This is a genomic window from Paraburkholderia ginsengiterrae (assembly GCF_001645125.1).
GTDB classification, from domain to species: domain Bacteria; phylum Pseudomonadota; class Gammaproteobacteria; order Burkholderiales; family Burkholderiaceae; genus Paraburkholderia; species Paraburkholderia ginsengiterrae.
In genome coordinates, this window is the sequence record NZ_LXKA01000332.1 from 1 (window position 1) to 55,704 (window position 55,704).

The window sequence follows — 55,704 nt, forward strand, 5'->3', positions numbered from 1 at the left end:
CCCCACACCCACTCCCCCACCGGGTCGTCACGCTCACGCCCCTGCCGCGCACACCTCCCACGCAAGCACGAGCATCCGCGCCGCCCCCGTCCGCACGCGCGTCAAAGATAGATTGCCCACATAACCCAGGGGGCCAGTATTTCTGACTGGCGGTGGACGCGTTAATGTACGAGCGCCGCAAAGGCGGGGTACCTGAGCTCCGGGTGCCTGCATGCCCGACGCGCGAAACCGGCTTCCAACCACCGCATTTATCTTTTCATGGATTGTTTATGCTCATTAAGAATGTAGCAGCCAGCCTGCCCTCCAGGGTCGTGACGAACGAGGAAGTGGTCGACATGATCCGCTTTCACTCCACGGAGTACGAGGGCGACATCGACCGGGGAATGCGCACCATCAAGACCTTGCTCGACAGGAGCGGGCTGGTCAACCGGCGCTGGTGCGAAAGCCACGAGTCGCCACTCGATCACGTTGCGATGGCGACGCGCACCGTGCTTTCGGAAACGTATCTGCGGCCGGAACATATCGAGCTGTTCATTTATGTCGGCATCGGCAGAGGATTCCTCGAGCCGGGCAACAGCCACATGATGGCCGGCACACTTGGGTTCGTTAATGCCGAATGCTTCGATGTGGTTGATGCCTGCATGAGCTGGACTCGCGCCATGTCGATTATCGACAGCCTTTTCAAGTCCGGTCAGTACAGAAACGCTATGATAGTAAATGCCGAGTTCAATATGCTTGCAGGCGGTCCACTCTACCCCGGGAACTTTGCGTTGAAGAACCAGGCTCAGATCGAATATACCTTGCCCTCGTTTACGATCGGTGAAGCGGCGACCGCGACCCTGCTCGTTGCAAAAGAGCCGGATAATTTCAGCTTCGCTTTCCGGGCGAAGCCGGTCGTATCGGATCTGTGCACCATTCCGATCCCGGGTTACGAAGGGTTCTGCCACCCATCCGAGCGGATCGGAAAAAATGGCGACATGCGTTTTACATCGTTTGGCCATGACCTTCACAAGAATTCGGACGAACTGTCCGCGGTGCTGACCAAACTCCCGGTTCCCAAGAAAGATATCGACATTGTCTTCACCCACGCGTCATCCAAAGCGGCATGGCACGGCTATGGGGAAAAAGCAGGGATCGAGGACAAGATGTTCCACATCTATCCTGAGACCGGCAATCTCGTGTCGGCTTCGATCCCGGCTGCCATTTCACTGGCAAAGGACAGTGGATCGCTCAAGCGAGGAGACAGGGTGATGTGCTGGGTAGGCAGCGCCGGCATGTCATTCAACGCCAGCAGCTTCAAGTTCTGAGGCCGGGCCAATAAAGACAAAGATAATTAATGACATGAGAGCCATAACGGGGAGCATCAGCTATCTCAACCGGGTGATTTCCGACTCCGCCAAGGTGTCGGATTACAGCATATTGGCTGTTGGCGTGATCGGCACGATCGGGCATCCGGTGTACTGGTTCTGGTGGACGTTCGTCGATCCGCAACCCAACGAAAGTCTGCTGATGCGGGTTTTCGGCACCATTGCCTGCGCGCTGCTGCTCCTGCGCCGCTTCTGGCCCGCTTCGATGGCGCGCTTCCTGCCGTGGTATTACTTCGTAACGGTAGCCTATTCGCTACCGTTCTTTTTTACCTATTACCTGATTGCCGGTCACTATTCGACGCTCTGGTCCATGGCCGAGCTCGGGATGATATTTTTCCTGATCGCCATTTTTCCATCATTCGTTGCGTTGGCACTCAATCTGGTTGTGGGAATCGGCGTTGCCGTCCTGTGCGCCAGAATCTTCATCCCGCAATCGGTCCATGTGAATGGACACCTGTTTCTCTACACGTATTTGCCGGTTTTCACTTTCGGCATTACCGCCGGCCTCACGTTCAGCTACAGCAACCGGAAGGGCATCGTCGCCCAGGCGAAAAACGGCGCCCTTCGAGCGCTCGCCGGCACGATCGCGCATGAAATACGCAATCCCCTCAGCCAGCTGCGGCACGTGCTGGACCGCGTCGAAGAAACCCTGCCGGCGGCGACGGACGCCAACCCGTCGCCGGTCCTGTCGCGCGAACGGGCGGCGTTGCTCTACCGGCACCTGGCCCACGGGCAATTGTCGATCGAGCGCGGTTTGCGCGTCATCGCCATGACGCTCGACGAAGTCAGCGCGAAGCCGATCCGCTCCGATCACCTCACCTATCTGAGCGCGGCGGCCGCCACGCGCCAAGCACTGGACGAATACGGTTTCGGCGATCAGAAGGAGCGCGGCAAGGTCAGACTCGTGGTGCTGGAAGACTTCACCTTCAAGGTCGACGAAACCGTTTATCTGTTCACCCTGTTCAATCTGATCAAGAACGCACTGCATCACATTGCGGCGCATCCCGCCGCGACGCTCACGCTCACGGTTGACCGGCAAACCGTGCTGGTTCATGACACAGGACCCGGCATCGCGCCCGAGATTCTGCCGCATCTTTTCGAGCCCTTTCGTACCGCGGGCAATTCGGCGGGTACGGGACTCGGGCTGGCCTACTGCCAGCGTGCCATGCGCGCTTTCGGCGGCACCATTGCCTGCCGTTCGGAGGTGGGCAAATTTACGCAGTTCACGTTGCAGTTCCCGGCCGTTGCCGAAAGCGAGGTAGCGGACTACGAGAAGAAGACGCTTGAGCGCGCCGCGCCGTTTTTCAGCGGGAAGCGCATTCTTGTCGTTGACGGCGATGCCGGCCAGCGGGCACGCGCCCGCCGCACGCTGGCGAAGGTGGGCGCGGACGTGAGCGAGGCAGCCGACGGCGCGGCGGTGCTCACGCTGCTGCGCCAGCCCGCGCCGTGGGATCTCGTGCTGATGGACCTCAACCTGCCGGTGCTGGACGGCTATACGACCGCCGAAACCATCCGCGCCGACCGTCAGAATCCGAACTGGAACGTGCTGATCGCCGCCTACACGGCGGAGCCCGGCAATGTGGCGCGGGTTCTCGCGCGGCGAGCCGGCATGGATGAGCTGGTCAGCAAATCCAGCAGCATCGTTGAATTGGTCAGCGCGCTTCAGACGCTCTTTGAAAACGGCGCCCGGCATCTTCTGGGCCAGCGATTCGACGGCTTCGCCGGCAAGACAATTCTGGTCGCGGACGACGACACCTTCAGCAGGCTGGTGACCAAGGGCTATCTGGAGCGCTGCGGTGCCAGGGTTATCGAGGCCGAACACGGGCGGGCGGTGCTGGCGCGCCTGCATGAGAACGCGGCTGTCGACGCCATTGTGATGGATTTGAACATGCCGGGCATGGGCGGCGTGGAAACGACCGCGCTGATTCGCGTTCGCACCGACGCCTATGGCAAGGTGCCGATCATTGCGTTGACCAGTCAATCCGATATGGACGCTGTGCAGTCGTGTCTCGCGGCGGGCATGAACGAGGTCATGATCAAACCCGTGCAGCTGGTCTCCCTTTACGCCTGCCTCACGAGACAGTTCGCGCAGCACCGAACCGTCCACGCGCCGGGCGGCGCAGCGGTGCCGCCCACGCCCGCGGCGGCCGCCGGCAGGCCCACGCCCTTCAAGGAAGAACCGCTGCTCGATGAGAAGCACCTTCAGGAACTGGTGGCGCTCGATCTGCTGGACCAAACGTTCCTCAACGGCATCGAGCAGCTTCGGTCAACCGTGACGCGACTCGGCACCAGCGTCACGGCCCGCGACCTCGTTTCGACACAAGGCACCTTGCACGTCCTTCTCGGCATCAGCGGCAATATCGGCGCAAAGGCGCTGCATCAGTTCGTGCGGCAGATCTACCCGCGACTCGTGGAAGGTGAATGGCCCGCGGAGGCGGAATGGCTGGCGCGCATCCGCCTGTTGAGCGACCGTTCGGCCCCCGCGCTGCGAACCTATTTCGCTACGGCCAAAGCGCGTAGCGATCATCGGGACGCGATGAGCGATTGATCACCTTCGGGCGGGGTTGGGCGGAAAATCATTCACGCAACCTGCGCATGCCGCCTTGCCTGCTCCTCGCGATACAGCGCCTGCTCCTCCGCCAACGCTCTCGCGACAGGCGGCCGATGCACCGTTCGCCGGTAGTACGCCTCGACAGAAGGCCACCCGGCGAGGTCAACACCGCTGTACTGCGCCCAGTTCAACACGGTGACGAGATAAGCGTCCGCGACGGTGAAGTGATCCAGCAAGAACTCCCGCTCGCCTAGATGGCGTTCGAGCATGTCGAGGCGCAAGGCGATTTTCTTTTGCGTGTAGGCCCGAACGTCCGCCGGCGCGAGAGGGTCAAGCAGCGGCACGAATACGCCCTTGTGCAGTTCGGTGCCGATAAAACCCAGCCACTCCTGCAACTTCGCGCGTTCCGCGGTGCCCGCTGCCGGGGCAAGCCGGGCCGCGGGAAATGCATCGGCCACGTACGGCAGGATCGCGGTGTTTTCCCTCAATAGCCAGCCCTCGTTGGTGCGGAGTACCGGCACCTGCCCCAGCGGGTTGATCGGATAGAAATCCGAACCGTCACGCAACTGCTTCGACTTCGTATCGACTTCGATGAATCGCGCGTCAGCATTGGCTTCATACAGCGCGATGCGTGTCGCGAGGGAACAGGCGAGCGGTGAAAAATAAAGCTCCATGCTGAAGTCTCCGGTCGTTGGGATTGTTTTTGTACTATAGTGAACAAAAATCATCCTGCCAAATTATTTTCATGCGCACCAGTACAAAAACTGAGAAACGATCTCGCGGACGGCCTCGCGCCTACGATCCCGAGCAGGCGCTGCGCGATGCGCGAGACGCGTTCTGGGACGGAGGCTATTCCGGCACGTCGCTCGACGCACTGAGCGACGCCACTGGCATGAACCGGCCGAGCCTGTATGGCGCATTCGGCGATAAACATGCGCTCTATCTCTACACACTGGACCGATATATCGAACTGGGGCGTCAGGAGATGGAAGCCGCGCTCGAGGGTGACCGTCCGTTAGCCGACGCATTGCTGCGCGTCTACGACGGCGCGTTGGCCATCTACTTCCCGGCCAGCGAAACGCCGCGCGGGTGTTTCCTGATCGGTACGGCGCTGGTGGAATCAAGAGAGGATGCCGAGGTTCGCGACAGGCTCGCGGCAGGCTTGAATACCTTTGATGCCGCGTTTGAGCGGCGGCTCGAACGCGCAAGAGCCGAAGGCGAACTCGACGAGACGGCAAATCCCGCCCTGCTCGCGAAGGTCGCCTCCGCGATCCTTCATAGCCTTGCGCTGCGCTCGCGTGCCGGCGACTCGCGCGAGTCGTTGCGCGCGACGGCCAAGGCGGGTATCGCGCTGATTTGCGGCACGCAAGTCGAGCGTCGCTCCCAGCCTGTCAGAAAGCGCCGGTAATCTTTGCCCGAAGAACTTTGTTGCTGAGTGGCAATGCGATAGTCAGGAGTCCCACATCGCAGCACTTAGCCCGGAGGCGGGACACGACAGCACGCTAGTTCTGACCTGTATCGAGTCGACAGGCGCGGGCAAGTGAAACGCGCCTACTTCGCTCGCTTCGTCTTCGCCTTGCTGCCGGACGCATTGAGCGCGACCGCGGCATGAATGAGTGCCTTGAACGCGTCCGCGTCGATCTCCTCGCCTTCATGAATGTCGATTGCGCGCCGGGCATTGCCGTCGAGACTCGAGTTGAAGAGCCTGGCCGGATCCGCCAGCGATGCCCCCTTCATGAAAGTCAGCTTCACAATCGCCTTGTAGGACTCGCCGGTGCAGATTATCCCGTCATGTGACCAGACGGGTGTGCCCATCCATTTCCACTCTTCCACAGCGTCCGGAATCGCTTCCTTGATGAGTTGGCGCATCCGGCTCAAGGTCTCACCGCGCCAGTCTCCGAGTTCGGCGATTCGATTGTCGATCAGTTCAGATGCCGGCTGGGTTTCGGTCGAAACCGCTTTTTTCATGTTCTTCTCCTAAACGTCCAGACGCTTCCAGATTTCAGGGGACATCGTTCCCCACGCTCAAAGTCCAAACTGCTTCGTGTATTCGGTGTTCAGGCGAGGCCAACCGAATTTCATTGCTTCGCCGCCGACGATACGCCCAATGGGGTCACCGCCCACCAAACGATCGAGCACATCCAGGCAGATATGCCAGCCGGCCGCACCCATCGCGATGAAACCGCGATCGATGTTATGCCACAGCGTAAGACGCGTGCCGCCGCCAACCGGCTCGAGTTGCCAACGCATATCATTGTCGCCCCAGCGGTACTCGAGCAGACTCGGCGCATCGGCACGCGTCACGCGCGTCTCCGAGACTTGCGGTGTCGGCGCGCCGACCGTGGAAAGCGTGACGGGACCGACAGTGCCAAGGCTCCGGTCGGCGTCGAACGGCGCCCATTCGCGCAGGCTGGCCGGATCGGTCAACGCCGTCCAGACTTTCTCCGGCGAATGGCCCAATTCGCGGACCAGAACGAGCGTCCATTTATCTCCGTCCTTGCGGACTTCGGCGCCGGCGGCGGAGCCCGGCATATAGGTGTCGCGGTTGCTCATGGGTTCTTCCTTTTGCGTTGCGGTGCGGGATCCATCTGATCGAGATGGCGTTCGAGAGCATCGACATGGACCGACCAGAACTGACGGAACTGTGCAAGCCACGCGTCGATTTCCATCAGCGGTTCCGGCTTGATCCGGTACAGGCGCCGCTGTGCGTCAACGCGCGACTGCACGAAGCCGGCGTCTCGAAGCACCCGCAGGTGCTTTGAAACCGAGGGCTGCGACAGGTTCAGCTTCTCCTCGATATCCCCCACCGAGAGTTCGGAGGAGGCGAGCAGACTCAAAATGGCGCGACGGCTCGGCTCGGCGATGATGGCAAATGTCGATTCCATACCTCTTATATACTTGACGGGGTATATACATGTCAAGGAACGAGTTTTCGTACGGCGCCAACTGGCGCGCTCAGCGCATATGCCCCGGGACCGGTTGATGATTGTTGACAATAAACAAGGTGTCACGTTATGGTCAGGAAGCTGGCTTTCCACTCCCTACCTTTCGTTCTGCATCACTGATCATGAACACGCCAACCACGTCTAGCGCTATTGAATTGCTGCAGCGGCATTCCCTTGCCACGCTGGTCCAGGAAACGCTCGAACGCAGCATCGTGTCCGGGGAATTCGCCCCGGGAGAAAAGTTGAACGAAGTCGAAGTCTCGGCACGGCTGAATGTGTCGCGCGGACCATTGCGAGAAGCGTTTCGCGCATTGGAACAAGCGGGTTTACTGAAGACGGAAAAAAACCGCGGTGTCACGGTGCGCGCTCTGTCGCTGCGCGAGGCCGAAGAGATCTACGAAGTCCGCGCGATGCTCGACGAATCGGTTGCCCGCGCGCTAGCCAAGCGGATGACGCCCGACACGCTCGCCACGTTAAAAGGCATTATCGCTTCGATGAAAGCCGCGAAGAAGGATCACGACCTGACCCGCTACACGGCATTGAACGTTCAGTTGCACGATGCAATGGTCACGGGCGTCGGCAACCAGCATTTGATCGACACCTATCGGCATCTCGTGCGCCAGCTCGGCCTGCTCCGTCAGGCGGCCATCGAATCGGAGCAAAGCGCGCTGGCGACGTCGGTCACGGAACACGAAAAAATCGTCAGCGCGCTCGCTAAAGGCGATGCGGAGAGCGCGGTCACGCTCGTGCGCGAACACGTCGCTCATGGCCTCGCCCGCATGCGGCGTGCCCACGAGCACTGGGCCGCATCCGCGAGCAATACCGGCAAGAGTTAACAGCGGGACGGACGCGCGGCGCGCCGCGCGTCCTTACTCGCACTACGCCTTATCCGACTTGCCGGCGGCGTTGGCGAGCTTGCTCAGCAAGCGATCGACCAGCCAGGGCTGCCGGTCTTCGTCTTCCGCGCGCTCCTTGCGCCGGATTGCGTCGCGCACGGTAATCGAGCCCACGTAACGGATCGGTTCAGGCGGGAAATAGCCCAACGGTCCATTCGTCAAAGGACTGCGCGTCCATTCGTTGTCCAGATCGAGCAATAATGACGACAGGATCTGCCCGCCCATATAGGTCGGCCCCACGCCGTTGCCGGAATAGCCGAATCCATAGAGCACGTTCGGTGCGCCGTCGAGCCGGCCGAAAAATGGGAAACCCGTAACCGACCGGTCCGATGGACCGTTCCAGCTCGCCGTCACCGGCACCTCGCGCAACGCCGGGAAGAAATCGTGCAGACTGCGCGTCAGATCGGCTTCATAAGGCGAGCGCTGATCGAACACCGGCGCGATCCGGCCACGCCATGCGAAGGTATTGCCGCCCTTGCCGAGCATCAGCCGGCCGTCCGGCGTGCTGCGATAGTAGTAGACGAAGATGCGTGAATCGAGCACCGACACACCATCTTTCAGGCCCATCTGGTGCAGCAAATCCGGGCACTTCTCGGTGACGATCATGTCGCTGGAGACAACCGCCAACGTTCTTTCGAACTGCTTGAAGCGGCTCGCCATCCACGCATTGATCGCGAGCACCAGCTTGCGTGCCGTCACGCTGCCAGCCGGCGTGTTGACGGTCACACGTTCGCCGCCCGTGAAGTCGAGCATCGGCGTGCGTTCGTAAATGCGAATGCCCATTTCGATCGCAACGCGCCGCAATCCGCGCACGAGCTTGCCGGGATGAACCGTTGCCGCGACCGGCGAATACACGCCGCCGAGATTGCGTGCCGAGCCGGAACGGCTCGCCACTTCCTCCGGTGGGAGATGCTGGTAGGAGTTGATGCCATGCTCGCCAAGCGCGGCAATCACCGGATCGAGCAGGCCGATTTGCGCGCGTGAGGTCGCCGTGTAGAGCGTGCCGTCGAGCCGGAGTTCGGCGTCGACAGCGTGCTCGGCACAGAAGTCGCGAATCCGTCCCACCGCGGCCTCGGACGCCTTCACCAGGCGGATCGCCTCGGCCTCGCCGAACAGACGCCGCAGCGTGAAGAACTTCGTCGACCACGTCAGCAGGCAGCCACCGTTGCGGCCGCTGGCACCCGCCCCGCACAGATCGCTCTCGATGATCGCGATATCGAGAGCGGGGTTTTTCTGTTTGGTCTGGATGGCCGTCCACAAACCGGTGAAACCGCCGCCGACAATGCAGACATCGGCGGTGGTCGACCCTTGCAGGGCGGGCGCCAATGAACCATCGGCAAAGAGGGCTTGTTCAATCCAGAACGGACGCATAGATAACTCGCATTGATGTGACTGTGTGATTCTCGTTGTGACTCACGCTATAACTCGCGGTGTAACCCGCGCTCAGGCCGGCGCCTGCGCCGATACCTGATTGATCCCCATCGCTTTCAGCGTATCGGCGATCGCCGCGACGGCGCCGGGAATGCCGGATTCGCCGAAGTGGCCGATACAGCCGACGCGAAACGTTTCCAGCTGGGTCAGCTTGCCCGGATACAGGATGTAGCCGCGCTTTTTCACTTCCGCATAGAACGTCTTGAAGTCGTAGTTGGGATCGTCCGGCGCATGGAACGTGACGATGATCGGCGCCTGAATCGACGGATCGAGGAAGGTCCGGAAACCGAGCGCGGCCATGCCTTCGATCAACGCCCGGCAATTGCTCGCATAGCGCGCACCGCGCGCTTCGAGACCGCCCTCTTCCACGTATTGCACGATCGCCTGATCGAGGGCCGCTACCACATGCGTGGGCGGCGTGAAGCGCCACTGTGTCGTGCGGTTCATATAGACCCACTGATCGTACAGATCCATCGCGAGCGAAGGGCTATTGCCTTCGCATTGTTCGAGCGTGCTGCGGCGAATGATCACAAAGCCCATGCCGGGGACGCCTTCCAGACATTTCCCGGAGGCGGCGACGACGGCGTCGAATGGCGTACGCCGCGCGTCGATGTCGATGGCGCCGAACGAACTCATCGCGTCGACGATCAGACGGCGGCCGTGCTTCGCGACCACCTCGGCAATCTCGTGCAGCGGATTGAGCACGCCCGCGCCGGTTTCACAATGCACGAGCGCGACGTGCGTAATGCCGGGATCGGCTGCGAGTGCGCGATCGACATCCGCCGCCTTGACCTGGGTATCCTCGGGATAGTCGATGGTCTGATGACGGCGCCCAAGCGCGCGGCAAATCTTCGCAATACGCTGGCAATAGGCGCCGTTGTTCGGCACCAGCACATGTCCGTCGCGTGGCACCAGCGTGCCGATCGCGGCTTCCACGGAGAACGTGCCGCTGCCTTGCAACGGCACGCATTCATGCGTGTCTTCGCCATGCACGATGCGCAGCGTCTGCTGGCGCACGCGGGCGGTGATCTGGTTGAAGTCGCCGTCCCACGATCCCCAATCGCGCAGCATGGCCTGACGCGTGCGATCGGAGGTCGTGAGCGGACCGGGTGTGAGCAAAACAGGTGCGGAGGACAGGTTCACAACAGCTCCTTATCGATCTGGATGATTGTATGGTTCAACTTCAGCGGTTCAACCACAGCGGTTCAACTACAGCGTTTCACCCACGGCGCGAGGTTCGCCATGCCTGGGTTCTACGCAACACGCCATGCGACACGCAGGCAAACAGCACACAGGCGAATGCCGCGGTCACGAGGACCAGTGTGGCCATGGCCGCAGCCGGCCCAATCTGTCCGGCGTCGTCAAGATTGAGAATCGCGACGGAGGCCGGCTGGGTATCGGGGGAATAGAGAAACGCCACAGCCGATACCGTAGTCATGCCGTTGACAAACAGATAGCGCGCAATCTGCAGGATCGACGGCAGGCACACCGGCACGGTGACGCGCCAGAACGTTTTGTAGAACGGCACTTTCAGCGAGGCCGAGACCGCTTCGAACTCGTTGTCGATCTGACGCAGCGCGGTGACCGCGGTCAGGTGGCTAGATGAGTAGTAGTGCACGACTGTGACAACGGCGAGTAGCGCCAGCGTGCCGTACAGGCCGTTCAAAGGGTTGACGGGCGAGTTGAACAGAAAGATGTAGCTGATGCCGAGCACGAGACCCGGCACGCCCATCGGCAGGATCGCGCACAGGTTGATAAAGCCGCGCAGCCAGCGTGGCCCACGCGTCTTCTCGACGAGATACGCGCCGCCGAACACAACGACGGTACCGCCTAGCGCCACGCACGAGGCCATTTTCAGGCTGTTTTTGTACGCATCGAAAATCCCGGCGCCGATCAGCCCCATCTTGTAGTGCTGCAGACCGAGACTCATCTGATACGGCCAGAACTTCACGAACGACGCGAAGACGGAAATGCCGACCACCGCCAGCAGCAGCGCACAGACGATTGCACAATACCCGAGCATCGTCATGTCGAAACCACGTGACGGTTTGGGCTGGTACGGCGTCGAGCGCGCGCCGAGTTGCGACTGCTGCTTGCGGCGAATGAAGAAGTCGACGGCGAATGCCACCAATGCCGGACACAGCAGCAGCAGGCTGACCACCGCACTCCGGTTGAAGTCCTGCAAGCCGATGATGAGCTTGTAGATATCGGTGGAGAGCACCGAATACGGGCCGCCGATCACCACGGGCACGCCGAAGTCGTTGATGCAGATCGTGAACGACACCATGGTCGCGCTGATCAGACCATACTTCGCGCCCGGCAACGTGATCGTGAAGAACTTGCGCACGCGGCGCGTGCCCATCGCGTCGGCCGCTTCGTATAAGCGTCCGTCGGAGAGCGATAGCGCGGTCACCAGAATCATCAGCACATGCGGAAACGAAGCGTAGACCAGACTGCAGACGATGCCTGGCAGTCCATAGATCGAATGGCCGTGAAGCAGCGGCTTCAGAATTCCCGAGTTGCCGAACCAGTAGATGAACGACACGGCGGACAACAACGTCGGCGCGAGCAGCGGCAGCAGCGCCACCGTGCGCACGGCGTTCTTCATCGGCATGCAGGAACGGGTCAATGCGTACGCAAACGTAAAGGCCATCGGAATCACGATCGCCGTCACGAGGCTGGCGACCGTGACCGAATGCAGCGTGGACCGCAACACGCCCGAGTCCGCCAGATAGCCGGTGAAATTGGCCAAGCCGACAAAGTGGCCATCCGCGTCGACAAAACATTTGCCGATCACCATCGCCAGCGGCAGCAGCAGAAACACGCCGAGAAACGCGGACATCAGCAGGAGCGCCAGTTGCGCGACCCGGTCGTGCCAATGACTTATCTGGCGCACCTCGGTGTGACTTTCGTCGGCACCGCGGCGCTCTGTCAGAACGGCGCTCATTGGAGTCGCTCCTTCGCGGCGGAGAAGACGCACACGTGTTCGCGATTGATGGCGAGATTGAACCGCGCCCCCGTTTGCAGGCGGGTGCGATGCATTTCGTGAAACGACAGATCGGCGACGATCTCCTGCTCGCCCAGCCCGTCCACCTTGAAACTCACCCGGCAGAACGCACCGAGAAATTCGAGCTTCTCGACGGAGGCCGGCAGCAGATTGTCCGCCTCGCTACCCGGCGCGCTGAGGTGAATGTCTTCCGGACGCACGAAGGCGGACACCTTCGAACCCGGCATCGCCTGTTGCGTTCCGCAGCCATAGCGCAGCGCGACGGAGCCTGCTTTGAGACTGCCGTCGCGTGCCACTTCGGCGGGGATCAGATTGACTTTGCCAATGAAGTCGGCAACGAACGGCGATGCCGGCTCACGGTAGATTTCGAGCGGCGTGCCGATCTGCTCGATCACGCCATGATTCATCACCACGATCCGGTCGGCCATTGAAAGCGCTTCTTCCTGGTCGTGCGTGACCATGATGGTGGTCACGCCGAGGCGCTGCTGCAGCTGGCGGATTTCCTGGCGCAGCCGCACGCGCACGCGGGCATCGAGCGCCGAGAGCGGCTCGTCGAGCAGCAACAGTCCCGGCGAAGTCGCCAACGCGCGCGCCAGGGCGATGCGTTGCTGCTGCCCGCCGGACAGCTGGTTGGGATGCTTGCGCTGCGCATCCGGCAAGCCGACCAGTGCAAGCAGTTCGTTCACCCGCTCGGCAATCGCCGCGCGTTTCATTCTGCGGTTCACCAGACCATAGGCCACATTGTCGAAGATGGTCAGATTCGGAAACAGCGCGTACGACTGAAAAACGATGCCGTAATCGCGAAGCTGCGGCGGCAAGCGCGAAATATCGCGGCCGTCCTGCATGATCTGGCCGGCGCTCTGCGTTTCCAGACCGGCAATAATGCGCAGCAAGGTGGTCTTGCCGCATCCCGACGGTCCGAGGAAGCACAACATCTCCCCCTTCTTCACGCCGAGATTGATGTCCTCCAGAACCGGCGTGTCGTTGAACCGCTTATAGACCCGCTGCACGCTCAAATACGCTGTCATCTGCTCCTCCAATTACGCTTGCCTGCCTGCATGGAGGCAACGCGCCGTCGCGCGTTGCCTCATCGCGTCGTGTTGGGGGCGCACGTACCGCACGTATCGCTCATACCGCACGTGTCGCGCGCCTCGGTCTTCGTCAGGAATCGGCCTGATGCCTGATAGCCGGCCTTATTTCTGCTCCTTGCTGCCGTAACGCTTTTGCCAGTCGTCGAGAATGGCGTCGCGGTTCTTCGCGGACCAGGTGAAGTCGTTCTTCACGAGCAGTTCCGAATAGTTATCCGGGATGCCCGAGAGCTTCTTCGCGACACCGGGGTAGGCCACGATCGCCCACCACTGCGCGGTGATTTCGTTGGCCTCTTTACTGGCCATGAAGTCCGCCAGCTTCCTGGCCGCTTCCGGCTGTTTGGTGGTTTTCATGATTCCGGTCGCTTCCATATCCCAGCCCAGCCCTTCTTTCGGGAAGATCAGGTCGATAGGAGCGCCTTGCGCCTGCAACTCATGTCCGCGGAATTCGAAGGAGATGCCGATCGGGAATTCGCCGGTGCCGGCCAGCGTGCAGGGCTTCGACCCTGAGTGCACGTATTGCGCGACGTTCTTGTCCAGCGCGTCCATGTACTTCCAGCCCTTGTCCGTGCCGAACGTTTGCAGCCATGACGTCACGTCCAGATAGCCCGTGCCTGAGGACACCGGACTCGGCATCACCACCATGCCCTTGTAGACCGGCTTGGTCAGGTCTTCCCACGAAGTCGGCTTGGGCAGGTGGCGCTTCTCCGCCTCGATGCGGTTGTAGCAAACCGTCGCGCCCCACACGTCCATACCGACCCAGTGCGGCGGCGTGTTGGCGTCGCTGTATTTGCGCGTCAGGCTGTCGAAGCCCTTCGGCGCATACGGCATCAGCATGCCCTGCAGGTCGAGCAGTGTCAGGCTGGATGCGGCGAGCCCGAGCACCACGTCGGCACGCGGATTGTTTTTCTCGGCCAGCAGTTTGGCGGTGACCGCCCCCGTCGAATCGCGCACCCAGCGGATTTCGATATCCGGATTGGCTTTTTCGAACGCGTCCTTGTACGGCTTCATCGCTTCGTCTTCCAGCGCCGTATAAACCAGCAACTGCGTTTTCGCCTGCGCGGTGTGGACCGCGCCAAGCGTGACAGCCGCCGCCACGAGGCAACGCAACGCCATACCCAGACCACCTCGGTAACCGTTCAACCCCTGCTTTTCCTTCATTTTCAGACCCCTTGAGAAAGTGGCGTCGCTGCCAGCGACGAAAACGACCGGTGCTACGGGACCACTGCTTACTGCAACCATTCCGACCCTTGTTTTTACTCAATCGTGATTGTTGTCTGTTGTTGACAATCTACAAAGCATCAATTTTAATGTCAAGTATTGCCACATTTTGCCACACAACGCCTCACCACCAATACCCGACTTACCCTAGCCGAGAGGACATGTCATGAGCGAAACACCGGTTTCCATTGAAGTGAACGGCCGCAGCTACAACTGGATGCATCGACCCGTTGTCGTGGTTTGCGTGGACGGCTGCGCGTACGAATATCTGGAGATGGCGGCGGCCGCGGGGGTCGCGCCATTTATCGGCAAGCTGTTGCATCCCCGCACCGCGCTCAAGGGCGAATGCGTCGTGCCCAGCTTCACGAACCCGAACAACCTGTCGATCGTGACCGGCGTACCGCCCGCCGTGCATGGCATCAGCGGCAACTACTTTTTCGATCGCGACAGCGGCACCGAGGTGCTGATGAACGATCCGAAGTACCTGGTCGCCCCGACCGTACTGGCCGGTTTTGCGAAACAGGGGGCGAAGGTCGCGGTGGTGACCGCCAAAGACAAGCTGCGCCGCCTGCTCGGCAAAGACCTCGCGGGGGTGTGCTTCTCGGCGGAGAAAGCGGACGAAGCGACGCTCGAGGAAAACGGCATCGACAACCTGCTCGAGCTGGTCGGCAAGCCGGTGCCGAGCGTGTACAGCGCCGACCTGTCGGAATTCGTATTCGCGGCCGGCGTGCGCCTGCTCGAAACCCGCGACATCGACCTGATGTATCTGTCGACCACCGACTACGTCCAGCACAAGTGCGCGCCGGGCACGCCGGGCGCGAACGCGTTCTACCAGATGATGGACGGCTATCTGCAGCGGCTCGACGAACTGGGCGCGATCGTCGCGATCACCGCGGATCACGGCATGAATGCGAAGCACAACGAGGACGGCGAGCCCAACGTCATCTATTTGCAGGAGCGTTTCGACGAGTGGCTCGGCGAGAGTGCCGCCCGCGTGATCCTGCCGATCACCGACCCCTACGTCGTGCATCACGGCGCGCTCGGGTCGTTCGCAACCGTCTACCTGCCCGCCTCCGCCGACGTCGACGAGATGCGCCAGCGGCTTGCCGCGGACCCCGGCATCGAACTGGTGCTGAGCGGCGCGGAAGGCTGCGCGCGCTTCGAACTGCCGCCCGCGCGCATGGGCGACCTCATCGTGATCTCGAAGCGCGACGTCGTGCTCGGCACGCGGCGCATCAAACACGACCTGTCCGGTCTCGACGTGCCGCTGCGCTCGCATGGCGGCCTGGCCGAACAGATCGTGCCGCTCGTGTTCAATCAGCCGGTCGCCCCATCGGTCGCACAACGGGCACGGCTGCGCAATTTCGACATCATCGACATCGCTCTCAACCACCTTCAATGACCGGGGATCAGACATGAACGCTGTTGCGGAAACGAATACTCAATGGCAGGTGCGTCATGAAGCGCTGCGCATCGGTGGCGAAAAAATCTTTCGCGACGAAGTGATCGAAGTGCTCAACCCGTACGACGGCACGCTCGTCGGCACCGTGCCGAAAGCGACACTCGCGGACGTGCGCCGCGCGTTCGAATTCGCGCGCGCCTATCGCCCCTCCCTCACCCGGTTCGAGCGCGCGGCGATACTGCGACGCGCCGCCGAAGCGGTGCGGGCGCGCACGGAGGAAATCGCCGCCCTCATCACCGCTGAGGCGGGATTGTGCAAAAAAGATTCGGTCTACGAAGCGGGACGCGTCGCCGATGTGCTGGTGTTCGGCGCCGGCGAGGTGCTGAAGGACGACGGCCAGATCTTTTCGTGCGATCTCACGCCGCACGGCAAGAAGCGGCGCGTCTACACGCAGCGGGATCCGCTGCTCGGCGTGATTTCCGCAATCACGCCGTTCAACCACCCGATGAACCAGGTCGCGCACAAGATCGTCCCGTCGATTGCCACGAACAATCGCATCGTCGTGAAACCGTCGGAAAAAGTGCCGCTGTCATGCTATCTGCTGGCGGACATTCTGCACGAGGCAGGTTTGCCGGTGCAGATGCTGCAGGTGTTGACCGGCGACCCGAGCGTGATTGCCGATGAGTTGATCACGAATCCGGCTGTCGATCTCATCACGTTCACCGGTGGCGTTTCAATCGGCAAATCGATCGCCTCGCGCATGGGCTACCGGCGCGCGGTGCTCGAACTGGGCGGCAACGACCCGATCATCGTGATGGAAGATGCCGATCTCGACGAGGCCAGTTCGCTCGCCGTGTCGGGCTCGTACAAGAACTCGGGGCAGCGATGCACCGCCATCAAACGCATGCTGGTGCACGAGGCGGTGGCCGATCGCTTCACGGATCTCGTGGTGGAAAAGACCCGCGCGTGGACCTATGGCAACCCGGCGGATAGTTCGGTCGACATGGGAACCGTGATCGACGAGGCGGCCGCGCAGTTCTGCGAACGCCAGGTCAATGACGCGTTGTCGCGCGGCGCGCGCCTGCTTGCCGGCAACCGCCGCGATGGCGCGCTGTATTCGCCGACCGTGGTGGATCGTGTCACGCCCGACATGCCGCTCGTCAGGTACGAAACCTTTGGCCCGGTGTCGCCGATCCTGCGCTTTGCCAACATCGACGAAGCGATTCGCATGTCGAACGGTACGGACTACGCGTTGTCGTCGTCGGTCTGCACAAACCGGCTCGACTACATCACGCGCTTCATCACCGAGTTGGAGGTGGGCAGCGTGAACGTGCGCGAAGTGCCGGGTTACCGGCTCGAACTCACGCCGTTCGGCGGCGTGAAAGATTCGGGGCTCGGCTACAAGGAAGGCGTGCAGGAGGCCATGAAGAGCTTTACCAATACGAAGACCTACTCGCTGCCCTGGTAAGCGCGGGACACGTCGGCGAGCCTCCCGGCATGACTCCGGCCCGGCCGGGAGGCGATTAGAAGCACGGCTCGCACTCGTCGCCCGTACAATTCCTCGCACGATTCGAGAGGAGACTGACAGACGATGAGTTCGATCCTGCACCGCGGGCGGTCGCTCGCTACAGTGCGCCGCCTCGCGGGACTTGCGGCGTTTGCATGTGTTGCGCTTGCCGGCTGCGCCGGACAGGAACCGCCGCCACCCGCCGTCAGTGCGGCGCCGGCCGCCGTGCCGGACGCGGCGGCGTTGCCTTCATGGCAGGACGGGGCCGCCCGCGCCGCCATCCTCAAGTTCGTGGCCAGCGTGACGCGGCCAGGCACGTCCACCTATGTTCCGCCCGAGGCACGCATCGCCGTGTTCGACAACGACGGCACGCTCTGGAGCGAGCAGCCCATGCCGTTCCAGGTGCTCTTCATGATCGATCAGGTCAAGAATGCGGCGCCTCATCATCCCGAATGGCGGCGCAACCCGGCCTTCAAGGCGCTGATGGCGCAAGACAACGCGGCGCTCGCCAGGCACAGCAAAGAACTGGTGCAACTGCTCGAGGCAGCGAACAGCGGCATGACCACCGACCAATACGATCAATCTATCCGGGACTGGCTGGCGAACGCGAAGCATCCCACGCTGAACCGTCCTTATACCGATCTCGTCTATCAACCGCAGTTGGAACTGCTCAGTCTGCTGCGGGCAAACGGCTTCGCGATCTGGATCGTGTCTGGCGGGACGGCACAATTCATGCGCGTCTGGGCAAGCAAGGCCTACGGCATTGCCCCGGACCACATTATCGGCACCGAAGAGAAACTGGCGTACGACACGCGCGGCGGCAAGCAGGTGTTGATCCGCAAACCCGGACTCGACTTTGTCGACGACGGCGCCGGCAAGCCGGTCGGGATTTACCGTGCGATCGGCCGTCGCCCGATTCTTGCGTTTGGCAACTCCGATGGCGACCGCGAGATGCTCGAGTACGCGACGAGCGGCCCGGGCCCCTCGCTCGGACTGCTGCTGCATCACGACAATGGCGCGCGCGAGTTTGCCTACGATCGCAACGCAGGCTCGGTACGCCTCGACAAGGCATGGGACGATGCGCCGGCGCGCGGGTGGGTCGTGGTCAGCATGAAAGACGACTGGAAAACGGTGTTTCCCGCGCCGCGGCCGGGTTCACAGTAACCATTGGCCGCCCGTCATGCTGCGTTGCATCGCATCGGGTAATTCCAGCGCCGGAACCCTCGAACAAGGAGTGTCGACGTGGCTTCATCCAGTATCAGCCCGAAGAACGGCGTATCACCTGCCGAATGGGACGCGCGCGTCAATCTGGCCGCGGCATACAGGCTCACCGCGCTGTTCGGGTGGGACGACCTGGTATTTACCCATATCTCGGCGCGCGTGCCAGGCCCGGAGCATCACTTCCTGATCAATCCGTACGGCATGATGTTCGACGAGATCACCGCGTCGTCATTGGTCAAGATCGACCTCGACGGCCGTAAGGTGACCGAATCGCCGTATGACATCAATCCAGCCGGATTCACGATTCACAGCGCCGTGCACGCGGCGCGCGAAGACGCGCATTGCGTGATGCACACGCATTCGGTCAATGGCGTGGCGGTGTCGGCGCAGGAAGCGGGACTGTTGCCGCTTTCGCAGCAGTCGCTTGGCGTGCTGGCGTCGCTCGGCTATCACGACTACGAGGGCATCGCACTCAATGAGGCCGAAAAGCCCCGGCTCGTTCGCGACCTCGGCAACAACACCAACCTGATGCTGCGCAACCACGGCTTGCTGACGGTCGGCGCCACGCCGGCGGACGCGTTCGTCGCAATGTACTTCTTCGAGGTGGCCTGCATGATTCAGGTGCGCGCCCAGGCAGGCGGCGGAAAGCTGACGCCTATCGGGCAGCCGATCCTCGACGGTATCAAGCAGCAAATCGGACTGGTAACGCGGGGTGTCTCGCCTGGGGCGCTGGTGTGGCCCGGATTGCTACGCCGGCTCGACCGTCGCAACCCCGGATACGCTGACTAACTCGCCGATGCAGGGTATGGCGGAAGTCATTGGGTAGGATGCAAGAGAATCTGGATGGCTAAGATTGTTATCTACGGCGCGGGCTCGATTGGCTGCTACGTCGGCGGACGGCTTCTTGCCGGAGGCAGCGACGTCAGCTTCATTGGGCGAGCCCGCATGGCGGATCAATTGCGCCGTGAAGGCATCACGCTGTCGCGGTACGACAATTGCCGCTGGCATGTCCCGCCGGAGCAACTCGACATATCCACGGACGCCGCTCGCGCCGCAGCAGCCGACCTCGTGCTCGTCACCGTGAAGTCGGCCGCGACACCCAAAGCCGCGGCGGAACTGGCCAGCGTGCTTCGCCCGGGCACGATTGTGGTGAGCTTCCAGAACGGCGTCGGCAATGCGGATGTGCTGCGCGCCGCGCTGCCGCAACACACGGTGCTGGAGGGCATGGTGCCATTCAACGTCGTCGAACGTGGCCCTGGCGCATTTCATCAAGGTTCGGCGGGCGAACTGGAGATCAAGCAAGCGCCGGCCATGCAGCCCTTCGCCGACGAGTTCAGAAAAGCGAGGCTCCCGCTCGTCCAGCATGCCGATATGCTGCCGGTGCAGTGGGCGAAGCTGTTGCTCAATCTCAACAATGCGATCAACGCGCTGGCTAACCGGCCTTTGAAGGAGGAGCTCTCGCAGCGCGCCTACCGGCTCTGCCTTGCCATGGCGCAGCGAGAAGCACTGGCGCTGCTCAAGCAAGCTGGCATACGGCCCGCCAGATTGACGCCGCTTCCGGCTACCTGGATTCCGCGTGTTCTCGGCGTGCCCGATGCGCTGTTCGAACGGCTCGGCCGCGCGATGCTGACAATCGATCCGCTTGCGCGCTCGTCGATGTCCGACGATATGGCGGCGGGCCGGCCCACAGAAATCAACTGGATCAACGGCGAAGTCGTGCGCCTCGCACAACGCCTCGGGCAACCGGCGCCGGTGAACGAACGACTATGCGAACTCGTGCGGCAAGCCGAGCGAAGCGAGGTGCGGCCATCATGGCCGGGTGACGCGCTGCTCGCTGAACTGCGGGCTGCGGCGAACGCCACTTTGGCACTGCGCGGCACGGCCTGATACTCGCGTAGTTAAATGCCACGGGCGGACGGACGTTACTCCGGCTGCTATGTCCGCACCACTGTGTCGGGCGATTCTTCCGACCGTACGCTGGCGAGTGACGCGCACCTTCACACCTGAGATAGAGGCACCCGTGGGTACAAGTATTGTGCTCCTTTCGAATTAGCCAGGGCCAAGGACACGGCCGTTACCGCGGCCCGAGCACGCCGTCATCGCGGTCATTTTCTCGTACCGCACCCTATTTTCCAGCGGACCGCTTGAATGCGTCATCGGCTATCTGCCTGTCGCATCATCGCAACGCCAAAGCGCGTGTAAAAACGAAGCGCGGCGGCGTGCGACCATCGCTTCACCCATCTGACAGCCGCGTTGTTGCTACATTTTGACGGCAATGTGACGGAGCCCGCAAATATTCCCGACCACGTGTTATTTCGCGAAGGCCTCATTACTGAAACTTACCCATCGTAGACTCGCCTGGCTGATCGATGTTTGCATTGTTAATTAACAGTCAAGCCTGTCGCGATCGAAGCCAAGGATGAATATCCCATCCGGCGCGGTCCATCGCGAACGAAACTCGTCCGCCTTCGGTGGGGTGCATTCACTTCGCAACCGATGGCCGTTGCCGCAGCGTCACTCGCAATGGAAGCCCATCAGGGTTGCGACCCGGTTTGCCGGACGCTGTTTCTCGCAGGTTCGTCTACTCACGCCGTTTTCCCTTGTTCCAAAGAACTGGAGTGATTCAATGAGAAAGATTTCCGTTGCCCTCGCCGGCTGCGCCGCGCTTGCGGCATCCGCTGCCAACGCACAGAGCTCGGTCACGCTGTACGGCCTGATCGATGCCGGTATTGCGTATACGAACAATGTTCAGAACGGTACCCCCAGCCATGGTAGTGCGCGCGTCGCGCTCGCAAGCGGCAATATCAGCGGCAGCCGCTTCGGCCTGCGCGGCAGCGAAGACCTGGGCGGCGGTCTGCATGCGGTCTTCGTGCTCGAAAACGGCTTCAACGTCAACAACGGCGCGCTCGGCCAGGGTGGCCGCATGTTCGGCCGTCAAGCGTATGTCGGCCTGAGCGGCGATCAATACGGCGTCCTCACTTTGGGCCGTCAGTATGACTCGATGGTCGACTTTGTCGCGCCGCTGTCCGGCACGGCGGGCACGTTTGGCGACTCGGGCTTCGCGCACGTGTACGACAACGACAACCTGCAACATACTGTGCGCTTCAGCAACTCGGTGAAGTTCACGAGCATGGACTACGCCGGCTTCAAGTTCGGCGGCGTGTACGCGTTCAGCAACAGCACCAGTTTCGCCGTCGATCGTGCGTATAGCGCCGGCGCAGCCTACAACAACGGCCCGCTGCACCTGGCCGCGGCCTACCTCCAGATCAACGGCTCGGGCGCAGCGAGCACCCCTGCAGGCACAGCCAATCAGAACGTTGCGGCTGACCCGAGCGAGTTCAAGTCGACCGCGGGCGGCGGCAACCTGACGGCGGACGTGCAGCGCACGGTCGGTGCAGGCATTGGTTATTCGTTCGGCCCTGCGGCGGTCAACTTCGTCTACTCGCACAGCCAGTACCAGAATACGTCCGCGTTTGGCCTGACGGCCTCGAACGGTTCGGTTCACTTCGACAACTACGAACTGAACGTCAAGTACGCACTGACGCCGGCACTCTCTCTCGGCCTGATGGACACGTTCACGGACGGCCATCTGAACGGTGTGAGCAAGTCGAACATCGGCACCGATCCGAAGTGGAACCAGGTCAACGCGATTGCGCGCTACTCGCTGTCGAAGCGCACCGAGCTGTACGCTGAAGCGATGTACCAGCACGCGATCGGCAACAACAACACTGCCGTGATGTACAACGCCGGTGGCAACTCCGCGACGAGCAATCAGGTGATGGGCGCCGTCGGCATGCTGACCCGCTTCTAAGCAGCACAGCCAGCGCCCGTTCATGCCCCCGTCCAGCGGCCGGACGGGGGCACTCTTGACACGGGATGCGGCTCAGCGGGCGGATATCTGAATAGACCATGCCGATGGTCGGCCATTTATGGGGTGGCGTCCCTACGCTTGCGTGCGCGACTAAAGCTAGAATTGTCGCGCTCACCTCGACATGTCCATGATGCTGACTATTCGCCCCCTCGCCAGCGGTTCGCACAGCGACCGCGCCAACGTGCTACGCATCTTTCTGGAAGCGCCTTCGTACACGGCACTCGTTGAAGGTCGGCAGCCGTCCGAAGAAGACGTTGAAGACTTCTTCAATGGCAAGCCAGACAGCAAGGATGCGGCGGACAAATCGGTCTTCGGGTTTTACGCTGGGCCGGCCATGGTCGGCTGTGCGGATGTGATCCGCTCGTACCCCGCCGGCGATTGCCTATGGATCGGCCTTCTGCTTTTCTCCGAAGCGCACCAGGGTCGCGGTCACGGGACGACAGCGTTGGCTTTGATCAACGAGATAGCGAAGGATTGGGGCTGCCGGAGACTGCAACTGGCCGCCATTTCGACGAATCCGCGCGCCCTCGGGTTCTGGCAACACGAGGGTTTTGAAACCGTGCGCCACACGACCAATCCGAGATTCATCGGCGAAGTCATCGTCATGGAACGCCCCGTCAAGTAACGGCATCGGACGGCCCTTGCTGGTCGATCACCCGATCACGCAACCGGCCAGCCACCGCGCCTCATTTGCCGCCACCGTGGCGATGCCGCCGCCGCTTCTCGCGCTCCTCCGCCATGTGCGGCATCAGTTCCTCGATGTACCGTCTCGCGTCACCGCGCGTGGCGACCTCCTTGAAGCGCCGGTGTGCCGCATCTTCACCGACAAGCTCCATGTGGGACTTGCGCAGCACGTGCAGCAGCCCCATCAGCGTGCTGGAATCGGGTACGTCTTCGTGGTCGCGCTCATGCGCGGGCGTCGGCTGAGTCATGTTCCGACCTCCTCTGGGCAGTCCTGGCGGCAGGTTTGGGTAATCAGCGACAGCACGTCATTGGCGCTCCTGTCGCGATTCGTCAGCGGCTGGAGACCGAACAGGCGTTCAAGCGTCGCGAGCACCGAACTGTGATCGTACGTCGTGTGATCCACCTTGCCCGCTTCGACCCACGGCGACACGACAATCGCGGGAACGCGCACGCCATACACGTCGAACCCGAATCCGTTCACATTCAGCGTCGCGGGCGCGCCGTCGCCCGGCGGGATTGCCGGGCCGGGTTTGACCGAGTCGTAAAAGCCGCCGTGTTCGTCGTAGAGAATGACGAACAGGCTCTTGTCCCACAAGGGCGAGTTGCGAATCGCGCTGTAGACGCGGGCGGCGAGCTGGTCGCCGGCGGCAAGGCCGTCCATCGGATGCTGCGAACTGCCGTTCTTATAGGTGTCGTTCACGACATCGCCGTAGCTCGGCTCGATGAACGTATAACGGGCCGTGTAGCCTGCGGCGAGGTCCGCTTCGAAGTGCGACAGATCGTCGACGTCGCATACGCTGATGCCTTTGATCGACGCGACCTGCGGTATGCGGCCGAGCGGATCGCCCAGGTGGTCCTGGTACAGGCGATAGCTGCCTTTGCCGAGCGCATCGAAAATCGATCCTTTGGGATAGGCGAGGCCATCCAGCCCGACCCAATTGCACATCTCGGTCGAGGTCGGCGAATGATCGAGCCCGGCCGACGACGCGCCATGCAGGAAGTAGCGGTTCGGCCAGGTTGGGCCGGGCATCGACGAATGCCAGCCGTCGCACAGCACGAACTGCGTCGCGAGCTGGTACAGCGCGGGGGACTGCGTACGGGCGTCGACGCCGCGCATGATGTCGTCCACGTCGCCGCCTTGCGGTGGGGCGCCTTCCGAGCGGGTGGTCGCATAGTTCGAGACGAAGCCGGAATTGTCGACGGGCGGATAGGGCTGCCCCCGCTGGAACGTCACATTCTCACCGCATAAATGCTCGACCACGTCGGCGAATTCGTGCCCGGGGTCGGTGGGCATCTGGCCGGGTGCGCCGTCGCCGAACGGGTAGGTGGTGCCGTTGTAAGTGTTCGCGTTGGCGGGCGTGGCGGCGACGATGCCGGGTATGCCCGACAGCGCGAACAGATGGTCGAAGGACCGGTTTTCCAGCATCAGCACGAACACGTGCTGGATGATCTCGTTCAGACCGGTTGCGGCTGCTGCATTTGCATTAGCGTTCATGAAGCGTGCTCCTGTCGTTGGTTGGACGACTGAACTGTTCTTCTGCTTCGTTCTTCGTTGCTGGCGCACCCAATCGCTCGGGGTACGCCAGCGGCAACACTTTCAGGTAAGACGCGCGGGCGCATCGTTTTTACAAGGCGGCCACCCCGTACGCTACCGCAATTCCGACTCCGAGGGTTCCAGCACGCTGCGCAACTTCCCCAGAAGCCAGTTGACCAGCGCGTTGTTGTGCCGGTAATGATTCCACGTGGGATGCTGACGAGCGCCCAGGATGCGTTTGAACTCATAAGACGTGGCGCCCAGTTCGACTTCCTCGTAGCCGCCCTGAATGCCGAATTCAACCGTGCGGATAAACATGGCGAAGTACAAACCGTACTCATGGCTCCTGGCGTAATCCAGACCGATATAGCGGTTGACCAGATGGCGCCCTTTCCCGATCAATTGCGTGAACCCGATCAGGTCGCCCTCCAGAAAGTACAGCAGATAATGGCTCAGGTCGCGGGTATTGGCGAAATACGCCCGCGTCAGCTTCTCGAACTTCAACTCAGCCTTGTTATAGGTGTTCAAATATAGCTGATAGACCGGATCGACGAGGTGATCGGGCAGACCCGCGTGCTCTTCGTAGCGTAGTGCGGCGGCCTTCTTCAGCTTGCGCTTGAGCAGGTTCCGGCGGTCGCTCTTCATGCGCTGATAGTAGTCCGGGCCGAGGGCCAGCACGGGTACGGGCAAGCCTTTGGCCGCGACAAAACCCCGCATCGGCAAATCCTGATCGAATCCCTTGTAGGCGAGCAGACTCCCCTTCTTCGCCAGCCGACTGTTGATGACCGCGAGCGTTTCCTCCGAGACCTCCCCGTGGATGCGGCCGGCATCCACCGTCGGATGCCCGATGCAAGCCAGCTTGAAGCGGATCCAATGCAAACTCTTCTTCAGCCAGCCGTTGGGAAGCACCGTATTGAGCCGAAAATCCATCACGAAGTAAGGCGCCACTGTCACGAGCCTGTCTGCCCGGTAGACGGCGAAATAACCGAAGCTGAAGTCATCCAGGCCGGCCGTCTGGAAGGCTTGGTAAAACTCCGCTCCCTCTGGCTCGCCGTCCAAAAAGCCGTCTGGCGGAACGGCCAGATCTTCGATGTGCAGCATGGGTCGCCATCCTTCTTCTGACTGGTTCGTTGGCTGGGGGCACCGATTGTCTGCGATCTTTGCGGCGTTGTCGAATGACAGTGGCCATCCGTCCAGCGTGCCCCTTTGCGCAAAGGTGATTTCGACTCCGGGTACTTCTGAGGCCCGCGACCGGCACCTATAGTCAGCTCAGCTTTCGAACGCGCCCGCAGATTCAAGGCGGGCCTGACACAAAGCTTCCCCTGTCCAAAGGAGCAGACCATGCTGACCCAAACGTCCCCGGAGCTTCTCGCCGAACCCGCTGCCGTCACCTCGGATGCGCAATACTTCGAATACACCTCGTCCGCGAATCCCATTGGGGCGAAGCTCATCTCGCGGGTGCCGTTCCGCAACTTTCCGCCTTCGCTCTACGCAGCCGGCGCGACGCGCATCGTGCCGCTCGACCTTTCCGCCGAACTGGGCTGCCCTGGTCCCGCGACGAGTCCGGGCTTGAGCGCCAGTTTCCTGCGCATCAACGCGGCGGACGCATTGACGCTCGCGCCGAACGCGACTTCGCAGGTTTGCTATGTCATCAGCGGGACTGGCAGCGTCACGCAGGGCGAGAGCCGCTTTGCGTTCGCGCAGGGCGATTTCTTCACGCTGCCCGGCGGCGATCCCGCTGTGCTGAGCGCCGACACGACCGCTACGCTCTACTACGTCAACGACGCCCCGCTGCTGGCGTATCTCGGCACGACCGGCGTTCAGCCGCGCTTTGCGCCGACGCTTTATCCCGCCGCCCGCGCGCAGGAAGAGTTGCGCAAGGTCTCGGAGGATGCCAATGCGGGCCGCCGCAACCGCATCAGCGTGCTGATGGGCAACGCCAACTTTCCGCAGACGCGCACCGTCACGCATGTGTTGTGGGCGATGTTCGGCATCGTGCCGCCCCACTCCGTGCAGAAGCCGCACCGCCATCAATCGATTGCGCTCGATTTCATCGCGGGTGGACAGCCGGGGGTCTACACCTTGGTGGGTACGGAGTTGGACGAGAACGGCAGTATCGTCAATCCGACGCGCGTTGACTGGGAAGCCGGCATGGCATTCGTGACGCCGCCGGGATACTGGCACGCGCACTTCAACGAAACGAATGACAATGCCTATGTGATTCCGATCCAGGATGCCGGCTTGCAGACCTGGCTGCGCACGCTCGATATCCGCTTCGCCCGTTAAGGGTTACGCTCGAATGCGAGTCCGGCGTCCCAATACGGCGGCTCGCCAAACGTCTCGGCGTAGAAATCCACGAACGCGCGCACCTTCGACGAAACGATTTTTTTCGGTGGATAAACTGCCCAGATTGCGGGTTCGGCGCGCCCCGTGCGCGCCTCCCATTCGGGCAGCACGTGCAGCAGGCGTCCTTCGCACAGGGCAGTGGACGCGAGCCACGTCGGCAGAAGAGCCAAGCCGCAACCGGCTATGGCGAGTTCCAGCACGGCGTCGGAGTCGTCGGCGCGCAAGCGTCCCCGCAATTGCACCGGCATCGGTTCGTGCTCCGGCAACGGATGCACATCGTCGACACGAATGAAAAACCAGGTGTCGTCCGGCATCAGGGACAAGCGCAGCACGTTGTGTGCAGCCAGATCCTCAGGATTCCGAGGCATTCCGTTGCGCTCGAAATACGCCGGACTACCGCAGACGATACGACGATGCGGCGCCATCCGCCTCGCCATCAATGACGAATCGGGCAGCACGCCGATACGGATCGCCACGTCGATGCGGGCCTCGATCAGGTTGAGCGTTTCGTCGGCCGATACGATATCGAGGTCGATGTCGGGATAGCGCGACATGAATGCCGGCAGATGCGGCACGACATGCCGGCGCCCGAATGCCGACGGCATTGTGACGCGCAGCACGCCTTGTGGTGTGAGATTCAGTGACGACGTGACCTGGCGCGCGTCGTCGAGCGCATGCAGGGCGATCATGGCGTGCTCGCGAAACAGCCTGCCACCCTCGGTCAGAACGAGCCCGCGCGTCGACCGGTTAAACAAGGCAATGCCCAGATCCTTTTCCAACTCGCTAATGTAGCGCGAGATGGTCGAGGTCTTGACTGCCATTTCAAGAGCCGTTTTGCTAAAGCTCCGCAATTCCGCCGCGCAAACGAAGGCCCGTACCGCCGCAAAATAGTCCATGAGATTTCTGACGCGAATCGCGCTTTCTGCAAGGCACTTCACGAAGTAACAACCGGCCCGCGCACAATAACCTCGCAGCGCGGCGGCCGATAGACCGTACCTGGCCTGTCGGTCTCGTGGCCCTGCCCGCCTCAGCGCGGCAGGGCCGCAGCGCCTCACTTGCGCTTGAGTTGCGAGATGTCCCGCACCGCGCCGCGATCGGCCGAAGTCGCCAGGGCGGCGTACGCCTGCAACGCTTGCGACACCACACGTTCACGATTCGCCGGCTGCCAGGCCTTGTCGCCACGAGCCTCCATGGCTTCGCGACGGCGTGCCAGGACCTCGTCCGACACCGCGAGATGCATCTTGCGATTCGGAATGTCGATCTCGATCACGTCGCCCTCTTCCACCAGACCGATCGTGCCGCCTTCGGCTGCTTCCGGCGATGCGTGTCCGATCACGAGGCCCGACGAACCACCCGAGAAACGGCCGTCGGTGAACAGCGCGCAGGTCTTGCCCAGGCCCTTGGATTTCAGATACGACGTGGGGTAAAGCATTTCCTGCATGCCGGGGCCGCCCTTCGGACCTTCGTAGCGAATCACCACCACGTCGCCCGCGACGACCTTGTCGCCCAGAATGGCTTCGACTGCGTCGTCCTGGCTCTCGAACACGCGCGCGCGCCCCGAGAAAATCCATTGCGATTCGTCGACGCCCGCGGTCTTGACGATACAGCCCTTCTCCGCGAGATTGCCGTACAGCACGGCGAGGCCGCCGTCTTTCGAATACGCGCTCTGCTTGCTGCGGATGCAACCGCTCTTGCGGTCAGTATCCAGCGCAGCGTACGTCGCTTCCTGGCTGAACGCGACGGTGGTCGGAATGCCGCCCGGGGCCGCGCGGAACAGTTTCTGCGCTTCTTCGCCCGCGCTACCCGCGACGTCCCATTTGGCGATCGCGTCGCCCAGCGTGCCGCTATGCACGTTGCTGCACGACAGGTCGAGCAGTTCCGCGCGAGCCAGTTCGCCAAGAATGCCTGGGATGCCGCCGGCACGATGCACGTCTTCGATATGGTACTTGTCGGTTGCCGGCGCGACTTTGCACAGGCACGGCACTTTGCGAGAAATGCGGTCGATGTCGGACATAGTGAAATCGACGCCGCCCTCCTGCGCCGCTGCCAGCAGGTGCAGCACGGTATTGGTCGAACCACCCATCGCCACGTCGAGCGCCATGGCGTTCTCGAAGGCCTGCTTGCTCGCGATGTTGCGCGGCAGAACCGAGGTGTCTTCTTCCTGATAGTAGCGGCGGCACAGATCGACGATCAAGCGGCCGGCCTGTTCGAAGAGCCCCTTGCGGTATGCATGCGTAGCGACGATCGTGCCGTTGCCGGGCAACGCAAGGCCAATCGCCTCGGTCAGGCAGTTCATCGAATTCGCGGTGAACATGCCCGAGCAGGAGCCGCATGTCGGGCACGCGTTGCGCTCGATTTCCGCCACTTCCGCATCGCTGACCCGGGAGTCGCCCGCCTTGATCATCGCGTCGATCAGGTCGATCTTGGCGATCACCTGGCCGTCCGTCGGCGATTTGACCTTGCCTGCTTCCATCGGACCACCGGACACGAACACGACCGGGATGTTCAGGCGCATGGCGGCCATCAGCATGCCCGGGGTGATCTTGTCGCAGTTCGAGATGCAGACCATGGCGTCGGCGCAGTGCGCGTTGACCATGTATTCGACCGAGTCGGCGATCAGTTCGCGCGAGGGCAGCGAGTACAGCATGCCGCCGTGACCCATGGCGATACCGTCGTCCACGGCGATCGTGTTGAATTCCTTGGCGACGCCGCCGGCCGCTTCGATTTCTTTCGCCACCAGCGCGCCCAGGTCGCGCAGATGCACGTGGCCCGGCACGAACTGGGTGAACGAGTTTACGACCGCAATAATGGGCTTGCCGAAATCATCGTCCTTCATTCCGGTGGCGCGCCACAGCGCGCGGGCACCGGCCATGTTGCGGCCATGAGTCGAAGTTCGCGATCGATAGTTAGGCATCTGTGTCCTCAGGTATTGCGGGCTTTGAAATTGGAATTGGATTGGCGCCCAGCGAGCGCTGGGAAGGTACGAATGGTGCGAGATCGCCGGTAATACGTCCAATATATTTTTTCGACGTTATTAGGTCGAAAAACATATTAATTGGCAGTTTGTCATGGTGGGTGCCGGGCGGGCGGTCAATGCAGAGCGATATGCGGCGGCCACTCTGGCAGTTTTCAGCGCTGCAACACTTTCGTTGAAATCAACCGCTCGCGGAGAATGGCATCGCCCTGTCTGGCCGTATCCCATTGCCGTGGTTCGCTTGTTGCATGGTTATTGGCTTGCACGCGCCCCACGCCAATCCGGTCTGGCGCAACGCGAATACTGGAGACGAACATGACCTCGACTAACCGCGTCGCGGCAGCGGCATCGGCCGTTCTGCTTGCCTGCATCGCTTCCTCTGCATGGGCCGATGAGCCGCAGAAGCTGTCCAAGGACGAGTTGATGCAAGTCATTCCGGACTCGAAAGTGCTCAGCACCGGCGCAAGGGGCTTTATCCGGCGCTGGACGAACGACCCTTCGGGCAGCTTTGTCGCCAACTGGGAGGCGCCGCCGCAGTTCAGACATGGGACAGGCAACGCCCAAGGCACGTGGAAGGTGAATGACAAGGGGCAGTATTGCGTCCACATCGAGTGGGAAAAACTGCAAGCCGAAGGATGGTGTGCGTTCCTGCAAAAGACCGGCGACGGGAAGTACGGTATCGCCGATGAGGGACATAGTACGTGGGTGCCGACTACGTTTGAACTTAGCAAGTAGGTGGGGGAACGGGGAGTTTCTATCCACAGGCGTCACTTGTTTAGATGCTGCAAGACCCGCCGCCGACGCAGCGCGGCGGATCACTCCTGCGAACTGAACCTCCGAGGGCGTGCTTAAGCAGCCTTGGCAGCGGCCTCCCTGGCGAGCAGGCGTTGCGCCTGTTGATCGCCCTTTCCAGCTTCCTGCGCGGTTTGCACCGAGGTTTCGCTGGCTTCCGCCATCAATGCGCGCGCGGCGCTGCTGATATTGACCGTATACGATGCCGTAGACGTGCTGGCACTCGATCCCGTATCTGACGAAGCGGTTGTGCTGGTGCGCGATGCTGGGGTTGTCGACGCAGAACCCGAGTTCGATGTGACGGACGAAGTCGATGCTTGTACAGCACTTTGACCGACTGCCTGAATGGACATCTCAATCTCCCGATAGAAAAAACGTTTGTACTGCGGACTGTCTATCGGCCTCAACAAGTAAGGCTTGAGAAGTATATTTTTTGAGATTTCCAGGTTTCTTAAGCACCTCTTAAGGCTCCATCGAGAACGCCCATTGAGCGGCTGGAATCGGTTATCAGTGAGCGGCCTTTGCTGCTCTTTGCCTGAAGACCATCAAACTGGTCAGGATGAAGCCTAGAAGCGCGATCGAAGCGGCATAACGGTTCATCGCGAGTCCACCATGGTCGATTGGCTTGTCGAGGAAGTCACCCAGCGCCGCACCGAGCGGGCGAGTCAGAATGAAGGCAGCCCAGAACAGTATCGTCGATGAGATTTTGGTCCTGTAGTGCGCAATAACCAGCACCAGCAGCAAGCCACCGAAGACAATGGCCGCGCCGCTGTAGCCGAGCGCAACCGTGTCGGCAGTCCAGTCGCCCAACGCGGTGCCGAGCGTCTGGGAAAACATAATTGTTACCCAGTAAAACATCTCCGCCCTGGGCGAAGAAACAGTCGTCACCGATACCGAACCCATCACCTTGTACCAGGTGAAGAGCGAGCCCAGCAGCAAAGCGAGAAGGATCGCACTTCCGCCCGAGTAGCCGATCCCGAGAGATCGGTCGGCAAAGTCGGCAAGCGTCGTACCGACTGTCGTTGTAGCGACGATGGTTACCCAGTAAAGAAGCGGATTAAACCAGTTCGCCCGAATCTGGGCGCTAACAGCGGCGAAGAATATCACCGCGAAAATGATCGTGCCGACAAGGTAGCCCAGATTCATCGACATCGTGACGGCATCTCCGCCGGTCTCGCCTAGTGTCGTCGCTGCGATCTTGACGATCCAGAAACCAAGCGTGATCTCCGGCACCTTGGCCATCGCCATGTGCTTTGTTGTGTCCATATTCCCTCATGTAGGTAGCCAGGGGTCCCGTCACCGTCATGCAGGGACGCGGCGCTGACAGCGCAAACTTCGCGTCTTCTTCGCAATGTGGGACATCCCGTCAAGAAAATTAAGCCAACGTTGGATGTCAGTTTGCAGGACGCTTCCTTAGGAAATCCTTAGGCGCGACCGTGCTTTCTTGCAAAAGCGCTCGCGGCGGCCTGGAAATCCTCTCCTGATCCGGACCGATTGCGGAAGTTCGAGGTCTGTCGAGGCATTACTGACTTCGGACGACACTGAATTTCCACATCCGACCCTTCTGAGTCACCCAAAGGCTGTCCCAGATCTTCTGTTCCTGGATCGACGTGAGGCGATGGTTCCGACACGTGCTTATGAGACCGGCTTTCGGCGGCAATCCTGGTTTACGGGCGCAGTCCGTCGATCTCAACTTCCGCTTCGCATTCGACGGGCACGTTTAGAGGGAGCGCGACGCCGACGGCTGACCGAGCATGCATACCGATGTCCGGCCCGAACAGTTCAAGGATCAAATCCGAGAAGCCATTTGCGATCCGTGGCATCTGGTCGAAACCGGGCGCTGCGTTGATCATTGCAAAGACGCGTACCCAGGCCGTAATGCGATCCAGATCCCCAAGCGCCTTCTGAAGACTCGCCAACTGTGCAAGCGCCACAAGGCGTGCTGCTGCGTAGCCTTCGTCTGAAGAAACTTCGGCGCCGACCTTACCGACCGGTTGCGCAATCGTCCCATCGAGGTTGAGCGGCACGTGTCCCGAGACAAAAACTCGTGTGCCGCTCACGCGCACCCAAGCAAATGGCAATGACATATTTACGTTTGCAGGCATCTGTAGCGTCTGCGGCAACGTCAGTCCCATCTCCGCGAGCTTCGCTTCGATTCTTGCCATGGCCGTCTCCTCGTTAGCCTGCGAAGAACGTTAGATGCTGGCGGTCGGCTTTTCAAGTCGATCTGCGTCCCATGACCGCGCGCGGCGATCGTATAGGACGTACGCTTTGCGCAAAGGGCATATCACGCCCCGGAGCGGCCCGTCCCGCATCTACAAAGCGGACACTCAGACGTCGGGGCTTGTGCGCTGATCGGCACATGCGTCAAATAACCTGTACGCGCGTAGCTGTATTCCAGCTTGCCGCAGAGTCAATCCCCATACCGCACCGCTCTCTGTGTGTTCGAACGTAATCTCGGCTCCGACTTCTTCGACGACAAAACAGCGACCGTCCGAGGAAGCGGCCTTTAGCTTGCGTTGTGCCGTAGCTTGCACGAATAGCTCGTTGCCATCGACGGTCACCTCAACATACATGCGTGGGTGGCGGTAGCGTCCAGCGTACTGCAAGACGTCCGTAGAAATAGCTGGGGTTTCTTCGCGACTGCCCGGCTGCGGCCCATTCGCCGTTCGTCGAACCGCATCATCCACTCTCCGCCCCACCAACCTCACATTGCGCTCTCGCAGAGTTACCGTGGATACCTTTCCGTCCACCTCACGGTCAAATTTGATATCTATGTCGCTGGTTTTCGAAAAGAACACCCCAGATCCAGAGCATGCTAATGGCAGTCGCTGATGACCAGAAAAGCTGGCACACAGCGCGTCATTATCGAGGAAAATTTCCAGGAAATACCGATGACCCAGTTGGAACGCTCCCACAAACTCTTTTAGTTCCGGTACTCCCGGTGTGATCTCGCGACACGGCTGATACCGACCGACACCGGCTCGCGCGAGGCGCTGTGCAATCATCGGGACTTCGGCGCCTTGGAGGTTCGAAAGAACGATGACGGTCAGGTCGTCATCCATGTGGACGTCAAGAGTGCACAGGAAGCCGTTTATGGCGCCACCGTGACTAACGCGAGTGCGCCCCTCGTCCGACCCAACGAACCAGCCGTAACCATATCCATGTCCGTGGTCACGCAACATCTCCTCAAGACGGGCTGGTTGGATCACGTCCCCATTCATGAGAGCCTTCGTCCAGAGATACAAATCATCCGCTGTCGAATACAGTCCACCGGCAGCATACGGTAACGACATTGCGATGAATCTTGCATGCCTCCATCTGCCATCGACGCAGGTGTACCCTGCGGCTCGTCGATCGACGATCTTCGACGTATGGTCATAACCACTGTCGACCATGCCAAGTGGCTGGAAAAATTCGTCCGTCAAAAAAGCGGAGTAGGTCTGGCCGCTGACGTTTTCCACAATGCTGCCAAGTAAAATATATCCGGTATTACTGTAGACAAAGCGAACTCCTGGCTGGAATTCCAGTGGTTGATCGCTCGTCAGCCCAATGATCTGCTCCGGCGTTCGCTCTTCAAGTGATATGCGACTCAGGAAGTCCGGCAGGCTCGTATATGAAGGGACTCCCGAAGTATGGGTTAGCAACTGATGGATAGTGACGTCGTGCCAACTATTCGGAGCGTCGGGCAGATATTGGCCGAGCCGGTCTGCAACGTTCAGTTTGCCACGCTCTGCGAGGCGGAGAATCGCGGCCGCGGTGAACTGCTTCGTAATTGAGCCGATGCGAAATTTTGTTTCCGGCGTATTGGGGATCCCCCACTCCCTGTTTCCGAGGCCGAAAGCCTGGCGAAAGACTATCTCGTCGTTTTTGGCGACCAACACGACACCTGAAAAGAGGTCGGCCTCCAGGAATGGCAATACGATTTCGTGTGCTTTTGCAGCGTAGTCATCCGCGCGAAGCGTAGAACACATGGATCGCGTCCTTGAAGAAAATGGCAGGAGTGCAGTATCACGGTCTATAACGTGCGCTACGGAACCCCATTGCGATCGCGGGGCTTGCCACAGATTGCCAACGAAGCCGCCCGTCGCATTGCGTGACCGCACCTGACCGATTCGAGCGTTCGTATGCTACAGGCAGTGACGAAGCACTCGTGTCAGTCCGCCTGTGAAAGTTGAAATACGTTTCCCTCGGGGTCCTCTCCGTCACACATCAGATAGGGAAAGCCATCGTAACGCTTCAGATCACGCATCGGGACGCCGGCCTTTACAAGTTTCTCGCGCAGTTCTGGCAATCCCGATTGCAGCGAGAAAACGATCTTGGAGTTCGAAGAATTGGGAGCTGACGCTCGGTTGCGGTAGGGCTCCCCGACGCGGTGCAGCGCAATCTCGATCTCACCCGCCTTAAGGACGGCCCATTCATCTTCAATTTCTTCCGTGAGCGGAAGGTCAAAGTGGGCACGATAGAAGGACTTCAGCACTGCTACATCGCGGACGTACAGTATTAACCTGGTTATCGAGACGAACATGAGATTCTCCGAATATGTTTCGCGATCCACCTTCGACCGTAGCTGTATGCCACCTCCCAAACCGGCCGTGTCGAATGTCTCAATGTCGCCGAAGTGCGTCTTACGCTGACGTCTCAGATGCGTGCTAGGACCATAGGCGGTCGAACGTCGTTGACCTAACGATACGAGCATCGAATTGCGTCTCCGAATTTATCTCGTCGAACGTCCGGTCCCGGCCGAATCAAATCCGATGGCGTCGCCCGCAGTTGCCGGTGCCTTCCTCAAATCTCACTGCTATAACGCCAGGTCCTGGGAATACATGGGACCATCTCTCATGCCTCAGTGCACCGGTTCGATCTTGAAATCGTCGACCGCTACGCCAAGGTCCACTCCTTCGCCGCTGCCGCTCAACGCCATCGACGTAGTTCCCTTGGTCAGCACCTGGGCAGTACCGCTCTTCCCCGCACCGGCCGAAGCGCCAGCCTGCGCGTAACTGCCGTACACATCCTTGATGCTGTAGACATGGGTGATCTCACCGTGGCCGCTGACGTGGAACTTGCCGGCGGTGAGGCCGCCGCCGTGCACGCTGATCGTGACCGCAGACCTTTGCCCGTTACTGCAGCTCACTTTGCCGCGTCCTTCGGCATGCTGATAAATGGCCGACCATCCGGACATGCTGAAGGTCAGATGGCATTTCACCGGCGCGCTGCCTGCCTGAGCCGAAGTAGCAGTCAGACCGGCCAGGGCACCTGCGCACAGCAACTTGATGGCAGTCGATACAACGATATGCTTGCTCATGGACGTCTCCAGGCACGTGAACGTGGATTATCCAGTGTAACTGTTATTCGCAGCGGACCGGCCAACGGATGCCAACTGAGTCCGCCACCCTGACGAGCCATTCACTTAATGAATGCCCTGAAGTCCATTCTTTTCCAGAACCGAATTGATCAAGGCGCCCACCCGGAGACCGGTGGCCATGGAAGCTTGCCGAACCTGAGCCTGAACAGCAGGATTGTCGCCGGGACACCGCTGCTCCCGGCCGAACCGTCCGTCTGCCCACTCAAGATCATGATCACAATTGACGCCGTCGGCGCATGGGATTCGCACGCGCGCAACGAAGCGCACCTGCTGCAGACGGGGCGGCTGAGACAATTCGTGCGGCTCGAACGGGGACGAGACTATTGCGCATGATCGCCATCCGCAAATGCCAGGCCCGAATTCTTTTCGGACTAACCAGTTGCGACCTCGGACTTCCCTTCCTGTTGCGCGATCGCAGTGCCGGAGCGCTCAGGATTTCGCCCAGGAGGGTCATCGCCTCTTCGCGTCGAACGGACGGCGTCCATGCTTCTGTGGGGACTTGCCTGTCGTCCTGCACAGCGCCAAACGGCTCCGCGCCGCTTTTCACTCCCGCGAAACGGTAACCTCGACGCGGTACGGTAACAATGAGGTTGCGATCGGAGCCCAACTTCTTCCGGATGCTGCAGAGGTGCACGTCGAGATTGCTGTCCGCAACGATGACTCCTTTCCATACCACGTCTAGCAACTCATCCCGCGTGACGAGCCGGCCGCCCGCAGCGACGATGAGGAGAAGAATGTCGAACGCTCGAGATCCGAGTTGCATATCTTCGCGTTCGAGCATCAGACGACGTGTCTCGACATCCAGATAGAAGCGGCCAACTTTCATGATTTCCGGTAACCCGATGATTGAAAGATATGAGCCAGATGGGGTTGATGTCCGCCCGCAAAATAGGAAGTACAAGCAAGCTCACGTTGCGCGCAGCGCAACTGAGCGACTCAGGGCGGCCCCCGTCAATCCAGAAGGCGGAGCGAACATGACAACAATGTAATGTGCGCGTCAGCGTGGATCAATCTTCGCTGTACAGAATAGGAACCACTCGCTCCCGTTTCCATCCGGTGGCGAGACTAAAGGCATCAGTCACGGCAGCGCAAGCTGACCCAACCTAAGTTCAGGAGGTAATTACCATGAAATCTCTTATCTATGCAGCGCTGATCGCCGGCGCACTTGCCACCCCGGTTGTTTCTTTCGCACAAGAGGCGACTGGTCCGTTGACGCGCGCCGAAGTACGCGCGGATCTGATTCAGGTAGAACAAGCGGGGTACCGGCCGGCCGCCAAAGATGCGTACTACCCAGCGGATATTCAGGCGGCTGAGGCGCGGGTTCAAGCGCAGACTGTCACGGCGCCGGGAAGCAAAGATGTAGGCGGCATCCCGAATGGCTCATCGCAGTCGGGTGCGCCGGCGCCAACCGCAGGTACTCACTCGATCTACTTCGGCCACTGAAGCTCGCGTGTTTTACGAGCCATCGCCAGCCGCTTACTTTGGAATACGAATCAAACCGCCGCTTTCGTGCTGTGTCTCTTGGAAAGCGTAAGCGGCCTGGCCGATGCGCAGCATCACGGTCTTTCAGAGGAACGATTCATAAACAATGCATTATTGTTATTGTTAAAAACATTAATTATCGTAAATTGATTGCCGAGTCTACGCTGTAACCATCCCCGTCGCACATGTTCAGGTCGAAGCGCCTGGGCCGCTGGCCGACAGGGGACGGGCGAAAGAAGGAGACGACCATGAGCACCGCCGAGAGGTCCTTGCATTACCTGGTGGAAAAGTGGCTTGCGCCTGCCCCGCACACTCAAATTCGCGTCATACAGTTCGGACATATCCGCGAAGACAGGAGGCGCTTCGTGCATGTCGAGGCATCCGCTGCCGGCGGCTCGCGCACACTCTTTTTCTTTCGGCACGACGACGGCTGCTGGTGCGTATTTCCACCCCGGATCGCGCGCCCTTCGATGACTGGTAGTCGTCTTGCCGCTTGAGTCGCATCGCAACATCATGGATAAAACGGTGGCGGCGCGAAGGGGCGGCGTGACGTTTGAGCCGGGCAGGACGGCTTGCGTATTCGCTGCCGTCTATCGCATCCGGCTAAAGCAAGCACGCAATTCGGCGACGAAGATGGACGGCTGCTCGAAGGCGGCGAAATGTCCGCCCTTCGCAACTTCATTCCAGTAAAAGAGCTTAGAGTAAGTACGCTCGCCCCAAATTCTGGGTGGTTGAGCGATCTCTCCGGGAAAGATAGACACGCCAACAGGAATATCAAGCTTCTGCAGCGAAAAGTCCGTCGCGAAGCTTTCAAAATAAAGGCGAGCGGAAGAAGCGCCTGTATTAGCTAGCCAATAGAGCGTGATGTTGTCGAGCATCTCGTCGCGCGAAAGCTCTCGTTCCGGCTCATTGTTGGTGTCGGACCATTGCGCAAATTTTTCATATATCCACGCAGCCTGACCGGACGGTGAATCCGAAAGACTATAGCCGATCGTCTGCGGTCTCGTGGACTGGAGCTTTGAATATCCCATGCCGTAATTGGCGAACGCAGCGCCTTTCGCGAGAGCAACCTTCTCTTCGGCGGTCGGTTCTCCTTCGACCGGCGGCGGAAACAGAATTGGCAAGTTCAGGTGGATCGCCTTGAGTCCCTCCACATGCTGTTTCGCCATCCACGTAGTAACTCCCGCGCCCCAGTCCCCGCCTTGCGCAACCCAGCTTGTATATCCCAGTCGCTTCATGAGCACGGCCCACGCTCGCGCAATATGAGGTATGCCCCATCCTCGCTCAGTCGGCTTGTCCGAAAATCCATAGCCTGGCAGCGACGGTATGACCACATGGAAAGCGTCATCGGCTGTACCACCATGTGCTGTCGGATCTGTTAACGGCCCAATAACTTTGAGGAACTCTATAACGGAGCCTGGCCAACCATGGGTAAGAACAATCGGCAGCGCGTTCTCGTGTTTCGACCGCACATGCAAGAAGTGGATGCCGAGACCGTCGATCTGAGTCCGGTATTGGGGCACGCTGTTCAGCCGCCGTTCGAGACGGTGCATATCGTAGCTGGATCGCCAATACTCCACGAGCGCTTTCATCTTCGCGAGCGGCACGCCTTCGGACCAGTCGTCGACCGTTTCCTTCTCGGGAAAGCGCGTTGCTGCGAGTCGTACCTTAAGGTCCCGGAGCGCGCCGGGTGGAATGGCGACCTGAAACGGCGTGACGGCTTCAGAGGTTGATGGAAGAACAATATCCATGGCGTTTGCCTCCGCATCCCGTACAGTTGCGAGGCCCGTTCCGAGGCTCAGTGTGCCAAGCCATGCGGCAGTACGAAGCACTTTGCGGCGCATTGGGTCCATGCCCGGTGATGTCGATGCGTCGGACGAAGTTGATGTCATGGGAAACCTCAGTACGTTTGAAAGGGCGATTTTCCTAACTCCGCAGGGCCAGGAATAATCACGAAAGGTCGATATTCCAATCAGGATCAGCCAGCAATGTCGCGCCAATACCGATACGACACCCACTGTACAAACTGGGAGAGTGTTGAATAAAGTGGCTAAACTGGATAACTTTATCCACATAGGTAGATAATCGACATGGACCAGTTGCTTGCCATACGTGTGTTCGCCCGCGTTGTCGAAGCGGGTGCATTCAGCCGTGCCGCCGACTCGCTCGACATGCCGCTCGCCACGGTGAGCAAACTGGTGCGTTCGCTGGAGCAGCATCTTGGCGTCAGACTGCTGCAGCGAACGACGCGGCGCGTCACCATCACGCCCGAGGGCGCCGCATACTACGAGCGCAGCTCGCGCGTGCTGAAGGAACTCGAGGACATCGACTCGAGTTTCTCCAGCGCACATCAACGCCCGCGCGGACGGCTGCGTATCGATATCGGATCCTCGACCGCAAGCTGTGTATTGATCCCCGCCCTGCCCGACTTCATTGCGCTATATCCGGACATACGTATCGATCTCGGGGTGAGCGACCGGCGAGTCGATCTCATTGGCGAGAACGTTGATTGTGTTGTCCGCGGTGGCAACGCCGACGAGCTCTCGCTAATCGCGCGTCCACTTGGCCGTGCACCATGGGTGACCTGTGCGGCGCCGCAGTATCTGAAACAACACGGCAAACCGACGCACCCCGACCAGTTGAAAAGTGCTCATCGTATCGTGAGCTATGTTTCACCGCGTACCGGGCGCGTCATGCCTATGCATTTTCAGAAGGGCAGCGAGCGATTCGAAATCGGTGGCGTAAAGGGCATGGGGATCAACGAGAGCAACGCACACGTCGCGGCTGCGCTGGCAGGACTCGGTGTGATTCAGACTTTCACCTATGCTGTGAAGGGTGCAATCGCGCGTGGCGAGCTTGTGCCTGTTTTGTCGGCATGGCAACCCGATCCCCACCCCTTCTTCCTCGTGTATCCGCCAGACAGGCACATGAGCCAGAGGTTGCGTGCCTTCATCGACTGGGCGACGCAGCGGTTTGTACACAAGTTCGATCGGGCAACTTAGCCGTTGTCGCAATCGCACGCGTCCCCGCCCGTTTCAGGCTCTTAGTAAAGTCCTCGAAGAAACGCCGGGACCGGATTGTCAATCGAGGCAAGATACCCCGCCATAGCACCAGCAACTTTCCGCACGGCCGGACGTGCAGTCATTCGCTCACGCCAGGCCAGCAGGTTAGGCGTTTCTCCTGTCATCGGAGCACCCTTGCGCGCGCCGAACAGCTGCGCCATGTAAAACGCAATGTCGGCATAAGAATAGGTCCCGGCCAGAAACTCTCGATCCGCAAGAACACGTTCCATGCGCAGATAGTATTGCGCCGCTTCGTTGCGCGCAGTCTGCGCCGCGGGATCGTCAGGCGTATCTTCCAGCCCCATTAGTCGGACAATGTGCGGAAAATAAATTTCATCGGAACAGTGTTCAAGCTGACGCGCCATGGCGCGCTCCCGTGGATGCGCCGGCCATAAGGCGGGATTGGGTTTCAGGTCTTCAAAGTACTCGAATATCTGCGTGGAATCGAAAATCTCCAGGTTGCCGTCGATCAACACCGGCACCTGGCGTTTCGGATTGGTGCGCAATACGTCTGGATGTTTGGGTTCGTAACCGCGCTGCTGGCTGAACGGGGTCATCACCAATTCGAAGTCGATACCCTTCTCGTGCGCCGCGATCTCGACTTTCGCACCGAACATGCTGAGGGGACCAGAAATTATTTTCATTTTTTATGCCAAAGGTAAGGTTACGCGTGGATAGCCGAGCGGGCTGTTGGCACAAGTCGATGCGTCTCGGCAGACCGCAGCGGCCAGTGCGCCAGTTGAGGAGCAACCTTGAGTTGCTTGTCGCGAGTGCTCTCGTTCATGTTTGACCTTCACATCGATCGACGCAGATTAGTAGTGTGGCAAATAATAAGTCCGATAACATGACACCTTATGTCATGTATTTGAGGTAAGGTGCCATTCATGAAAGCCAGCCGCCTTTTGTCGATCATGATGATGCTGCAAGCGCGTGGGCGTATGACCGCACCGGCTTTGGCTGAAGCACTGGAGGTCTCCGAGCGCACGATCCTGCGCGATATCGATCAGCTCTCCACTGCCGGCGTGCCCATCTGGGGGGATCGAGGCCGCAACGGGGGATTTCAATTGCGCGAGGGTTGGAGCACGGATCTCACAGGGCTCACTGAAGATGAAGCGCACGCCCTGTTCCTGGCAGGTTTGCCTGGGCCGGCGACGGAACTGGGCCTGGACGGCATGGCAAACTCCGCGCGACTTAAGATGATCGCCAGCCTGCCTCCGGACTCTCGGGAGCACGCTGATCGTGTCGCCAGCCGCCTGCACATTGATACTGTCGATTGGTATCGTGCCCAGGAAACGCCGTTATTCCTGCGTGAAGTCGCTAATGCCGTGTGGAGTTCGCACCGGATCGAAGTGAAGTATGAGAGTTGGCGTGGTTTGTCCCACCGCGAACTTGAACCGCTCGGCTTGGTGCTCAAAGGAGGTGCCTGGTACCTGATTGCCAGGGTGGTGGGCAAGCCCGACGCACTGACTTTTCGGCTAGCGAATATTCATGAGCTCAAGTCCTCTCGCCGCCGTTTCAAGCGTCCTGTTCGATTCGATCTGGCGAAACACTGGCGTGACGCCATGAGCCGGTACGAAACCGATCTCTATCGGTTGACGGCTCATATCGCCGTATCGCCGCGCGGTGAGGACTGGTTGGTCAACGCACGCATCAAAACCTCGCCTGCTTTGCAGAAGGCAGGCCGTGCAGAGGTCCCATCAGGGTGGAAAGAGTTGTTGATGCCCATCGAATCCATCGAGCTCGGCGCGCGGAAGTTGCTGGGATACGGTTCGGATCTGAAGATCATAGGGCCGCAGGAACTTAAGGATAAATTGACGGAAGAGTTGTCAGAGTTGAACGCGCTCTATAAAGGGAGGGCGTAAATTTGGTGAGAGACACGAAATCATGAGATCCGACACGTCCCCGACTCATCCGCCACAGGTCGCTGCGGCCCTGGAAGTTGCCGGCGTATTTCTCAAGCTGGGGCTGACGTGTTTCGGTGGCCCGGTCGCCCATATCGGCTATTTCCGCCGCGAGTTCGTCGAACGTCGGCGTTGGCTGGATGACGAAACGTTCACCGATCTCGTCGGGCTGTGCCAGTTCCTGCCGGGTCCGGCCAGCAGCCAGGTCGGGTTTTCCGTCGGGCTTCTGAGGGCTGGCTGGCTCGGCGGCCTGGCGGCATGGAGCGGATTTACCTTGCCGTCGGTCCTGTTGCTGCTGTTGTTTGCGGTCCTTGCTCCCAACCTGGGTGGTCCAATCGGATTGGGGTTCATCCACGGTCTGAAGCTCGTGGCCGTTGCAGTAGTCGCCCAAGCCGTATGGGACATGGCGCGGCGCCTTTGCCCGGATCGCCGGCGCGCGGCGATCGCGTTGGTCGCTGTCGCCATATCCGCCCTGCTGTCTACGGTGTACGCGCAACTTGCGGTGATTGTGTGCGGAGCGGCCCTCGGTCTGGTGGTTTGCAGATCCGGCGTATCGTCCGATGCAATGGCGAGTCCGCGGCATGCACAGGAATTCCATGTATCCCGCAAAGCAGGAGTGTTGGCGCTGGTGCTCTTCTTTGCCCTGCTCTTCGGTCTGCCCACCTTGGCGCGATTCGATGCCAGCCAAGCCGTCGCGGTCTTCGACGCGTTCTATCGTTCCGGTGCGCTCGTGTTCGGTGGTGGTCACGTGGTGCTTCCGTTGCTGCAGCAGCAAACGGTCGCTCCGGGATGGGTAACGCCGAACGATTTTCTGGCCGGCTACGGCGCGGCCCAGGCGATTCCGGGGCCGCTCTTCACGTTTGCCTCGTTCCTCGGCTGGATGGCGACCGGCGTGCCGAACCGCTGGAGCGGCGCGCTGCTTGCCACGGCGGGCATTTTCCTGCCCGGATTTCTGCTCGTGCTGGCGGCCTTGCCTTACTGGCAATCGTTGCGCGCGCATCCCTCAATGACGGCGGCGCTCGCCGGCGCGAACGCGGCTGTTGTCGGCCTGTTGGCGACCGCACTCTATTCGCCTGTATGGATCAGCGCGGTGCGTTCCGTGGCCGATTTCGCCATCGCGTGCGTGGGATTCGTCCTCCTGATTCGCTGGAAAGCGCCGCCGCTCGCCGTTGTCGCGCTATGCGCGCTGGCCGGCGTAGCCGAGGCCGTTCTGCGCTGAAGGGCGGAACGATGCGAGTATGCACAGAAACGTTGGAAGCGGCCGGCCATGGATCCGGCCTTGACGATCAAAGGATCCATGATCCACCATTGAAAAGATGTTCTCCTCATCGATATGGGGTGCCATATGTCAATCGCCACCGCCGTAACAAGCCTGCTGGGAATTCGTCATCCCATTCTGCTGGCGCCAATGGATCTAGTCGCCGACGCTCGCCTAACTGAGGCGGTCAGCGCTGCCGGGGGGTTGGGGATTCTGGGCGGCGGCTATGGCGATGAGGCGTGGCTGCGCCGGGAACTGGATTTATTACAGCCGACCGGGACTCGCTTCGGAGTCGGCTTCATCACCTGGAGCCTGGCAAAAAATCCGCATCTGCTTGATCTTGTTCTGGAGCGCAAGCCTGCGGCGGTCATGCTCTCCTTCGGCGACCCCGCGCCATTTTCGGAAAAGATTAAAAAAGCCGGCTCCATTCTTATCTGTCAGGTTCAATCATTGGCCAGCGCCAAGGAAGCACTCGCGTGCGGGGCGGATATCCTCGTTGCGCAAGGCACGGAGGGCGGTGGTCATGGCGCCTCACGCGGCCTGTTTTCCCTTGTGCCGGAAATCGTCGATGCGCTCGACGCGACGATTCCCGTGGTCGCGGCAGGCGGCATCGCTGATGGGCGGGGACTCGCGGCCGCCCTATCCCTTGGCGCGTCAGGCGTGCTGATGGGTACCCGGTTCTATGCAACGCAGGAGGCCGCCGGAAAAGATGCTGCGAAGGCGAGGATTCAAACGGCAAACGGGGATGAAACCTTGCGAAGCATCGTATTCGACATTTCTCGCCGCAACGTTTGGCCCGCTCCGTTCACCGGCCGCTGCCTTCGGAATGCGCATCTGGATCGCTGGTATGGCCGGGAGGTTGAGCTTCTCCGTCACCTCGACGAGGAGTCGGGGAAATATGCCAACGCGCGTGCCGCGGGGGACTTCGACATCGCCGCCGTCATTGCGGGCGAATGCGTCGGACTGGTTCAAGATATCCCGACGGCACAGGAGGTCGTCGAGAGGACTGTGCGGGTGGCTTCAGCGATTCTTGCCAATGGTTCTCAACGAATTCAGCTGGACCCGGATTGAACGTTTGCCATTCAAGCCCGGCGATGACCGGCTATGTGCCGCTACGTGCGGCCAAACCAGATCGTTGATCCTTCTCCGTCAGATCAGCGACAATCAGTACCCGCATGAATTTATCCGATGGAGAACCATGAGTGCTATCCGACTCACGCGCGTGATCCGCGCCGACGCCACCGACTTGTATGACAGTCCACACCTGGCATCTCTCGCTAGTTGCTCGTGGAATTGGATCTTCCCGCGCCTATTTATCTCCCCATTGTGATGAGCCGAAAATGATCGAACCAGTACGCTATAGACGTGCAACGCTCGACGACACTTTGAAGGTCTGCGAACTAGGACAAATTCTGAACTCCGTTCACCACCAGGCACGTCCAGACATCTATGTCGACGCAACGACGGAATTCGAGCGTGACAAATCTCACTGGGAGCCGTTTCTGCAGGCAGATGACCGTGCCACATTTCTTGCGGAGCAAGACGGCACAGCGGTAGGGTTTATTGCTGTCCAGGTGGTGAACCCAATCAGTCCGTTGCTGCAGCCGCTGGTCGTCGGTCGCATATGCTCCATTGCTGTCGCAGATGGGCTGCGTGGGCACGGCGTCGGGAAAGCGTTGATGAATCTCGCGGAAGACTGGGCTCGGGAAAAGGGCGCCACCGACATAAGGTTAGCGGTCTGGGCCTTTAATGAGCATGCAGTCGATCTGTACACAGAACTTGGCTACGAGGTGCGTGCATTCGAAATGGGGAGGCCGCTCACGTCTGTGGTTGTTTGACGCGACATTGACGTTCCGCAAGCCAGCGAACGTGGTCATGGCTGCATTCCCCACGCATACCAATAGCCTACTAAGCGCGGCCTCCCCACGCTTCAAACCGTCCTCGGGTCCACAAAGTTCGTGCTCCTGGTTATCTCCTCCCACTCATCGAGATCACGCTGTAAATCCCCAATCTTCTTCCGAATCAGATCAAGCGCATCTCCACCGATAACCAGATGCAGCGGCGGCCGATCCGACTCCACCGCGGTGATGATCGCTTTGCTGCCCAGCACCGGATCACCCTGCTGTTTGCCATGCGCTGCAAATACGCTGTCGCGCGCTTTACCGGCCGTATCGGCGTAAACCGGAAGACGCACGTTCGACTGCTTCAACGAAGCCCCGCGAAAATCCGTCCGAAAAGCCCCTGGCTCAACCACCGTCACGCCGAGGCCAAACGGAGCAATCTCCTTGGCCAGCGTTTCGGACAGCCCCTCCACCGCGAACTTCGTCATGTGATAGAACCCAACGGCCGGAAAAGTCGTCAGTCCACCAACCGAACTGATATTGACGACATGCCCTCGCTTACGCTTGCGCATCCCCGGCAGCACCGCCTTGATCATGTGCCAGGTGCCAAACACATTAGCGTCGAACATAGCCTTTACGTCCGCATCCTCGCCTTCCTCGATCGCCGCGAGATAGCCGTACCCCGCATTGTTCACAAGCACATCGACGCCTCCAAACCGCGCTTCAGCCGCGGCAACCGCCGCCGTCACCTGATCTGGCCGGGTGACATCGACCTCCACCGCAGCGGCGGCGTCGCCATGTGCCGTGACAATGTCCTCCAAAGTGGACACGTCCCGGGCACTCAAAACGACGCGATAACCCGACTCGAGAGCCTGTTGAGCAAGTGCTCGGCCTAGACCCTTCGAGCACCCGGTGATAAGCCAGACCGCGTTCTTTCTGATCATGTCTATACCTTTCATCTAGCAAACAGACCGCTGCTCGACCAGCAGGCGGCGCCAGGTGCCATCCACTGTCCAGAGCAGCACCTTGACGTCATGGTAGAGACGATTAATCTTGCAATCATCCAGGATAATTCGAACGAGCCATGCAATCCGATCGAACGATACCGAACACAAGCCTCGATGATCTATCGGCCTTCGCCATCGTGGCGCGCACACGGAGCTTTACGCGCGCGGCAGCGGAACTCGGTGTATCGAATTCAATGCTGAGCTACACCATCAAAAGGCTCGAGCAACGTCTAGCAGGCCGTTGAAATATCCGTCGTTGATGCGCTCAGATGCATTACGACGGATGCCGGTTTCGAGTTTTCGAAACGCGTAACTCGTTTGCGGGCAAACGACGTTGTTCGCGGGGTCACCATATCGGTGTTATCCATTGCTTCCTGCCCCTCAACCGGCAAGTGTGCGCATACGCGTCAGGTTGTAGCCGACCTGCGTCAGCACGAAGAGCTGGTCTACACGTTCAAGTCCTCGATACACCGCTTGTCGAATCCGTCCGACTGTCTTGGCCCAGCCAAATACCTGTTCAATGCGCTTGCGCTTTTGCTGGCTGACGGCATAGCCTGGCCAGCGCGTAGTCCGACCGTCAATCGCTGAGCCACCGGCGCGGCCATCGTTTTGCGCTACATGTGGCGTGATTCGATTCGCTCGACAGCTGGCTACGAAGCCGGCGGTGTCGTAGTTCTTGTCCGCGCCGACCGTGATGGCGTGCGGCGCTATATTTGCGGCATCGGCAAGCATCTGTTCTGCGGCATCGCGCTCGGCGGTGCCCGTCGCCAGTGTTACCTGCGCGTTGACCACCAGTCCGTGCCGGTTGTCGGTCAGCACATGGCCCATATAACAGAGCGTCGCACCCGTGCCTTTGCTCTTGCGAAACAGGCGTGCCTGCTCGTCCGTCGTGGATTGGTGCGTCTCGTTACTGCGCTTCTGTCCGTGCCAGTTGTCATTCGGCGCGGGCGGGTCCTCAGGAGGTGTGTCCTCTTCGTCTGGACTTGCCTTCGGCACAAAGCTCTTATGCCCGGCCCATGCCTGAATCAATGTACCGTCGACGCTAAAGTGCTCCCCAGAAAGATGTCCACGCTCGCGCGCGGTCTCGACTGTCTCGTTGAAGAGCAACAACACCACATCGTGTTCGAGCAACCGGTCGCGGTTCTTGCTGAACGTCGAGTGGTCCCACACGGTCCCGTCCATCGGCAGGCCGACGAACCAGCGGAACAGCATGTTGTAGGAAATCTGTTCCACCAGCATACGCTCGCTACGAATCGAGTACAGCACCTGCAGCAAAAGAGCTCGCACCAGTTTCTCCGGCGCGATACTCGGCCGACCTCCTTTCGTGTCAGCCTCGTACATCCGCGCGAAAACGTCGTCCATGCGTTTAAGCGCGTCATTGAGCCACGCGCGAATCGGACGCAACGGATGGTCCTTCGGCACAAAATCGTCCAGCTTCAGCACCGTGAACATTGACTCGGTAAAACCATCTGGCCCACGCATCCGTTCCATCTCGCTCTCATTGATGACATCAGTTCAACGTTTACGCCTTCGTTATGGATGACCGCTGCATGAGGTATTTCAACGGCCTGCTAGGCCTGGCATTACTGCGGCGAACCAGCCGCAGCGTCGCGCCGACTGAAGCGGGAGAAAAGTTATTGCTCACGCTGGATCCCGCATTGACGGCAATCCACGATACGTTGAGCAAGCTTGGCCGGGAGCGCGATCGCGTATTGGGCACGCTACGTATTACGGCGACCCGGCAGGCCTATGAGGCGGTGATAAGACCGGTGCTCGCGGACTTCTGCGCGGCACATCCGGATGCCACGATCGAGGTCATCATCGACTACGGGTTCCGGGACATCGTGTCCGATGGTTTTGATGCCGGCATTCGATTAGGCGAAAAATTACAGCAGGACATGGTCGCACTCCGGGTGGGACCGGAACTCCGAATGGCGGTAGTCGCTTCGCCCGCGTACTTTGCGCAACACCCCGCCCCGCGGATACCGGAAGACCTTCACGCACACCGTTGCATTAACTACCGGATGCTCACCGCAAACACGCTATACGCATGGGAATTTGAAAACGATGGCCGCCGTTTGAAGTTAAAACTATCTGGACCACTAACATTCAACCAACCCGATCCGATGCTTCACGCCGCGGCGGAGGGGCTCGGCGTCGCCTACGTATTGGAGCACGAGGCGGCGCCCTTCCTCGAATCGGGTCAGCTGGTCAGAGTACTGAAGGACTGGACGCCGGCTTTCCCCGGGTTCTTCCTCTATTACCCTTCCCGCACACAGGTCTCCCCGGTTCTGGCCGCACTATTGACGCTGCTACGCCTGCGCCATCAGTCCGGAATCTGAGGCTCGACCAACTTCGCCAACTGAACCAGCGACTCCTGCCAGCCGAGGTAGCACATCTCCACGGGGATGACCTCAGGAATCCCCTCCTGCAAGACGGTCAGTTCGGTCCCGCAGGAAACCTGCCGTAACGAAATCGTTGCCTGCATCTGGCCGGGCAGGTTCGGATCGTCGAATCGGTCGGCGTAGCGGATCTTCTCGAACGGCACCAACTCGATATACTCGCCGCCGAACGAGTGGCCGTTGCCCGTGCCGAAGTTACGGAAGGACATCTTGTAGGTGCCGCCGACACGGGCATCCATGTGGTGGACCTGACAGGTGAACCCATAAGGCGGCAGCCACTTCGCGATCGCATCGGGTTCAAGAAACGCCCGATAGATGCGTTCGGGAGTCGCGCGCAGGATGCGGTGCAGATGGACGGTTCCGGTAGCCATGATGTACTCGCCTTTTCACTCGAGAAGTTGACCATACTCCTACGACGGTTCGGCGACACAGGCATCGACATCGATTAAGTCCACGAAAACCCGTAGACGCCCCTTGCGCGCATCTGCAACGACGTCACATCAGCCGCGCTCCTCCTCCTGTTCCTGCACCTGCTCCTTGAGCCGCTTCCGGTGAGCCGCAACCTTCGCGCGATTGCCGCACGCCGCCATGCTGCACCAACGGCGCGCGTGCCCCCGCGTGTGATCGGCAAACATCAACGTGCATCGAACGCCTTCACATGCCTTCACGTGAGTGAAATCCTGCTCGCACACCAGTCTCGCCAACGCATCGGCGATAGGCATCAGCAATGACTCCGGCGACTTCCATCGCCGGTTCGACTGCAATTCAAAGGCCGCCCCACCGCCCGTGGCATCGGCAACGATCTCACCGTATCGCTCGTCCCGCTCCAGCAGTTGATTCAGCGCAGAGAGCTCGCGCAAATCCTTGGCGGACAGCGGCCGCCCCTTCCTGCTCCGCACAAACTTCCTGAACCACTCGCGCAGCGCGCGAGCCTGCGCCGCAACGGCGTCGAACTCAGCCGGCGCAGACTGCGCCCGCAACGCCGCGAGCGCCGCACGCGGCACCATGCTGGCCTGCTCGAGCCAGGCCAGCAGCCCTTCTCCGTCGCTGATCCAGTCGACTTCCTCATCCACCGGGGTGGCAACCGAGTTCAGGAAATCGAGGCCCGGTGCGTCGGCGACAAATAGGGCGGGAATCTGGTGGTAGTCCATTTTCTTATGACGGATGTGCGGTGACGATGACTGCATCGTAACCACTAAAAATGCACTTGACAAGTTACACGCCACATTAGTAACCTTTAAAACACAATCAAATAGGTTACATAGATGCAACGAGAGCTGCCGCACGCAGCATCCACCATCTTCAAAGGAGCGGGACATGTCGTTTGGCAACGTAAGCGCGGTACTGGTACACGGCGCATGGGCGGACGGATCGAGCTGGGGCAAGGTGATCGATCGCCTGAAGGAACAAGGGATCAATGCAATCGCGGCGCCGCTGCCGCTCAAGTCGTTGCGCGACGACGTAGCGGCGTTAGACCGGGTGCTCGAACGGATCGAAGGTCCGGTGGTGCTGGCCGGACACGCGTACGCAGGCGCCGTGATCGGATCGACCCGCGCCGGCAATATCGCGGCACTGGTCTATGTCGCCGCGCTCGCGCCCGACGAAGGAGAAACGGTGAGCGACGTGTTCTACCGCGGCGAAACGCATCCACAGTCGCCTCAACTCGCGCCGGATCGGCACGGGTGGATATGGCTGCCGCAAGAGGCCTTCGCGCAGGCCTTTGCACAGGATGCAACGCCGCAGGAGGTGGCGGTGCTCGCTGCGGTGCAGCGACCGATTTCGGTGTCATGCATCAGTGAAGCGGTCGGGCGTCCTCTGTGGAAGGAACGGCCGAGCTGGTTTCTCGTCGCCGAACAGGACCGGATGATCAACCCCGCCAACCAGCATGACATGGCACGCCGCATGAACGCGCGCGTGCGTTCGTATCAGACCGATCACACGCCGGTCGTGACGGCTGCCGATGCGGTGACGCACGTCATCGTCGAAGCGGTCGAGTCGGTTTCCGCTCGTTGAGCTTATCCGCGAGTTATCGGTGAGTTGGACGCCAGTTGGGTGCGGCCCGTGATGCCGACCATCGCCCAGCGCCTTTCGTCACTCGCTTATTCCCGTTCCTTTGGAGAGAGATCATGAGTTCTATTGCCTATCGCCATGCCGACGTCGACGGTTTCAAGGTGTTCTATCGTGAGGCCGGCCGCGCAGGTGCCCCAAAGCTGCTGCTCCTACACGGCTTTCCAAGCTCGAGCCATATGTTTCGGGACCTGATTCCGAAGCTTGCCGACCGTTTCCGTATCGTCGCGCCGGATCTGCCCGGATTCGGCCAGTCGGACATGCCTGAGCGCGGTAGTTTTACGTACACGTTCGACAACATCGCGAAGGTTATCGAGCGGTTCACCGAGGTGATCGGTTTCGATCGCTACGCGATCTACGTATTCGACTATGGCGCACCCACCGGTTTCCGGCTTGCAGTCAGTCATCCCGAACGCATCACCGCGATCATTTCGCAGAACGGCAATGCCTACGAAGAAGGATTGAGCGACGGCTGGAATCCGATCCGTGCCTATTGGAAAGAGGCTTCGCCCGCGAATCGTGAAGCGCTTCGTGCACTGCTCACGCACGAGACGACCTTCTGGCAGTACACGCATGGCGTGCCCGATACGGCCTCCGTCTCGCCTGACGGCTACTCGCTCGACGAGTTCTATCTGAGCCGGCCTGGCGCTGACGAGGTGCAGTTGGACCTGTTTCGCGACTATCAAAGCAACGTGGCGCTGTATCCCGTGTTTCAGCAGTACTTCCGTACCCATCAACCGCCTTTCCTTGCCGTGTGGGGCAAAAACGATCCGTTCTTCCTGCCCCCGGGCGCCGAGGCGTTCAAACGCGACATCCCGGGTGCCGTGGTGCGGTTCTTCGATACCGGCCACTTCGCACTGGAGACGCACGCGACCGAAATTGCCGCAGCCATTGCGGACTTCCTCATTCGCTAAGGTATCCAAAGTATTTCATCGCACTTGATCCACGCAATCAGGAGAAGCAACATGTCCAGCAAAGTCGCCATCGTCACGGGCGCAAGCCAGGGTATCGGGCGTTCGACCGCCATCAGACTGGCGCGGGATTTCGACTCGATCGTGCTGGTTGCGCGTAACCGCGCCAACCTCGAAGAGACCGCCATCGAGGTGAAGAAGGCCGGCGCGGCGTCGCTTGTGATCGACGCCGACCTCGCGGAAGCCGGTGCGGCCCAGCAAGTCGTCGACCAGACGCTTGCCGCGTTCGGACGGATCGACGCCTTGCTCAACATTGCGGGCGCCGTGCCGCAGATCGACCTGCTGGAGATGACCGACGAGCAATGGGACCGCGGCCTCGCACTCAAGCTTCACGGTGCGCGGCGCCTGACGATCGCGGCATGGCCGGCGCTGAAGGCCAGCTCGGGGGCGGTCGTGCTGATGTCGGGCAATTCGGCGCTGTTTCCCAAAGCGCCCTATGCCGCGGTCGGCACGATCAACGCGGCGATCGTCGCGCTCGCGAAAGCCTTCTCGGATCGCGGCATTGCCGACGGCGTGCAGGTCAACAGCGTGCTGCCGGGACCCGTGATGACGGACCGGCGGCGCTCGTACCTGGAACATTGGGCACCGCTGCACAACATGACCGTCGAGGAGGCGACGGCACAGTTTCCGGTCGAGGCGGGTATTGCACGCTACGGCACGCCCGAGGAGATCGCGGCGTTGATGGCGTTCATCGTCTCGCCCGAGGCGCGCTGGATGACGGGTTCGACGCTGCGGATGGACGGCGGTGAAGTGAAGTCGATCTGACTCGCGGGCCGCGATTGCGTGCTAGGATTTCCACACTACCGGACGGAGGCGGCCATGTGGGACAAGATCGAGCACGACGGCTATGAAATCTGGGTACTCCCGGTCGTAGCCTATGGTCCACCGGCGCCCGGCACGCTCTTCCACTTCATCGGCTACGTTTGCCGCCACGGGGCAAACGCACACATTGCCGGCCAGAGCGAACGGTTTCAGGAATTCGCGGAAACGTTTCATAGCGAAGACGAGGCCCGCGATGCCGGGTACCGCGCGGGCCGGCTTCTACTTGATAAGTTCGCCAAGTCACTCTGATTCGCCCTGCGGTTCCCGGGTCGGAATCCTGAACTGGCGAATCTTGTGGTAAAGCGTCTTGCGCGGCATACCCAACGCGGCACTGGCCGCGCCGACATTGCCATGATGGCGTTGCAGCATTTCTTCGATCAATACGCGTTCGAAGTGTGCGGTCTGTTCAGCCAGTGTGCCGGACCTCGCCGCCGGATTCGCATCAGACAGCAGCGAGTCGCCAACGAGCCCCAGCACGAAACGGTCCGCGACGTTCTGCAGTTCGCGCACGTTGCCCGGCCATTGATGCGCCATCAATTCGGACACCTGCGACGCGGAGAGGGTCGGCGGGGATTGCCCAAAGCGCCGGGCCGCTGCGAGCACGAAGTGCTCGAATAGCAACGGAATATCTTCGCGGCGCTCGCGCAACGGCGGCAAGTCGATCTGCGCGACGTTCAACCGATAGAGGAAGTCTTCGCGAAAACGCCCTTCTTTCGCAAGTTGTGCAAGATCCGCCTTGGACGCGGCGACGATCCGGCAGTCCACCGGAATCGACTCATTGGCGCCCAGCCGTTCAATGTGGCGCTCCTGCAGCACGCGCAGCAGTTTGATCTGCAGCGCAACCGGCATGGTTTCGATTTCGTCGAGAAAGAGCGTGCCGCCGTGAGCCCATTCGATCTTGCCGACCCGGCTCTTGAGCGCCCCCGTAAAGGCGCCGGCTTCATGACCGAAGAGTTCGCTCTCAAACAGCTGCTCGGGCAGCCCGCCGCAATTGAGCGCGACAAAATGATGGTCGCGCCGCTGGCCAAAATCATGCAGCCCACGCGCGATCAGCTCCTTGCCGGTTCCCGTCTCGCCCGTGACAAGCACCGATACTGACGTATCCGCGAGCCGCAAGATCTTCTTGCGAACCTCGGCGATTGCGGGCGACTTGCCCAGCACCATCGCCTCGATGCCATGCCAGTTGCGCAGGGCATCGCGCAGCCCCTGCACTTCGAGCGTCAGACGCCGTTTTTCGACGGCGCGGGCCACCCGGCTCACAATGTGTTCCGATGAAAACGGCTTTTCTATGAAGTCGTAAGCGCCGCGGCGCATCGCGCCCACGGCTGTCGAGATGTCCGCATGGCCGCTGATCAACACCACGGGAATCTGCGCGTCGACCTCCATCACGCGTTCGAGCAATTGCAGCCCGTCGATTCCCGGCATCCGCACATCGGACACGATCACCACCGGCGCGCCCGGCTCAACCTCGATCAACGCCGAACCCGCCGATTCATAGGCCTGAACCGCATAACCCGCCAACGCAACAGCCTGCTCGACGCCGAGCCGCACGTTCTCGTCGTCCTCGACCACTACGACACGAATCTCATCACCCTCATTACCCATTAGCCGTCCCCTGCACGGTTGCCGCTACAAAATCGATCCTGAATTGCGCCCCACCTTCGGGAAGGTTCGCAGCCGAGATGCGCGCGCCAAACCCCTCGACAAGACGCGACGTAATCGCCAGACCCAGCCCGAGTCCCCGCCCCCGCGGCTTTGTCGTGACAAACGGCTCGAAGAGATGAGCCAGTACCTCGGGCGCAATGCCCGCGCCACTATCGGTGACGGTGAAAAGCACGCGACCGTGCTCGTCCGGCTCGTGCGCATCAATGGCAATCGTACGCTGCGCTTCAGGTGCGACAGCATCGAGCGCATTGCCAAGGAGATTGACGATCACCTGCTGCAACTGACTCGGCTCCGCATACACCGTCGTTCCCGCCGCTACGTGCAGGTCGAGTCGCACCCGTTCGTCGCGAATTCGTGACTCGACCAGCAGGACTGCGTGGTTCACCGCCTCATTCAGCGACACGGGCACCCGTTCGACGCCCGGCCTGCGCGCGAACGTCTTCAGCTCGCCGGTGAGCAGCGCCATGCCGTCGACCAGACGCGAAATACGTTCGAGATTGGCGATTGCCGGGGCCGGCTGATTGCGCTCGAAAAACGTGCGGGCGTTATCGGACAGTGTCCTGATGGCGACGAGCGGCTGATTCAATTCATGCGTCAACCCCGCGGCCATCTGCCCCAGCACCGCCAGCTTGCCCGCATGCACGAGTTCCTGTTGCGAATCGCGCAGCGACTGCTCGGCCCGTATGCGCTCGGCGATTTCCTGGCTCATCCTCGCGTTGGCACTGGTCAGTTCTGCTGTGCGCTGCCGCACGGTGACTTCCAGACGCTCGTTGGCGCCGCGCAAGGCATCCTGTGCCTTCAGCTTCTCGGCAATCGCGCGACGATGCTGGATCGCATACAGGCCATAGAGGCCGGCGATCAGGAACAGCCCTGTGACGAACGCAAGTGCAAGATATTGCTGGTGCCGCGCGGGTGCGACGTCGAGCAGCACGACGATCGAATCGCCCGCTTGCGGCGCCGGTTTCGACAGCGCAAGAAAGCGCTTATAGCGGCCCGGATGGGTCCAATCGGGAAATTGCGCAAA

At 60.6% G+C, this 55,704-nt stretch carries 55 protein-coding genes (1 of these 55 only partly in view); 26 read left to right on the forward strand and 29 right to left on the reverse strand.

The features are described from left to right. The first annotated feature begins 164 nt into the window (after positions 1 to 164). Both A6V37_RS25075 and A6V37_RS25080 read left to right on the forward strand, forming a co-directional pair. Complete coding sequence (locus A6V37_RS25075; RefSeq protein ID WP_242665839.1) at positions 165 to 1,307, forward strand: 3-oxoacyl-[acyl-carrier-protein] synthase III C-terminal domain-containing protein; 1,143 nt, start codon at positions 165 to 167, stop codon at positions 1,305 to 1,307. Positions 1,308 to 1,341: 34 nt separating this feature from the next. Continuing rightward, positions 1,342 to 3,915, forward strand: coding sequence for an ATP-binding response regulator (locus A6V37_RS25080; protein ID WP_064269390.1), 2,574 nt, complete (start codon positions 1,342 to 1,344; stop codon positions 3,913 to 3,915). Between the two features lie 32 nt (positions 3,916 to 3,947). Here A6V37_RS25080 and A6V37_RS25085 read toward each other — a convergent pair whose 3' ends face one another. After that, entirely contained in the window at positions 3,948 to 4,592 is a 645-nt protein-coding gene (locus A6V37_RS25085; protein ID WP_064269391.1) for a glutathione S-transferase C-terminal domain-containing protein, read from the reverse strand. Positions 4,593 to 4,663: 71 nt separating this feature from the next. Here A6V37_RS25085 and A6V37_RS25090 point away from each other — a divergent pair, with 71 nt between their 5' ends. Beyond that, entirely contained in the window at positions 4,664 to 5,326 is a 663-nt protein-coding gene (locus tag A6V37_RS25090; RefSeq protein WP_064269392.1) for a TetR/AcrR family transcriptional regulator, read from the forward strand. Positions 5,327 to 5,469: 143 nt separating this feature from the next. Here the strand turns inward: A6V37_RS25090 and A6V37_RS25095 are convergent, their stop codons facing one another. The 3 genes from A6V37_RS25095 to A6V37_RS25105 are packed head-to-tail and all read right to left on the reverse strand — an operon-like array spanning position 5,470 to position 6,803. Continuing rightward, the gene (locus A6V37_RS25095; protein ID WP_064269393.1) at positions 5,470 to 5,886 is read right to left on the reverse strand and encodes a DUF1801 domain-containing protein; all 417 of its coding nucleotides are present in this window, start codon (positions 5,884 to 5,886) and stop codon (positions 5,470 to 5,472) included. A 57-nt stretch (positions 5,887 to 5,943) separates the two neighbouring features. Further along, the gene (locus A6V37_RS25100) at positions 5,944 to 6,471 is read right to left on the reverse strand and encodes an SRPBCC family protein (protein ID WP_064269394.1); all 528 of its coding nucleotides are present in this window, start codon (positions 6,469 to 6,471) and stop codon (positions 5,944 to 5,946) included. Further along, positions 6,468 to 6,803 carry an ArsR/SmtB family transcription factor gene (locus tag A6V37_RS25105; RefSeq protein ID WP_064269395.1) on the reverse strand — a complete coding sequence of 112 codons (336 nt, stop codon included), beginning with the start codon at positions 6,801 to 6,803 and terminating at the stop codon, positions 6,468 to 6,470. The genes A6V37_RS25100 and A6V37_RS25105 overlap by 4 nt, the downstream gene beginning before the upstream one ends. A gap of 182 nt (positions 6,804 to 6,985) precedes the next feature. Here A6V37_RS25105 and A6V37_RS25110 point away from each other — a divergent pair, with 182 nt between their 5' ends. Further along, on the forward strand, positions 6,986 to 7,699 hold the full coding sequence (locus tag A6V37_RS25110) for a phosphonate utilization associated transcriptional regulator (RefSeq protein WP_064269396.1): 714 nt from the start codon (positions 6,986 to 6,988) through the stop codon (positions 7,697 to 7,699). A gap of 42 nt (positions 7,700 to 7,741) precedes the next feature. On the opposite strand, the gene A6V37_RS25115 is transcribed toward A6V37_RS25110, so the two are convergent. The 5 genes from A6V37_RS25115 to A6V37_RS25135 form a co-directional block, all read right to left on the reverse strand. Continuing rightward, positions 7,742 to 9,130: an FAD-dependent oxidoreductase gene (locus tag A6V37_RS25115; RefSeq protein ID WP_064269397.1), complete on the reverse strand. Its 1,389-nt coding sequence runs from the start codon at positions 9,128 to 9,130 to the stop codon at positions 7,742 to 7,744. A 72-nt stretch (positions 9,131 to 9,202) separates the two neighbouring features. Beyond that, a complete protein-coding gene (locus A6V37_RS25120; RefSeq protein WP_064269398.1) occupies positions 9,203 to 10,333 on the reverse strand; it encodes a 2-aminoethylphosphonate--pyruvate transaminase in 1,131 nt (376 codons plus the stop codon). 76 nt (positions 10,334 to 10,409) lie between these two features. Continuing rightward, positions 10,410 to 12,137, reverse strand: coding sequence for a putative 2-aminoethylphosphonate ABC transporter permease subunit (locus tag A6V37_RS25125; protein WP_064269399.1), 1,728 nt, complete (start codon positions 12,135 to 12,137; stop codon positions 10,410 to 10,412). After that, a complete protein-coding gene (locus A6V37_RS25130) occupies positions 12,134 to 13,225 on the reverse strand; it encodes a putative 2-aminoethylphosphonate ABC transporter ATP-binding protein (protein ID WP_064269400.1) in 1,092 nt (363 codons plus the stop codon). Before A6V37_RS25130 ends, A6V37_RS25125 begins: the two co-directional genes overlap by 4 nt. 165 nt (positions 13,226 to 13,390) lie before the next feature. Then, positions 13,391 to 14,401 (reverse strand): putative 2-aminoethylphosphonate ABC transporter substrate-binding protein, encoded by a 1,011-nt coding sequence (locus A6V37_RS25135; RefSeq protein ID WP_242665840.1) that lies wholly within the window; start codon positions 14,399 to 14,401, stop codon positions 13,391 to 13,393. A 271-nt stretch (positions 14,402 to 14,672) separates the two neighbouring features. Between A6V37_RS25135 and phnA the strand changes: the two genes are divergently transcribed. The 7 genes from phnA (at position 14,673) to A6V37_RS25170 (ending at position 23,132) form a co-directional block, all read left to right on the forward strand. Next, complete coding sequence (phnA, locus tag A6V37_RS25140) at positions 14,673 to 15,908, forward strand: phosphonoacetate hydrolase (RefSeq protein ID WP_064269402.1); 1,236 nt, start codon at positions 14,673 to 14,675, stop codon at positions 15,906 to 15,908. Between the two features lie 13 nt (positions 15,909 to 15,921). After that, positions 15,922 to 17,376 carry a phosphonoacetaldehyde dehydrogenase gene (gene phnY / locus A6V37_RS25145; RefSeq protein ID WP_064269403.1) on the forward strand — a complete coding sequence of 485 codons (1,455 nt, stop codon included), beginning with the start codon at positions 15,922 to 15,924 and terminating at the stop codon, positions 17,374 to 17,376. A 123-nt stretch (positions 17,377 to 17,499) separates the two neighbouring features. Further along, positions 17,500 to 18,579 carry an HAD family hydrolase gene (locus A6V37_RS25150; RefSeq protein WP_064269404.1) on the forward strand — a complete coding sequence of 360 codons (1,080 nt, stop codon included), beginning with the start codon at positions 17,500 to 17,502 and terminating at the stop codon, positions 18,577 to 18,579. Between the two features lie 78 nt (positions 18,580 to 18,657). After that, positions 18,658 to 19,425: a class II aldolase/adducin family protein gene (locus A6V37_RS25155; RefSeq protein WP_064269405.1), complete on the forward strand. Its 768-nt coding sequence runs from the start codon at positions 18,658 to 18,660 to the stop codon at positions 19,423 to 19,425. A gap of 54 nt (positions 19,426 to 19,479) precedes the next feature. Next, positions 19,480 to 20,523: a 2-dehydropantoate 2-reductase gene (locus A6V37_RS25160; RefSeq protein WP_064269406.1), complete on the forward strand. Its 1,044-nt coding sequence runs from the start codon at positions 19,480 to 19,482 to the stop codon at positions 20,521 to 20,523. A 739-nt stretch (positions 20,524 to 21,262) separates the two neighbouring features. Continuing rightward, on the forward strand, positions 21,263 to 22,447 hold the full coding sequence (locus A6V37_RS25165; RefSeq protein ID WP_064269407.1) for a porin: 1,185 nt from the start codon (positions 21,263 to 21,265) through the stop codon (positions 22,445 to 22,447). Between the two features lie 187 nt (positions 22,448 to 22,634). Next, positions 22,635 to 23,132 (forward strand): GNAT family N-acetyltransferase, encoded by a 498-nt coding sequence (locus A6V37_RS25170; RefSeq protein ID WP_064269408.1) that lies wholly within the window; start codon positions 22,635 to 22,637, stop codon positions 23,130 to 23,132. Between the two features lie 61 nt (positions 23,133 to 23,193). On the opposite strand, the gene A6V37_RS25175 is transcribed toward A6V37_RS25170, so the two are convergent. The 3 genes from A6V37_RS25175 to A6V37_RS25185 form a co-directional block, all read right to left on the reverse strand. Next, entirely contained in the window at positions 23,194 to 23,439 is a 246-nt protein-coding gene (locus A6V37_RS25175) for a hypothetical protein (protein ID WP_064269409.1), read from the reverse strand. After that, positions 23,436 to 24,686, reverse strand: a complete 1,251-nt coding sequence (locus A6V37_RS25180) for an alkaline phosphatase family protein (protein WP_064269410.1) — start codon at positions 24,684 to 24,686, stop codon at positions 23,436 to 23,438. The genes A6V37_RS25175 and A6V37_RS25180 overlap by 4 nt, the downstream gene beginning before the upstream one ends. 153 nt (positions 24,687 to 24,839) lie before the next feature. Beyond that, positions 24,840 to 25,826: a GNAT family N-acetyltransferase gene (locus tag A6V37_RS25185; protein WP_064269411.1), complete on the reverse strand. Its 987-nt coding sequence runs from the start codon at positions 25,824 to 25,826 to the stop codon at positions 24,840 to 24,842. 240 nt (positions 25,827 to 26,066) lie between these two features. Between A6V37_RS25185 and A6V37_RS25190 the strand changes: the two genes are divergently transcribed. Then, a complete protein-coding gene (locus A6V37_RS25190; RefSeq protein WP_064269412.1) occupies positions 26,067 to 27,011 on the forward strand; it encodes a cupin domain-containing protein in 945 nt (314 codons plus the stop codon). On the opposite strand, the gene A6V37_RS25195 is transcribed toward A6V37_RS25190, so the two are convergent. Next, a complete protein-coding gene (locus A6V37_RS25195) occupies positions 27,008 to 27,967 on the reverse strand; it encodes a LysR family transcriptional regulator (RefSeq protein WP_064269413.1) in 960 nt (319 codons plus the stop codon). The two genes, A6V37_RS25190 and A6V37_RS25195, sit on opposite strands and share 4 nt — an antisense overlap. Positions 27,968 to 28,122: 155 nt before the next feature. After that, complete coding sequence (gene ilvD / locus A6V37_RS25200) at positions 28,123 to 29,985, reverse strand: dihydroxy-acid dehydratase (RefSeq protein WP_064269414.1); 1,863 nt, start codon at positions 29,983 to 29,985, stop codon at positions 28,123 to 28,125. A 375-nt stretch (positions 29,986 to 30,360) separates the two neighbouring features. On the opposite strand from ilvD, the gene A6V37_RS25205 reads away from it, so the two are divergent. Beyond that, entirely contained in the window at positions 30,361 to 30,780 is a 420-nt protein-coding gene (locus A6V37_RS25205) for a DUF995 domain-containing protein (RefSeq protein WP_064269415.1), read from the forward strand. 113 nt (positions 30,781 to 30,893) lie between these two features. Here the strand turns inward: A6V37_RS25205 and A6V37_RS40950 are convergent, their stop codons facing one another. The 7 genes from A6V37_RS40950 to A6V37_RS39465 all read right to left on the reverse strand — a co-directional run bounded on the left by A6V37_RS40950 (position 30,894) and on the right by A6V37_RS39465 (position 37,028). Further along, positions 30,894 to 31,190 carry a hypothetical protein gene (locus tag A6V37_RS40950; protein WP_131799895.1) on the reverse strand — a complete coding sequence of 99 codons (297 nt, stop codon included), beginning with the start codon at positions 31,188 to 31,190 and terminating at the stop codon, positions 30,894 to 30,896. Positions 31,191 to 31,344: 154 nt separating this feature from the next. After that, entirely contained in the window at positions 31,345 to 32,103 is a 759-nt protein-coding gene (locus A6V37_RS25210; RefSeq protein ID WP_064269416.1) for a COG4705 family protein, read from the reverse strand. 401 nt (positions 32,104 to 32,504) lie between these two features. Beyond that, on the reverse strand, positions 32,505 to 33,002 hold the full coding sequence (locus A6V37_RS25215; RefSeq protein ID WP_064269417.1) for a RidA family protein: 498 nt from the start codon (positions 33,000 to 33,002) through the stop codon (positions 32,505 to 32,507). A gap of 165 nt (positions 33,003 to 33,167) precedes the next feature. Continuing rightward, positions 33,168 to 34,811 (reverse strand): serine hydrolase, encoded by a 1,644-nt coding sequence (locus tag A6V37_RS25220; RefSeq protein WP_064269418.1) that lies wholly within the window; start codon positions 34,809 to 34,811, stop codon positions 33,168 to 33,170. Between the two features lie 182 nt (positions 34,812 to 34,993). Continuing rightward, entirely contained in the window at positions 34,994 to 35,365 is a 372-nt protein-coding gene (locus tag A6V37_RS25225) for a VOC family protein (protein WP_064269445.1), read from the reverse strand. Between the two features lie 318 nt (positions 35,366 to 35,683). Further along, complete coding sequence (locus A6V37_RS25230; protein ID WP_064269419.1) at positions 35,684 to 36,142, reverse strand: hypothetical protein; 459 nt, start codon at positions 36,140 to 36,142, stop codon at positions 35,684 to 35,686. Between the two features lie 274 nt (positions 36,143 to 36,416). Then, positions 36,417 to 37,028, reverse strand: a complete 612-nt coding sequence (locus A6V37_RS39465; protein WP_075643557.1) for a winged helix-turn-helix domain-containing protein — start codon at positions 37,026 to 37,028, stop codon at positions 36,417 to 36,419. 299 nt (positions 37,029 to 37,327) lie between these two features. Here A6V37_RS39465 and A6V37_RS25240 point away from each other — a divergent pair, with 299 nt between their 5' ends. Together A6V37_RS25240 and A6V37_RS25245 are read left to right on the forward strand one after the other, a co-directional pair. Beyond that, positions 37,328 to 37,645 (forward strand): DUF4148 domain-containing protein, encoded by a 318-nt coding sequence (locus A6V37_RS25240; protein WP_064269421.1) that lies wholly within the window; start codon positions 37,328 to 37,330, stop codon positions 37,643 to 37,645. 287 nt (positions 37,646 to 37,932) lie between these two features. Further along, positions 37,933 to 38,181, forward strand: a complete 249-nt coding sequence (locus A6V37_RS25245) for a hypothetical protein (protein WP_064269446.1) — start codon at positions 37,933 to 37,935, stop codon at positions 38,179 to 38,181. Between the two features lie 93 nt (positions 38,182 to 38,274). On the opposite strand, the gene A6V37_RS25250 is transcribed toward A6V37_RS25245, so the two are convergent. After that, on the reverse strand, positions 38,275 to 39,576 hold the full coding sequence (locus tag A6V37_RS25250) for an epoxide hydrolase family protein (RefSeq protein ID WP_064269422.1): 1,302 nt from the start codon (positions 39,574 to 39,576) through the stop codon (positions 38,275 to 38,277). Positions 39,577 to 39,774: 198 nt separating this feature from the next. Here A6V37_RS25250 and A6V37_RS25255 point away from each other — a divergent pair, with 198 nt between their 5' ends. After that, positions 39,775 to 40,686 carry a LysR family transcriptional regulator gene (locus A6V37_RS25255; RefSeq protein ID WP_064269423.1) on the forward strand — a complete coding sequence of 304 codons (912 nt, stop codon included), beginning with the start codon at positions 39,775 to 39,777 and terminating at the stop codon, positions 40,684 to 40,686. Between the two features lie 41 nt (positions 40,687 to 40,727). Here A6V37_RS25255 and A6V37_RS25260 read toward each other — a convergent pair whose 3' ends face one another. Next, entirely contained in the window at positions 40,728 to 41,390 is a 663-nt protein-coding gene (locus A6V37_RS25260) for a glutathione S-transferase family protein (protein WP_064269424.1), read from the reverse strand. A 240-nt stretch (positions 41,391 to 41,630) separates the two neighbouring features. Here A6V37_RS25260 and A6V37_RS25265 point away from each other — a divergent pair, with 240 nt between their 5' ends. The 4 genes from A6V37_RS25265 to A6V37_RS25280 all read left to right on the forward strand — a co-directional run bounded on the left by A6V37_RS25265 (position 41,631) and on the right by A6V37_RS25280 (position 45,743). Next, positions 41,631 to 42,608: a helix-turn-helix transcriptional regulator gene (locus tag A6V37_RS25265; protein WP_064269425.1), complete on the forward strand. Its 978-nt coding sequence runs from the start codon at positions 41,631 to 41,633 to the stop codon at positions 42,606 to 42,608. Positions 42,609 to 42,630: 22 nt separating this feature from the next. Then, the gene (gene chrA, locus A6V37_RS25270; protein WP_064286438.1) at positions 42,631 to 43,866 is read left to right on the forward strand and encodes a chromate efflux transporter; all 1,236 of its coding nucleotides are present in this window, start codon (positions 42,631 to 42,633) and stop codon (positions 43,864 to 43,866) included. A 126-nt stretch (positions 43,867 to 43,992) separates the two neighbouring features. Next, complete coding sequence (locus tag A6V37_RS25275) at positions 43,993 to 44,976, forward strand: NAD(P)H-dependent flavin oxidoreductase (protein WP_064269427.1); 984 nt, start codon at positions 43,993 to 43,995, stop codon at positions 44,974 to 44,976. 269 nt (positions 44,977 to 45,245) lie between these two features. Further along, positions 45,246 to 45,743, forward strand: coding sequence for a GNAT family N-acetyltransferase (locus A6V37_RS25280; RefSeq protein WP_064269428.1), 498 nt, complete (start codon positions 45,246 to 45,248; stop codon positions 45,741 to 45,743). Between the two features lie 92 nt (positions 45,744 to 45,835). Here A6V37_RS25280 and A6V37_RS25285 read toward each other — a convergent pair whose 3' ends face one another. Next, a complete protein-coding gene (locus tag A6V37_RS25285) occupies positions 45,836 to 46,690 on the reverse strand; it encodes an oxidoreductase (RefSeq protein WP_064269447.1) in 855 nt (284 codons plus the stop codon). Between the two features lie 140 nt (positions 46,691 to 46,830). Between A6V37_RS25285 and A6V37_RS39470 the strand changes: the two genes are divergently transcribed. Next, positions 46,831 to 46,998: a helix-turn-helix domain-containing protein gene (locus A6V37_RS39470; RefSeq protein WP_082902761.1), complete on the forward strand. Its 168-nt coding sequence runs from the start codon at positions 46,831 to 46,833 to the stop codon at positions 46,996 to 46,998. A 136-nt stretch (positions 46,999 to 47,134) separates the two neighbouring features. Here A6V37_RS39470 and A6V37_RS25290 read toward each other — a convergent pair whose 3' ends face one another. Further along, positions 47,135 to 48,235 carry an IS5 family transposase gene (locus A6V37_RS25290; protein WP_064269448.1) on the reverse strand — a complete coding sequence of 367 codons (1,101 nt, stop codon included), beginning with the start codon at positions 48,233 to 48,235 and terminating at the stop codon, positions 47,135 to 47,137. Between the two features lie 68 nt (positions 48,236 to 48,303). On the opposite strand from A6V37_RS25290, the gene A6V37_RS25295 reads away from it, so the two are divergent. Beyond that, complete coding sequence (locus A6V37_RS25295; protein WP_207547643.1) at positions 48,304 to 49,095, forward strand: LysR substrate-binding domain-containing protein; 792 nt, start codon at positions 48,304 to 48,306, stop codon at positions 49,093 to 49,095. Here A6V37_RS25295 and A6V37_RS25300 read toward each other — a convergent pair. Then, positions 49,080 to 49,526, reverse strand: a complete 447-nt coding sequence (locus tag A6V37_RS25300) for an SRPBCC family protein (RefSeq protein ID WP_064269430.1) — start codon at positions 49,524 to 49,526, stop codon at positions 49,080 to 49,082. The two genes, A6V37_RS25295 and A6V37_RS25300, sit on opposite strands and share 16 nt — an antisense overlap. A 129-nt stretch (positions 49,527 to 49,655) precedes the next feature. Beyond that, on the reverse strand, positions 49,656 to 50,306 hold the full coding sequence (locus tag A6V37_RS25305; RefSeq protein ID WP_064269431.1) for a CGNR zinc finger domain-containing protein: 651 nt from the start codon (positions 50,304 to 50,306) through the stop codon (positions 49,656 to 49,658). Between the two features lie 166 nt (positions 50,307 to 50,472). On the opposite strand from A6V37_RS25305, the gene A6V37_RS25310 reads away from it, so the two are divergent. The 4 genes from A6V37_RS25310 to A6V37_RS25325 all read left to right on the forward strand — a co-directional run bounded on the left by A6V37_RS25310 (position 50,473) and on the right by A6V37_RS25325 (position 53,264). Next, positions 50,473 to 51,168, forward strand: coding sequence for an alpha/beta fold hydrolase (locus tag A6V37_RS25310; RefSeq protein ID WP_064286439.1), 696 nt, complete (start codon positions 50,473 to 50,475; stop codon positions 51,166 to 51,168). Positions 51,169 to 51,281: 113 nt separating this feature from the next. Beyond that, a complete protein-coding gene (locus A6V37_RS25315) occupies positions 51,282 to 52,136 on the forward strand; it encodes an alpha/beta fold hydrolase (RefSeq protein WP_064269433.1) in 855 nt (284 codons plus the stop codon). A gap of 51 nt (positions 52,137 to 52,187) precedes the next feature. Beyond that, positions 52,188 to 52,958: an SDR family oxidoreductase gene (locus A6V37_RS25320; RefSeq protein WP_064269434.1), complete on the forward strand. Its 771-nt coding sequence runs from the start codon at positions 52,188 to 52,190 to the stop codon at positions 52,956 to 52,958. A gap of 54 nt (positions 52,959 to 53,012) precedes the next feature. Next, positions 53,013 to 53,264 carry a hypothetical protein gene (locus A6V37_RS25325; protein WP_064269435.1) on the forward strand — a complete coding sequence of 84 codons (252 nt, stop codon included), beginning with the start codon at positions 53,013 to 53,015 and terminating at the stop codon, positions 53,262 to 53,264. Here A6V37_RS25325 and A6V37_RS25330 read toward each other — a convergent pair. Then, entirely contained in the window at positions 53,256 to 54,620 is a 1,365-nt protein-coding gene (locus A6V37_RS25330) for a sigma-54-dependent transcriptional regulator (protein ID WP_064269436.1), read from the reverse strand. The two genes, A6V37_RS25325 and A6V37_RS25330, sit on opposite strands and share 9 nt — an antisense overlap. Continuing rightward, positions 54,613 to 55,704, reverse strand: partial view of a sensor histidine kinase gene (locus tag A6V37_RS25335; RefSeq protein ID WP_064269437.1) — the 3' portion only. The gene runs 789 nt beyond the window's last position; only the last 1,092 of its 1,881 coding nucleotides appear in the window; its start codon lies beyond the right edge, outside the window; it ends in the stop codon at positions 54,613 to 54,615. Before A6V37_RS25335 ends, A6V37_RS25330 begins: the two co-directional genes overlap by 8 nt.

What these genes read in the sequence shown, in the direction of transcription:
- chrA (WP_064286438.1), top strand. Translation starts at nt 42,631, where the DNA reads ATGAGATCCGACACGTCCCCGACTCATCCGCCACAGGTCGCTGCGGCC.
- A6V37_RS25150 (WP_064269404.1), top strand. Translation starts at nt 17,500, where the DNA reads ATGAGTTCGATCCTGCACCGCGGGCGGTCGCTCGCTACAGTGCGCCGC.
- A6V37_RS25230 (WP_064269419.1), bottom strand. Translation starts at nt 36,142, where the DNA reads ATGAGCAAGCATATCGTTGTATCGACTGCCATCAAGTTGCTGTGCGCA.
- A6V37_RS25105 (WP_064269395.1), bottom strand. Translation starts at nt 6,803, where the DNA reads ATGGAATCGACATTTGCCATCATCGCCGAGCCGAGCCGTCGCGCCATT.
- A6V37_RS25255 (WP_064269423.1), top strand. Translation starts at nt 39,775, where the DNA reads ATGGACCAGTTGCTTGCCATACGTGTGTTCGCCCGCGTTGTCGAAGCG.
- A6V37_RS25265 (WP_064269425.1), top strand. Translation starts at nt 41,631, where the DNA reads ATGAAAGCCAGCCGCCTTTTGTCGATCATGATGATGCTGCAAGCGCGT.
- ilvD (WP_064269414.1), bottom strand. Translation starts at nt 29,985, where the DNA reads ATGCCTAACTATCGATCGCGAACTTCGACTCATGGCCGCAACATGGCC.
- A6V37_RS25110 (WP_064269396.1), top strand. Translation starts at nt 6,986, where the DNA reads ATGAACACGCCAACCACGTCTAGCGCTATTGAATTGCTGCAGCGGCAT.
- A6V37_RS25220 (WP_064269418.1), bottom strand. Translation starts at nt 34,811, where the DNA reads ATGTGTTCTACGCTTCGCGCGGATGACTACGCTGCAAAAGCACACGAA.
- A6V37_RS25080 (WP_064269390.1), top strand. Translation starts at nt 1,342, where the DNA reads ATGAGAGCCATAACGGGGAGCATCAGCTATCTCAACCGGGTGATTTCC.
- A6V37_RS25225 (WP_064269445.1), bottom strand. Translation starts at nt 35,365, where the DNA reads ATGTTCGTCTCGATAACCAGGTTAATACTGTACGTCCGCGATGTAGCA.
- A6V37_RS25300 (WP_064269430.1), bottom strand. Translation starts at nt 49,526, where the DNA reads ATGGCTACCGGAACCGTCCATCTGCACCGCATCCTGCGCGCGACTCCC.
- A6V37_RS25295 (WP_207547643.1), top strand. Translation starts at nt 48,304, where the DNA reads ATGAGGTATTTCAACGGCCTGCTAGGCCTGGCATTACTGCGGCGAACC.
- phnA (WP_064269402.1), top strand. Translation starts at nt 14,673, where the DNA reads ATGAGCGAAACACCGGTTTCCATTGAAGTGAACGGCCGCAGCTACAAC.
- A6V37_RS25280 (WP_064269428.1), top strand. Translation starts at nt 45,246, where the DNA reads ATGATCGAACCAGTACGCTATAGACGTGCAACGCTCGACGACACTTTG.
- A6V37_RS25095 (WP_064269393.1), bottom strand. Translation starts at nt 5,886, where the DNA reads ATGAAAAAAGCGGTTTCGACCGAAACCCAGCCGGCATCTGAACTGATC.
- A6V37_RS25285 (WP_064269447.1), bottom strand. Translation starts at nt 46,690, where the DNA reads ATGATCAGAAAGAACGCGGTCTGGCTTATCACCGGGTGCTCGAAGGGT.
- A6V37_RS25185 (WP_064269411.1), bottom strand. Translation starts at nt 25,826, where the DNA reads ATGCTGCACATCGAAGATCTGGCCGTTCCGCCAGACGGCTTTTTGGAC.
- A6V37_RS25320 (WP_064269434.1), top strand. Translation starts at nt 52,188, where the DNA reads ATGTCCAGCAAAGTCGCCATCGTCACGGGCGCAAGCCAGGGTATCGGG.
- A6V37_RS39470 (WP_082902761.1), top strand. Translation starts at nt 46,831, where the DNA reads ATGCAATCCGATCGAACGATACCGAACACAAGCCTCGATGATCTATCG.
- A6V37_RS25305 (WP_064269431.1), bottom strand. Translation starts at nt 50,306, where the DNA reads ATGGACTACCACCAGATTCCCGCCCTATTTGTCGCCGACGCACCGGGC.
- A6V37_RS25325 (WP_064269435.1), top strand. Translation starts at nt 53,013, where the DNA reads ATGTGGGACAAGATCGAGCACGACGGCTATGAAATCTGGGTACTCCCG.
- A6V37_RS25205 (WP_064269415.1), top strand. Translation starts at nt 30,361, where the DNA reads ATGACCTCGACTAACCGCGTCGCGGCAGCGGCATCGGCCGTTCTGCTT.
- A6V37_RS39465 (WP_075643557.1), bottom strand. Translation starts at nt 37,028, where the DNA reads ATGAAAGTTGGCCGCTTCTATCTGGATGTCGAGACACGTCGTCTGATG.
- A6V37_RS25330 (WP_064269436.1), bottom strand. Translation starts at nt 54,620, where the DNA reads ATGGGTAATGAGGGTGATGAGATTCGTGTCGTAGTGGTCGAGGACGAC.
- A6V37_RS25075 (WP_242665839.1), top strand. Translation starts at nt 165, where the DNA reads ATGTACGAGCGCCGCAAAGGCGGGGTACCTGAGCTCCGGGTGCCTGCA.
- A6V37_RS25215 (WP_064269417.1), bottom strand. Translation starts at nt 33,002, where the DNA reads ATGGCAAGAATCGAAGCGAAGCTCGCGGAGATGGGACTGACGTTGCCG.
- A6V37_RS25250 (WP_064269422.1), bottom strand. Translation starts at nt 39,576, where the DNA reads ATGACATCAACTTCGTCCGACGCATCGACATCACCGGGCATGGACCCA.
- A6V37_RS25260 (WP_064269424.1), bottom strand. Translation starts at nt 41,390, where the DNA reads ATGAAAATAATTTCTGGTCCCCTCAGCATGTTCGGTGCGAAAGTCGAG.
- A6V37_RS25170 (WP_064269408.1), top strand. Translation starts at nt 22,635, where the DNA reads ATGATGCTGACTATTCGCCCCCTCGCCAGCGGTTCGCACAGCGACCGC.
- A6V37_RS25290 (WP_064269448.1), bottom strand. Translation starts at nt 48,235, where the DNA reads ATGCGTGGGCCAGATGGTTTTACCGAGTCAATGTTCACGGTGCTGAAG.
- A6V37_RS25310 (WP_064286439.1), top strand. Translation starts at nt 50,473, where the DNA reads ATGTCGTTTGGCAACGTAAGCGCGGTACTGGTACACGGCGCATGGGCG.
- A6V37_RS25210 (WP_064269416.1), bottom strand. Translation starts at nt 32,103, where the DNA reads ATGGACACAACAAAGCACATGGCGATGGCCAAGGTGCCGGAGATCACG.
- A6V37_RS25175 (WP_064269409.1), bottom strand. Translation starts at nt 23,439, where the DNA reads ATGACTCAGCCGACGCCCGCGCATGAGCGCGACCACGAAGACGTACCC.
- A6V37_RS40950 (WP_131799895.1), bottom strand. Translation starts at nt 31,190, where the DNA reads ATGTCCATTCAGGCAGTCGGTCAAAGTGCTGTACAAGCATCGACTTCG.
- A6V37_RS25195 (WP_064269413.1), bottom strand. Translation starts at nt 27,967, where the DNA reads ATGGACTATTTTGCGGCGGTACGGGCCTTCGTTTGCGCGGCGGAATTG.
- phnY (WP_064269403.1), top strand. Translation starts at nt 15,922, where the DNA reads ATGAACGCTGTTGCGGAAACGAATACTCAATGGCAGGTGCGTCATGAA.
- A6V37_RS25130 (WP_064269400.1), bottom strand. Translation starts at nt 13,225, where the DNA reads ATGACAGCGTATTTGAGCGTGCAGCGGGTCTATAAGCGGTTCAACGAC.
- A6V37_RS25245 (WP_064269446.1), top strand. Translation starts at nt 37,933, where the DNA reads ATGAGCACCGCCGAGAGGTCCTTGCATTACCTGGTGGAAAAGTGGCTT.
- A6V37_RS25115 (WP_064269397.1), bottom strand. Translation starts at nt 9,130, where the DNA reads ATGCGTCCGTTCTGGATTGAACAAGCCCTCTTTGCCGATGGTTCATTG.
- A6V37_RS25165 (WP_064269407.1), top strand. Translation starts at nt 21,263, where the DNA reads ATGAGAAAGATTTCCGTTGCCCTCGCCGGCTGCGCCGCGCTTGCGGCA.
- A6V37_RS25275 (WP_064269427.1), top strand. Translation starts at nt 43,993, where the DNA reads ATGTCAATCGCCACCGCCGTAACAAGCCTGCTGGGAATTCGTCATCCC.
- A6V37_RS25135 (WP_242665840.1), bottom strand. Translation starts at nt 14,401, where the DNA reads ATGGCGTTGCGTTGCCTCGTGGCGGCGGCTGTCACGCTTGGCGCGGTC.
- A6V37_RS25315 (WP_064269433.1), top strand. Translation starts at nt 51,282, where the DNA reads ATGAGTTCTATTGCCTATCGCCATGCCGACGTCGACGGTTTCAAGGTG.
- A6V37_RS25190 (WP_064269412.1), top strand. Translation starts at nt 26,067, where the DNA reads ATGCTGACCCAAACGTCCCCGGAGCTTCTCGCCGAACCCGCTGCCGTC.
- A6V37_RS25240 (WP_064269421.1), top strand. Translation starts at nt 37,328, where the DNA reads ATGAAATCTCTTATCTATGCAGCGCTGATCGCCGGCGCACTTGCCACC.
- A6V37_RS25180 (WP_064269410.1), bottom strand. Translation starts at nt 24,686, where the DNA reads ATGAACGCTAATGCAAATGCAGCAGCCGCAACCGGTCTGAACGAGATC.
- A6V37_RS25100 (WP_064269394.1), bottom strand. Translation starts at nt 6,471, where the DNA reads ATGAGCAACCGCGACACCTATATGCCGGGCTCCGCCGCCGGCGCCGAA.
- A6V37_RS25085 (WP_064269391.1), bottom strand. Translation starts at nt 4,592, where the DNA reads ATGGAGCTTTATTTTTCACCGCTCGCCTGTTCCCTCGCGACACGCATC.
- A6V37_RS25125 (WP_064269399.1), bottom strand. Translation starts at nt 12,137, where the DNA reads ATGAGCGCCGTTCTGACAGAGCGCCGCGGTGCCGACGAAAGTCACACC.
- A6V37_RS25160 (WP_064269406.1), top strand. Translation starts at nt 19,480, where the DNA reads ATGGCTAAGATTGTTATCTACGGCGCGGGCTCGATTGGCTGCTACGTC.
- A6V37_RS25090 (WP_064269392.1), top strand. Translation starts at nt 4,664, where the DNA reads ATGCGCACCAGTACAAAAACTGAGAAACGATCTCGCGGACGGCCTCGC.